This is a genomic window from Lysobacter sp. OAE881, from assembly GCF_040546665.1.
Lineage (GTDB): Bacteria > Pseudomonadota > Gammaproteobacteria > Xanthomonadales > Xanthomonadaceae > Lysobacter_J > Lysobacter_J soli.
The window spans coordinates 4,040,435-4,095,156 of the sequence record NZ_JBEPOG010000001.1 but is presented as its reverse complement, the minus strand read 5'-3'; the positions used below and the strand labels follow the sequence as shown (position 1 = coordinate 4,095,156).

Below are 54,722 nucleotides of genomic sequence, written 5' to 3'. Positions count from 1 at the left end.
CTCGTAGTTCGCCGCTTCGCGTGGCGAAAACAGGATCACGTTGAGGCGGAGCGCGAGGTAGATCGCGGTCGGGATCGACGCCCCGATCGTCGCCAGGCCCCACCCGCGTCCGCGTCCGAGGAACAGCCAACCCAGCGCCGCGAGCGCGGGAATGACGATCGCCGATTCCTTCGAAAGCAGCCCGATGGCGGTGAGGATCGCCGAAGCGGCGACGACCAGCCACGGGCGCCGGTCCGCGGTGGCGAACAGGCCGACGATCAGCGCGCAGCTCACCCAGATCAGGTCGGCGAGCGTGCCGGCCCACCCGTGCGTCTGCACCGCGAAGGCGCTCATCGCGAACACGATGGCGCCCACGGCCGCGGCCTTCGCGCCGACGCCCAGGCGCACCATCAGGCGCGCGAGCATCACGGCATTGAGGCCGCCCCAGACCACCATCACGCCATGGAACAGCGGAGGGCGGTCGAACATCAGCGACGACATCCCGACCCACAGGCTGAACGTGACCGGCCGGTACTGGAACGCATCCACCTGCGCCCACAGCGAGCGGATCGACACGCCCTGGTCGGCGAAGGCGGCCCATTGCAGCTCGTCGTGGCTGTAGTAACCGGGGTTGAGGATCAGCGGCAGCTGCATCGCCACGATGGCGGCGAGCAGCGCCCAGCCGGTCCAGGCCCCCGTACGGTCCATCATGCGCATCGTGTTCTTCCGCCGCGAAAGGCACGCATTCTGCGCACCGGCGCACACCCGCGCCATACCGTGGCGTCCGCCCGCCACCGGGGAAGCGGCTAGAATCACCGGCCCGCCCGTGGTTTTCGCCCTGATGTCCGAACAATCGTCGTCCAACGAGCTCAAGCAGGCCGCGCTCGACTACCACCGCCTCAGCCCGCCCGGGAAGATCAAGGTCAGCGCGACCAAGCCGATGGTGACCCAGCGCGACCTCGCCCTGGCGTACTCGCCCGGCGTGGCCTTCGCCTGCGAGGCGATCGTGGAAGACCCCAACCGCGCCAGCGAACTCACCGCGCGCGGCAACCTGGTGGCGGTGATCAGCAACGGCACGGCCGTGCTGGGCCTGGGCGACATCGGCCCGCTCGCCGGCAAGCCGGTGATGGAAGGCAAGGGCGTGCTGTTCCAGAAGTTCGCCGGCATCGACGTGTTCGACATCGAGATCGACGAGCGCGATCCGGACAAGCTGGTCGACATCATCGCCTCGCTCGAACCGACCTTCGGCGGCATCAACCTGGAAGACATCAAGGCACCGGAGTGCTTCATCGTCGAGCGCAAGCTGCGCGAGCGGATGAAGATCCCGGTGTTCCACGACGACCAGCACGGCACGGCGATCATCGTCGGCGCCGCGGTGCTCAACGCGCTGGAAGTGGTCGGCAAGAAGATCGAGGACGTGAAGCTCGCCACCACCGGCGCGGGCGCGGCGGGCATCGCGTGCCTGGACATGCTGGTGGCGCTGGGCCTGAAGAAGGAAAACATCATCGCGTTCGACCGCGATGGCGTGATCTACCGCGGCCGCGAACACCTCGATCCCGACAAGGCGCGCTACGCCAGCGACACCAGCGCGCGCTCGCTGGCGGAAATCGTCAGCGGCGCCGACGTGTTCCTGGGCCTGTCGGCCGGCGGCATCCTCAAGCCGGAAATGGTCGCCACGATGGCCGACCGCCCGGTGATCCTGGCGCTGGCCAATCCGTATCCGGAAATCCTCCCGGAAGACGCGAAGGCCGTGCGTCCGGACTGCATCATCGCGACGGGCCGCTCGGACTACCCGAACCAGGTCAACAACGCGCTGTGCTTCCCGTACATCTTCCGCGGTGCGCTGGACGTGGGCGCCACGGGCATCAACGAGGCGATGAAGCTCGCCTGCGTGCGCGCCATCGCGCAGCTGGCGCGCGAGGAATCGGCCGACCTCGGCGCGGCCTACGGCGGCGAAGCCCCGGAATTCGGCGCCGAATACCTGATCCCGCGCCCGTTCGATCCGCGCCTGCTGGTGAAGCTCGCCCCCGCCGTGGCCCGCGCCGCGATGGAATCGGGCGTCGCCACGCGTCCCATCGAGGACATGCGCGCGTACGAGGAAAAGCTCGGCACCTTCATCTACCGCACGGGCCTGGTGATGAAGCCCGTGTACGACCGCGCGCGCAGCGACCTCAAGCGCGTCGTCTATGCCGAAGGCGAAGAGGAAACCGTGCTGCGCGCCGTGCAGACGGTGATCGACGAGAAGCTCGCGTGGCCGATCCTCATCGGCCGCCCGGACGTCATCGACACGCGCATCAGGCGCCTGGGCCTGCGCATGCGCGTGGGCGTCGATTTCGAACTGACCAACATCAACGACGACCCGCGCTTCAACGACTACTGGCAGCAGTACCACGCGCTGACCGAACGCCGCGGCGTGTCGCCGGCGGCGGCGAAGAACCTGCTGCGTTCGCGTCCGACGCTGATCGCCGCGCTCATGGTCGAACGCGGCGAAGCCGACGCGATGATCTGCGGCCTGGTCGGTCGCTTCCACAAGAAGCTCGGTTACCTGCGCAGCGTGTTCGACTTCGACCCGGGCGTGACCGGTACGTCGGCGATGACCGGCGTCATCAACGACCAGGGCGTGTGGTTCTTCCTCGACACGCACGTGCAGTGCGATCCGACCGCCGAGCAGATCGCCGAGGCAACGCTGCAGGCGTCGTTCCGCCTGAAGCTGTTCGGCATCGAGCCGAAGGTCGCGCTGCTGTCGCACAGCAACTACGGCAGCCACGACAACCCGTCGGCGGCGAAGATGCGCCGCGTGTTCCAGCTCATCAAGCAGCGTTATCCCAAGCTCGAAGTCGACGGCGAGATGCAGGCCGACACCGCGTGGGACGAGGAGCTGCGCCACCGCATCTTCCCGAACACGCTGCTGAAGGGCCGCGCGAACCTGTTCGTGATGCCGAACCTCGACGCCGCGAACATCACCTACAACATGGTGCGCGTGATGACCGAAGGCGTGGCGATCGGCCCGATCCTGATGGGCCTGGACAAGCCCGCGCACATCCTCACGCCGGCCTCGACGCCGCGCCGCGTGGTGAACATGACGGCGATCGCGGCCGTGGACGCGCAGATCCGCGCGTCGCTTTCGTCGCAGTAATCGCGGCCGTTTGCCCTCACCCCAACCCCTCTCCCGTAAACGGGAGAGGGGCTCAGGTAGCAGGGGGGCTTGAACGATCCATTCGCTTCGTAGCCCTCTCCCGCGTGCGGGAGAGGGGTTGGGGTGAGGGCAGAGCGCCCGCTACGCCCCCAGCAACCCTCCACCCATCTTCCCCGGCAGCGAGTTGTCGTCGCCGTCGTCCTGATCGTCGTCCACGTCCGGATCGCGCTCGGCGTCCGCATCGGCATCGAGCTCGCCGACTTCCGGATTCATGCCGCCGTTCGGAACGCCTTCAACGCGCGTCAGGCCTTCCTCTTCCGAGGAGGCTTCCTCCAGCTCCGTCGGACGACGGCCGAGTTCGTCGCGCTCGGGCTGGCGGCCGACGCCGCTGCGCGTGTCGCCCTTGTGCTTGTCGGTGAGCTGCTTCATGGCGCGTTCCTCGATGGAAGACGCGCTCAGGCTAGGGCGCCAAGCGTGAGGCGACGGTAGATGGCGCGTGCACGAACCGTGCGTTTCGCGCTACGGCTTGGCGCGCTTCACGGGCTTCTTCTTCTGCTTCGCCTGCTGCGCACGGACGCGCTCCACCTCGGCCGGCAACGCGCGCTGCAGCATTGCGAGTACCTCCGCCGTCGCATCGTTGTCGATGGGTTTGCCCGCCGGCGTCCGTGCGGTCACGCGCGTGCGGATGACGTTGCCCGTTTCGGCGGCGGTCATCGCCTTGGTCAGCACGAGGAATTCCACGCCGCGATAACGCAGCGAGTAGAGGTCGAGCATCTGCGCGCGCCCGAGATACTCCACGCCGCGCGCATTCACGACGATCTGTCCGACGGCGTTCCACACGTCGAGCTTGTCGGCCGCGAGCGTGAACTCGCCGCGCGTGACAGTGACGGTCGGAACCGGCTGCTCGCGCGCTTCCTCCTTCGAAGGTGCCGCCACGGGCGCCGGCGTCGTACCGCACGCCGTGAGCGCAAGCGCGATGCAACACGCGGTCAGTGCATCGCGCCGCATCCGGACGCATGATCGCGCGCGCATGGTTGCCTCCGTGGCAGAAACGCTCCCGCGCAACCTAGCGCGGCGTGCGTCGCGGCCGCGCGATGCCGTTCAGCCGCCCGCCTTCCAGCCCAGTCCCAGCGTGAAGGCGCGCCCCGGCGCAGGTTCGAAATACCGCCCGTTGCCTTCGTTCACGATCACCGAGCCCACGTAATCGCGGTCGAACACGTTGTCCACGCGCGCGAATCCGTACCACCCGCTGTTTGCCGCCCGCCACTGCAGTCGCAGCGCGAACGTCGCGTACCCGTTCGACGCATCCGTATTGCGGTCGTCGGTTGGAACGCCTTCGCTCGCGCGCATCTCGACGGCGGCACTGGTGCGGCCGTCGCGCGTGTTCCAGGCCAGTTCCGCGTAGCCGTCGGCGCGCGGAATGCCCGGAATGCGATTGCCCGCTTCGACCACCTGCACGCGCTCCACGCCGCTGGTCAGCACCGTGTACGAGAAGCTTTCGGTGAAGCGCGCGCGCAGCCAGTTGGCGGTGAGCGCGTAGGACCATTGCGGATGGAAGCGGCCTTCGAAACCGGCTTCGATGCCTTCGCGCCGCGTGCGGCCCGCGTTCGCGAAACTCGCGCGGCCGCCGCGATTGTCGGCCGGCACGATCTCGTCCTCGCCATCGATGCGATACGCCGACACGCTCGCCTTGCCCGCCGAAAAGCGCCAGCGCGCGCCGATTTCCGCCGTGTCGAACTGCGCCGGCTGGAGTTCGATGTTGAAACCGGCGCTGCCGTCGGGGCGATACGCAAGTTCCGTGACCGTCGGCGTTTCGAAGCCGTGGCCGACGCTGGCGAATATTTCGCCATCGCCGAATGCGCGCGACACGCCCAGCGCGGCCGCGGTTTCGCCGTAGTCGAGTGAGCCGCTGTCGTCGCCGTTGCCGGGCGCGATGTAGTGATCGTCCGATTCGAAGCGCAGCTTCGCGCGACGCACCGCGCCGAGCACGGTCCAGTCCTGCGCGGGTCGCAGTTCACCGAGCACGAACGCCTCCGTGCTGCGGATGCGGTTGTCCTCGTCGCGACGCAGCCGGCCGCGCACGCCGAGTTCGTCGCCGACGAAGTTCTCGTAGCCGCGGCGTTGTTCGTCGAGCCAACCCGCTTCGGCGCCGAGCGTCAGTGCGCCGCGCGCGAATTCCCAGCGATGCCCCGCATCGACGCCGGACGAACGACGACCAAGGTCGATCACGCCCCCCGCGCTGCTCGGCGCGCGCTGCGCGACGGGCGGGATCGCGAGGAACTGCACGACGTCGCGCGTCACGCCGTAACCGCCGATCCAGTACTCGCGACCTTGCGCGTATTCGTCTTCCCATCGCGCGCCGAGCTGCGCGTTGTCGATCTTCTTGCGCGTGTCGAACTGTTCGGCGACCGGATCGGTGCCGTGCGGATCGCGTTCCCACTGCTCGCGCGTGAGGCCGAGGGGATCGTCGGTATACGGCTGGCTCAGCGCGCCGGCGACGATGCGCAGTCGCGCGTGATCGTTCGGCGTGTACTGCGCGACGCCGTCGAGTTGCGCGCGTTCGGCCGCGCTGTGCGGGCGATCGCCGTCGGTGGTGAACCAGCTGCCGAGCGCGCGCCATTGCCACGCGTCGTTCGAGCTTGCTCCTTCGAAACCGGCCGCCATGCGCGCGCTGGAATTCGAACCGAGCCAGCCTTCGACTTCGGCGGCGGGGCCATCGAACGCGGTTTCGCCGACGATCGCGCCGCCGGCCGCGTTGCCGTATTGCAGCGCCAGCGGGCCGCGCAGCACCTGGATGCGGTCGAGCGCGCTCAGCGGAAAGCTTGCCGCCTGCCCCTGGCCGTCGAGCGCCGACGACGGAATGCCATCGACGATCAGCTTGATCCCGCGAATGCCGAACGTGGAGCGCGCGCCGAAGCCGCGACTCTGCACCTGGAGGTCCTGCGCGTAGTTCTGCCGATCGAGCACGGTGATGCCGGGCGCGCGCACGAGCGATTCGGCCAGCGACACCTGCCGCTGGCCGGCGCGCAGCGTGTCGCCTTCGATGACGCTGATCGAACCGGGGAAATCAGCCAGCGAATGCCGCGCGCCGAGCACCTCGACGGTGTCGAGCGTGGTGGCTTCGGGCGAGACCGTTTGCGCCGGGGCAGGGGAGTGGAAGAGCAGCGTCGCCAGTGCGAGCGCGAGGGGGGCGGTGGCCGGGACGTGCGCGGCCGGAGCGGGCCGCTTACGCCGTGAAATCACGCACACAGCCGCCCCGCTAGGGTGTCGGCCGGAATCGTCCTGCTGGGGTGGGGTCATGAAGGTCGCAATCCGCGCAATGCTCGTTCTGGCCATTGTGGCCGTGCCCATCGTCATCTCGGCGCAAACGAGCTCACCGACGACCCCGGCGCCGGTGGTTCCGCCCGATCCGGCAACGCAGCCTGTGCCCGCCGCGCCGCCCGTGTCGCCGGAGCCGCCCATCGACGACCCGATGCCGATGGACCTGGACGGCGACGGCGTGGTCACCGCCGCCGAACACGCCGCCGGCGCTCGCGCGCTGTTCGAGCACATGGACGCGGACCACGACGGCCGCGTCACCCGGAAGGAGATGGCCGACTTCCAGCGCCAGGTGCTGGGAGCGGCGATTCCGCCTGTGAGGTGAGCTTCTGGTCCTGTCTCCCGCCTGCGGGAGAGGGGACCAGCACCGCGGCGGCTTCCAGATGCCGTCATCCCGGCGAAAGCCGAGACCCAGGCCCGCACGCGATCCGCCTCATCGCGTCATTCCCGCGAAGGCGGGAATCCATGACCGGCAACGGCCGAAACACCGCCAGTGCGAGCGCAGTCCCGCGCCCCGCCCCTCACCCCAACCCCTCTCCCGCTGGGAGAGGGGCTAAAGCATCCGCCCCCGTACGCAACCCCGCGCCGCCATTCGCCTTTCGTCGCAACGCTTCGGCCCATCCACGGGGTCCGGGCGCCCGGGTCCGGCTGTTAGAATCGATGCTCTAACCCGTCCCCACACGAGGCGCGGCCAATAGGGGCCGCGATACGCATGACGTCTCTCCACGCTGTCATCAACGACCTGATCCAGAACGACCCGGACCCCACCGAAACCCGCGAGTGGATCGAGTCCGTCCAGGCCGTCATCGCGCGCGACGGCGCCGAGCGCGCCCACCAGCTGCTCGAAGGCATGGTCGAGGTCACGCGCCGCGCCGGCGCGCACCTGCCGTTCCAGCCGACCACCGAATACATCAACACCATTCCCGCGCACCTGGAGGCCAAGAGCCCGGGCGACCACGCGATGGAATGGCGCATCCGCTCGATCATCCGCTGGAACGCGCTCGCCATGGTCGTGCGCGCCAACCGCAAGCCGGGCGAACTCGGCGGCCACATCGCGTCGTTCGCCTCCGCCGCCACGCTCTATGACGTGGGCTTCAACCACTTCTGGCGCGGCCCGGACGGCGACCACCCGGGCGACGTCATCGGCGTGCAGGGCCACAGCTCGCCGGGCATCTACGCCCGTTCGTTCCTCGAAGGCCGCATGAGCGAATCGCAGCTCGACAACTTCCGCATGGAAGTCGACGGCCGCGGCATCTCGTCGTACCCGCATCCCTGGCTGATGCCCGACTACTGGCAGGTACCGACCGTGTCGATGGGCCTGGGCCCGCTCGCGGCGATCTACCAGGCGCGCAACTGGAAATACCTGGAAGGCCGCGGCCTGCTGCCCAAGAGCGACCGCAAGGTGTGGGCGTTCCTCGGCGACGGCGAGACGGACGAACCCGAATCGCTCGGCGCCATCTCGGTGGCCGGTCGCGAAGGCCTGGACAACCTGGTCTTCGTCATCAACTGCAACCTGCAGCGCCTGGACGGCCCGGTGCGCGGCAACGGCAAGATCATCCAGGAACTGGAAGGCCAGTTCCGCGGCGCCGGCTGGAACGTCATCAAGACCATCTGGGGCAGCTACTGGGATCCGCTCCTGGCGCGCGACACCAGCGGCAAGCTGCGCCAGCTGATGATGGAAACCGTCGACGGCGAGTACCAGAACTGCAAGGCCTTCGGCGGCAAGTACACGCGCGAGAACTTCTTCGGCAAGTACCCCGAAACCGCGCAGCTGGTGGCGAACCTGTCCGACGACGACATCTGGCGCCTCAACCGCGGCGGCCACGACCCGCACAAGGTCTACGCCGCGTACCACGAAGCGGTGAACACCAAGGGCATGCCGACCGTGATCCTCGCCAAGACGGTGAAGGGCTACGGCATGGGCGCGGCCGGCGAGTCGCTCAACCCCACGCACCAGACCAAGAAGCTCGACGACGAAGCCGTCCGCATCTTCCGCGACCGCTTCAACATCCCGGTGACCGACGCGCAGCTGGCCGACGGCAAGGTGCCGTTCTTCCACCCGGGCGAGAAGTCGCCTGAAATCGAGTACATGCACGAACGCCGCAAGCAGCTCGGCGGCTACCTGCCGCAGCGCCGCCGCAAGAGCAGCCAGACGCTGGAAGTGCCCAAGCTCGAAGCCTTCGACCGCCTGCTCAAGAGCACCGGCGATCGCGAGATCAGCACCACGATGTCGTTCGTGCAGTCGCTCAACATCATCCTGCGCGACAAGCAGGTCGGCCCGCGCTGCGTGCCGATCGTCGCCGACGAAGCGCGCACCTTCGGCATGGAAGGCCTGTTCCGCCAGATCGGCATCTACGCGCCGCACGGCCAGAAGTACAAGCCGGTCGATCGCGACCAGCTCATGTACTACCGCGAAGACGCGGCCGGCCAGGTGCTGGAAGAAGGCATCACCGAAGCAGGTGCGTTCACCAGCTGGATGGCCGCGGCCACCAGCTACAGCACCAACGACCTGCCGATGCTGCCGTTCTACATCTACTACTCGATGTTCGGCTTCCAGCGCATCGGCGACAGCGCGTGGCAGGCGGCGGACATGCGCGCTCGCGGCTTCCTGCTGGGCGCCACTGCCGGCCGCACCACGCTCAACGGCGAAGGCCTGCAGCACGAAGACGGCCACAGCCACCTGCTGGCCAGCGCCATCCCGAACTGCCGCAGCTACGACCCGACCTTTGGTTTCGAAGTCGCGGTGATCCTGCAGCACGGCATGCAGCGCATGCTCACCGAGCAGCAGGACGAGTACTACTACCTCACCCTGATGAACGAGAACTACAGCCACCCGGACATGCCCGAGGGCGCGGCCGAAGGCATCATCAAGGGCATGTACCTGCTCAAGGACGCCGGCAAGGCGAAGAAGGGCGAGCTGCGCGTGCAGCTCATGGGCAGCGGCACCATCCTGCGCGAAGCCATTGCCGCGGCGGAACTGCTGGACAAGGACTTCGGCGTCACCGCCGACATCTGGTCCTGCCCGAGCTTCACCGAGCTTGCGCGTGACGGCGAAGACGCGATCCGCGCCAACCGCCTCAACCCGGAAGGCGAACAGCGCAAACCGTACGTCACCCAGTTGCTGGAAGGCCGCAGCGGCCCGGCAATCGCCGCCACCGACTACGTGCGCACCTTCGCCAACCAGATCCGCGAGTTCGTCCCGACGCGTTACACCGTGCTGGGCACCGACGGCTTCGGCCGCAGCGACACCCGCGAGAACCTGCGCCGCCACTTCGAAGTCGACCGCTTCCACATCGCACACGCGGCGATTGCGGCCCTGGCGGCGGAAGGCAAGATGACGGGCAAGGATGTGGCCCGGGCTATCAAGCAGTACAAGATTGATTCGGAGAAGCCGAATCCGATTGGGGTTTGATGTGGGCCCTGATCTGTCAACGTACTGAAGTAGGTAGGAGAGCTCGATGCTGATTCTTGGGACGGCCTTGGATCTTCGGACCAAGACGCCTGTTGTTTACGCGCAGATTCAGATCTCAAAATTGCTGACGATAGTGGGGGCCGATTTCGAAGACTTCGCGATCCAGCGTAGACGCGAGAAGCACAAGGCTTATGACCGGCTAAAGAGCGATCTCAAAGCAGGCGCGTTGCTTCCTTCGATCATTCTGGCCGTCAATCCGGAGCGTGTAGCAACGCTCCGAGCCTTGCTTGATCGAGGTGACTTAGCCAGCCTCGCTGATCAGCTCGCGCAGGAAGGTGGTGTAAACATCCTCGATGGCCTCCAGCGCACTTACATCATCCGGGATCTTGTAGACGAAGGTGTCGAGTTTGCCGACGATCACATGCAACATTTGGAGTTCTGGCTGGAGGGGAGCACCGACAACCTCGTTTACCGGATGATCGTGCTTAATGCTGGCCAGAAGGCCATGAGCATGCGGCATCAGGTGGAACTGTTGTTCTCTACGTTGAAACACCGGCTCGAAGAGAGGATTCCCGGGCTTGGGATTTACTTAGAGAAGGACAACACTCGCCGTAGGAAATCCAGACTATATGCGTTGGATCGTCTAGCCTCCAGCTATCAGGCATACGTCACCAAATCGCCAGAGATCAATAGGGAAAACATCGTCGCCCAGCAGCTGGTGGAGGCAGAGGTACTGGACTCCTCCGAGACTGAACTTACGGACCAGTTCAATGGTTTCGTCTCGCTGCTTGAGACGTACGCAAAAATCGACGACGAAGTATGCAGGATATACGATGAAAAGGACGCTCTGACGGGCGTTCCAACCGGGGCAAGTTGGCTTGGTAGCGATAATGTGATGCTCTCATTCTTCGCTGCTTACTCCCAATTCGCGCTTGGGTCAGAAGGGCATGCCGAGCGCGCCGCGCAAGCTCTCGATGCACTCATCCAACTGTTGGTATCGTCCGATGGCGCATCCGATCCGATGGGACTGCAAACGCTCGTCGAGATACAGAAAGGCTTGAACCCTCGGAAGCAAAATGTCGGTTTCGCTACCAGGCGCCTGCTCACTAGTGGTTTCAAGGAATATCTGCGCAACGGCGGGGATGAATCCCTGGAAAGCTGTTGGAAGTTTGCGGCCGACTGAGCATGGATGCTAAGCAGGTTCGCCAGCTGATTGAGAATGGAGCACTCGGCGTCTTCTCGTTGGATGTGCATGAGCGAGACGGGCGACTCGTAGCGAACGACAGGGTCGCGCTTCCAGTCCATTGCGATGCCTCGCTACCGCGGCTCACCGATCTTGAGGTCTATGCGGAAGACAAATCCCTTCTCGGGGTGCTTTGCTTTACGTCTGACGACAGGTCTGCGCTGTGCGCAAAAACGGACTACTCAATAGTGGCGTACCTGACCGAGCTGCAAGCTGATGAGTTCAGCTTGTTTCGCCCGCTACGCAACGACTACCTAGTGGTCGACAAGGATCTGCTAGACGCGTACATCGCCGATTACGCGGAGAGTTCTCCCATCTGGGGCGGCTTCGCGCATCTTCCCGACACCGACAGCGCGCGAAGTCTGCGCAACGTTCTGGCGATCGAGGCGAGGAAAGGCATTAAATTTCCGCACTCTGCGGCAGCGGAACTGGGCTACAGGGCCGTCCGAGCATCTCACCCTTTTGAAAGATTTCTTAAGCACTACCATCAATTGGAGATGGTCGTCGATTGGCATGTCGCGCGTCGGATCTCGCGGCTCCCCGAAGACCTGAGTGGCTTTGACAAAATCATGTCCTCCTATGCTGCGGGCGATCTCCCGCGGATGAAAGATCTTCTGGAGACATTCTGTACGAACAAGCAGGCGATCCTCGCCAAGATGAACGATGCCGCAAAGTTCTTGCCTACCGCGGAGCGAATGTTCCAAGACTTTAGTAAGTCAGGTAATCCGCTAAACCTGCACGGATGGGATAACTGGAAGGCCGGTAAGTTGGCGGAGAGGGACATCCTTAGCGTTGCCGCTTATTGGATCTTTCGCGTGCGCTGTAGCATCGCGCACCATCGAATTGGTGAGTATTTGATCAAGGAGTCAGACGAAGATTTCGTGGTTTTCTTCGCCGAGCCGCTTTTGCTCGAAATCATTAGTCAGGTCTTCTCGGGAGACGCGATGCGCCGCCTCGTTTGACGTATCGATGTGGCGGATATTGGAACAGTGCGACCGGTCGCATCGACTCACGAGAGCGTCTATGGAGGATCTCGCTAAGTTTCAAAGGCGGTTGTCCGGCCGTTCTGGGCGGACGGCGCGAGCGCTCAGTAGTTGAAGTATGAGTATTCCGAGTCGAGTCGTAACAGCTGGTCATCGAGGAAATTTTGCCAGGGGCGGCCGAGCGACTGCGTAGAGGTAACGAAGTTCTTGGCAAAGATGTCTGTCAATGCGCCGGCAACACCATTCTTTCGTCCAAATCCCCAATAGTTCCCTCCGGACAAGTTGCGGACACGCAGCACAGGCATCGAAGTAATCGCATATCTGGATGTCGCGTTCGAAGGTAGCGTGACGAAAGCGTATGCGAAACGCTTCAGGGTTTGGATAGAGTGCGGGCTCCGGCCAATGGAAACATTAGGTATTCCGAACCCTCGCGATGCATATACAAGATCCCAAAGCATTGGAATCTGCGCATTGTCGTTCCAGTTCGTCTTGCATTGAACTATGCAAGCCTCAACTTCTGCCATTCGCGTTCCAAGCACCGCGTCGAGCTCAACCTTCTGAGCGCCAGTGTACGTTCCGTCATACGCGTCAAAATATGAGTCTGCCGGAAAGGTAAGCGCGATGAGGTCGGATTCGGTATTGGTTTGTGACGCGCCATAACTGAGCGTCAGAGCGTCGCGGACGGGAGCCGGTAGATGGCTCTTCTTCTTGACAACCACCGCCCTCGTTCCAATCAGACATAGGTTCATGTACCAACAAATGAGGGCCTCCCAAGCCGCACCTCCTCCACTCAATCCGGATTGCGAACGCCCTTGGCCGCCTGTGGTCCGAAAGACGTTGCCGAGGTTTTCCCCCAGACCTGTGATAAGCGAGGTGGCGGTTGGTGGGGTTCCAGCAATGGTTCTGTAGGCTTGTTGCCAAACGGGCCAGCAGGCCTGCACTCCTTCCACTTCTAGTAGATGCGTAATTGTGCGACGACGCACGACTTCAGAAATGGACATGGAATCCCCCAGGTTAGACATCGCCAAGGGATGTTAATGCTGCCCTCCACCCATGTCAGTAACTTCCTACACGGCGAGAAGACGGGCTAAGTGGGTTCCGACTTGATGTGCCAAGCCAACCGGCACTGCGTTACCGATCTGCGTGTACTTCGGCACCTCCCTGTCAAAGACGCCTGCCCGCGGATTGCCGGCCCGGCGTAGCCCGCCGGTGGTCCTCTTTCCTTCGAATTGATACCAGTCCGGAAACATTTGCAGCCGGGCCCATTCGCGGACTGTCAGAACGCGAGGCTGCAAGAAATGCACGTAGTCATCGGCCAGCGACGTGGCCGTGATTGTCGGGCCACCCTTCCCCCAGCGAGCGGGCAGCAAGCGCTGCGCGAACTTCTTCGTTTTGAACTCGGTGGGTACGTCGCCGCCATTCGCATGCATGGCCTTAAACTTCGCCAGAATTCGATCGTTGTGCTTGCTGTATTCGTGATCCGTGACCGGATCCCCCTTGCGGAAAGGGGTGCCGCCTTCTAACGGGGTGCGCAGCTGTTTCTGAACCTTTTCGTCCTCGCAGCGGATGGGTAGTGAGTGGTCGCTCCGCCATTCTCGTAGCTGCTGTCTACCAGATCGCCAAGGAGCTCTATGAGGTCTGGTGGATCCAATGCGCCACCGGGAGGGAGGTACCCGCGTTTGACTGCATCCTCCGGGTTGCCTTCGCGCGTGAGGCTGCCGCCGACGTCATCGCGCACGCCTACCATTAGGACGCGTGGCCGATTCTGAGGGACGCCATAGTCCTTTGCGTAAACGAGTGAATAGGCGACCGAGTAGCCTGGAATCTTCCTGTACGTGTCGAGGATCTCCGTCCAGATCTCGCCCTTGCGGCCGTCGGCCGTCCACTTGCTATGCAGCAATCCTCTGACATTCTCGAAAAGGAACGCTCGGGGCCTCAGGCGATGGATGATCGCCGCCATGTCTTGGTAGAGGTGGTTGGAGGGGAGCTGTTCCTTGTCCACCGAGTAGGACCGCCGATGGCCAATACCCGAAAAGCCTTGGCAGGGAGGTCCGCCCACGAGCAAGTCGAGCTCGCCATGTGCAATGCCAAAGTCGTTCGCGAAGCGCTTTTCGAGGGCTGGCAGGAACTTCTTGTCGAGCACCATCCCCTTCACGTCGGAAGAGTGGAAGCCCGGTTCGGCAAGCCACTCGTGCTTATCAACTCGATTCTGGATGTACGTCGCGCGAGCGTGGTCGTTCAGCTCGTTGACGAACACAGGGGTGAAGCCGGCTTGCTCGAGCCCAAGCGATAGCCCCCCACACCCTGCGAATAGGTCCATCACCTTCAAGTTCTTCTTGTTTACCACCGAAGCCTCCCGGCCAACCGCCTGGGCAGGCGAGTTTCCACCGTCCAAATCTCACGCTCCGCGACAAATTTTTAGAAATAGTTTCCCTAGCGCCCGCTCCCTGAGGGTGGGCTTGGCAAGCTCGCACTCCCAGATGGTGAGGACGCGCCAGCCGGCTAAACGCAACGCCCTGGTGTTTCGGGCGTCCCGTTTCTTGTTTGATTCGAACTTCGCCCGCCAGAAGTCGGCGCGTGTCCCGGGGATCCTTCCCTTCTGGCAATGGTGAGCGTGCCAGAAGCATCCCTGTACGAAGACGACCGCCCCATACTTTGGCAGAACCAAGTCCGGGCGTCCAGGGAGATCCCGCCGATGCAACCGAAATCGGAGCCCTTTGGAATGTAGGAAACGGCGTACCCACATTTCGGGCTTCGTGTCCTGACCACGAATGAGCGACATTCGCTCGCTTCGCTGGGCCCGGGTAAGCGTATCGACCATGGGAAGCAGGATGGCTGAGCTGGCCAGATTTTGCCAGGTGGCATGGCCATTCATCTTTGCAGATCACAGACCCCCAGCTCGGCGGGCGGCCGGGAGGAAAACGTAAGGCCGAAAGGCGAGTCCCGATGACCCGACGGGAACGCCGCCTAGCGGGCTAACCCGGCCCCCGGGGCCCATAGCTAAGTCAGTGTGCGTTTAGTGGATGCTACTTCTTCGCGTTGAACACTCGCTCATCGGCGCGCAGTCTCCACCCCCAAGGAGCGTCGAATCTCCGAAAGCTAGCGGAACCCACCTCCGTCATTCCGGTGGGTTTTTTATGCCCGACGTCTGGGCATCCGACGCGAGCAGGACTGCGTCGGGAGGGCGGCTAATAAAACACCTCGAAAGAGGAAATACGCCCGGCCGGCTAGCTTCGGTTTCGAACCTCCCGACACCTTGCGCCGCATTCCGCGGCGCAAGCCGGCTGGTTTGCTGGAGACCCTCAGATGCAAAAGGAAGTTTGCTGTTCGCACGCCTCGTTCGTCGGCGTGCTCTTGCCCGACTTCGCGCACCACAAGCTGAAACTGGCGCGCGACCAGTTGGTGTTGCTGGCGCAGCTCGCCGGGTCCGGCGGGGATGGCGAGGACGCCGAGTTCCGCATCGCGCCCGGCGTGCTCGCCGAGTTGTTCGACCGTCAGGCCGCGTACCTGGACGAGGTGCTGTGCTGCGTGCTTGAGGCGCCTCCGTAAGGATGCTCGACGGTCGCGCGACGCCGCGGCGGCAGGGCGTTCGAGTTCCGGAACCTCGAACGCCAGTCTTCGAGCCTCGCGCTCCAGTCTTTTCCACTCGCGCGCCAGTGTTTTTGCCTGGCGCGCCACTCGAAACATCTCGCGCGCCAGTCTTTGCAGCTGGCACGCCAGCCAAAAAGACTCGCGCGCCAGTGATGAACACTGGTGCGCCAGTTCCCGAACCTCGCGCGCCAGCCAAAAAGACTGGCGCGCCAGGCTCGGAGCCCGACGCGCCAGGTTCAAACACTGACGAAGGGTCGCCGGGCCGGGGAATCAGGCCGCCGGCACGTCGTCCGCGGTGGCGGGCTCGGCCTTGCCGCGAGCGAAGCGCGCCGACAGCGCCCGGCGCGCGTTCTTCAGCGCCTCGTTCCGGCCGGATACCTTCAGCAGGCCGTAGCCCTCCAGCGACACCGACATCAGGTCGCTGCCCAGCGCCAGCAGTGTGTCTTCCGCCCGCTCGGTCAGCTGCAACAGCTGGAGCACGCGGGGACGCAGGGCATCCAGCGCCGCCAGGTCGGCCTGCGCTTCGGCCAGCCCCAGGTTCGGCGGCACGATCTGCGGGTTCGCCGCCAGCACCGCCAGCGTCTGCCGGCAGAAGGCCTCCGACTTGTCACCCATCTTGAACAGCTCGCGCCGCTGCTGCGTTTCCAGCGCGATCATCGGCGCGAACACCCGTCGCAGCGTCTCCAGCGCGGCGTCCACTTCCTGCAGGTCGCCAGCGGACAGGTTCATCGAAATCAGGTTCTGCATTGCTACTCCTTGCATGGCTCACGCGCCGGGCCGTTCCCGACGCGCCGCTTCGCGCACGTGCGAAGCACGTTCGAGTTAGCCAAGGAAGTCGTTCGCGGGTAACGTGAAAAAGTCGGCGGCTGACGCGCGCCGTGAGCGCAGCCGATGAAGTTCGGCCTTGCCCAGCTGACGTAGGGCTCAGGTCTACAGACCTTCCGTCACGCGAGAGAGATAGCTCGTGCGCTCTCTGGTCATGCGCGCGATGCAGTTGTTCCATGTGGTCTCGTGGGCCATTGTTCCGCGCTCTGCAATGAACGATTCCACGGCGCAATCCGAGTCCCGCAGTCGTAGCCAAGCGAGCTGCGCCTCCTTGACCTGGCCGACTAGCTCCTTGCCTAGGCGGTCGCTTCGATAGGCCTTCAGGATGGCTTGCAGAACGCGCCTGTACTCACTGTTCAATGCGCGATCCGCCGCCATCCTGGCCGCTTTCGAGCACTCATAAACCTCCTGGCTGGTGCTCACTTGGCCGCAAGCACCTTCTTGAGCACTAGTCGCGATCGGGAGCGCCATCAGCACGAGCAGAACCTCACGCCGCATCACGGGCCTGGCGCCTGCATCGTCGATGGCACGACGTACTTGCCACCGGCCACGCTTAGAACCTTTCTCCTCACGGCCTCCCGCACCACGGCGGTGCTGCAGCCGGTCGGGGTTTTCGTCATGCGCTCGTCCTTCGTTTTCTGGGTCACGTTCAGGCGCACGTCGCCTTCGTCACTTGGCGTCATGGAGATCGTCCGCGACACGGATGAGAACGTCCCAGTGCACTCCATGTCCCACTCACCCGATCGCTCCCACGTAACGAGTCCGGCCAAGTTGCGCTCTATTCGCGGGCCAGAAATGGTGTACAGGGAGAGCGTCTCGCGGCTGTACGGATTTGGACCGGAGGATCCTTTCCATCTAACACGCACGCCAAAGGCGCGCTGTTTCGGAGTCAGTGTGTAACGCGCGGTGTCGAGCGCAACGGCATTCACGTAAATGGCGTCTCCTTCCAGAACGTTTCGCTCGACCCGACGGGCCACGACGGTTTGCCTCGGTAGATCGATCGCCAGGATTTGAAGATCCCTGAGTTCGCCGGTCTCTGTCGACATTGGAACGACGGCAAGGAGGGTGTCCGGGTTATCGAGCCTTCTCTTGCAATCGGCCATGAGCCACTCGTTGGTCCTTCCCGGGTCTGAAGCTACGGAGTGGCGGATATCCGTTGGAACAACGAGGTCGCATGAATTTCCGAGAACCTCTGCGACGGACTGAACCGTAGAGTCGTCACCAAGTTCACTACATGGTCCATATCGGCTCACCTCAACATCATGCGGAAGACGTTCGCCTAGAAGCTGGTTCGCTGGAACTCCCGTCACATCGGCATACAGGCATAGACGCTGTCTGCCAGCGTCCCAGCGATACGATGAGTAACTGAGTTCAGCTGCGTCGCGGCTATGCTCGCCTCGATCGACGATCAATGCCCCCTCATTGATGTACGCGTGCAAACTCGGTGTCGGCGATTTGAGGTGAGCATGTATCGGCGCGGTCAGCGTGGACATCCGAATCACCAGATCGAGCGAAGATGATCCATCTTCCAACACGTTCAAGGGAGACACCGACAGCTCATCAGGCTTTCCGTCTCCATCAAGGTCATCGTCCGCGGCTGGCGATCCATGCGCGATCAGAGCGGCCATCAACAATGCGGCGGCCAGCAAATGGCTCATCTTCGTCTTGATCAGGTGCGCCGGCATGTGCTTTGTCACTTGCGGCAGCCGAGCGCGTTCGCTGGATCGCACTCAAGACCTCGGCCGAACTCCGCGACTCGATCGACCACCGTTCCGGTGCAAGGGATCTGCCCGCCCTTCCCATTCGGAGCAATGACCTCGACTCCGTACGTCGGCCCCGGAGCGGAGTCGCCGATATACCTGGCAAAGACAATGTACTTGTAGCCTGACGCCGTGAACCCGATCTCGCGGTACTCCGTCATGTAGCGAGCGTAATCGCTGTAAAGGAACTGACCCGCGCTACGACCGGGATACGCAAGTTCCACACGGTCGCGCGCGCCGAACGCGTACCTTCTTCCCGTAATGGCCCTGGACGTGGTTGGAGTTCCGCAAAGCGAGAGGACCTTTCCTCCTTTGACTTCGCAGCTGAAGTACGTGCGTTCCGACTTAGCGCAGTGAGAAGTTACTTCGGAAGCGACGGCAGTGGGTGCGAGGATCAATGCGACCAGTGGAAGCTTGTTCAAGACGTTCATAGTTTTCTTCATTTGCGGGCAGTTGCCTGTGTTGGCGAAGTGTTGCGACGTGTTGCGACGTGCTCATGGCTCGTGAGCCAGAGCCGGAAAGGAATCGCAGTCGAACTTCACGACGGGAGGCGTCTCGCCTGTCGTCGGATAAAAGACCAAGCCTTGGACTTCCGGCTTCTCATAACGGATGACCCGCCCGGATTGATCTTGCGATTCCGGGTACACCGCGATCTTTCGTGCGGTTATGCCCTGCTCGGAAAGGCACGCTTCCTGGATCAGTTCGGTCCCTTCGTAGGTTCGCCAAGAGGAGGCGCGAGGAACGACGTCCACATAACGCCCAGTGGTGTCGTAGAAGACGAAGCTCACGGCGAGCTCGCTACCTTCTCCGTCACCTTCGACGAAGCCTGGGTGCAGGAGGCCGAGGATGTAATGATCTGAAGTTCGTATAGCCAGTAGAGGACTAGCTTGCGTGACGCTGGCATCGTTGAAGTAGTCGCTATCGTAGGCGCGTAGCTTGCCCGCCGCCTCATTGAGGCATGCAGCGGAAATCTGGAGCTTGTGGACTCGTGAGATGAGTCTTTCTAGCGACGGCGATCCGCTGCTCGGTTCGCTTGCTTGAGGTGGAAAGGTCCTGAAGAGTCGGAAGACGCTTACTCCCGTGTTCGCGGATGGCGTAGCGCGATCAGAAAGATCTTGCTTGCAATCCGCGGCGACGCTGGGACTCTCCAATCGCTTGAATGCGCCATCGATCATTCGATAGCAGCCGCCGGCTGATCGGGTGCGCCGATTCACATGAATGATCCCGTCAAAGCAGACGTCGTATCCACTGATGCGGTAGCCGCCCCCTTTCCCCTTGGGCCCTTTCGAATGCGTCTCCGCAGAGTCGAACGGAAGCGGATAGGCAACGCCGTTGGTCGCGTCGATCGCGACGAAGCTTTGCCGGCCAGTCCCTTCGGGCATGGCTACCAGAACGTGATGGCTGCCGAAGTCCGCCGTTCTCTCGCGCAATGCTTTGCTCATGAGCGCGACGTGCCGTTCGTCGCAAAAGTCTGTTACTGCATCGTCTCGGCGACATGTTTTGATAGAGGTAAGGGGGAAAGAACTCCTGCCGTCCGTATCGCCAATGACGTACGGACGGCCGCATGCTTCTTCGGTGTAGCGGGGTGTTGGCAGATCGCCCGTGATATCCCCATTCGGGCCGTATGCAAAGAGCTCGGCCTCCTGGATGCAGGTTCTGATCTGTCCGTCCTTCATCGTCGATCGGACGTGCCGAACGTATCCCTCGTACGCCATCAGCTCGGAAACGATCTGAGCGGAGACTGGCTTCCCCGTGGAATCGAAGCGCACAAGCGTCGTTACGTAGCCGTAGAGGTTCGCCTTCGGGCGCTCGGCTGGATAGGTGTAAGCCACCCAGTGAACGTTGCTGCTACTTCCCCTGCGCACCGCCTTCGATTTCCCGCGCTGGCCATCGTCCTCGTCGGGCAGTGGGCTTGGGGCACGGCATTCAACGTCAACGGTGGCGAGCTTCTCAAAGGCCTCGGGCCAAGACGCTTTGAGACCGCCGAGCTCGCGGCTCACATCGAAGGTGAGCGGGCCGGTGCCGGCGCCCACCTCGCGAAGTGAATCAATGCAAGCGTCGCGTGAGGTTCGGACAGTCTCTCCCTGGGGTTTGGGCAGAGAAGGCTCGCTTGCGCCACATGCCTGGATGAGGGTGAGTGCGATGAGGAGGGCGTACTTATTCATTTACGTCCACCACGTTTGGAGAGTAGCGCTGGATATGAAGGTGATGGTTATGGTTTGTCGCAGATGACGAGTGAGGCAGCATCCGGGTTTGGCCATGCTTTCGGTACGGCCACGACAGCATTGCCTTCCATCCGAACTTGTATAAAGCCTCGACGAACGCTGTTTGCCTCACCTCGTCCATGTCGTCGGGGCTCAGATCGATGTGTAAGCTCGATCTCGACTGCGTCGTACCGTCTGCCCTCAGGTACTTGAAGTCACCATTCGTGCCGTCGTAGTGGCTGACACTCCCGCCGATGGATCGACCTTGGTCGTCGCTGAAGCCATTGCAGGAGATGTCCTCGTATCCGACTTCGAGCATTGCGCCAAGAAGACTCGCGAGCGCGAGATCCTTGATGTACGGCCGATAGGTGAGGCGCATGTCGTAATGAAACCCGTAACGAACGGCGCCATTTGCGTAGTTCCTGACATCACGCTGGTTCATCAATTTGGTTCTCCCGGGAACGATTACGTTGCCGGGGCCTCGGCTGGTGACCTCTAAGAACTCGTAGGTTCCTAGGTCGTGTTCGGCGCCGCCCGCATCCAAGTACACGTACTTGATCCTAGATGCGTCTGGGTAGCTCACGCCGCTCGGAATCACCCGCTCGATTCGCCCATCGCTCTGGTGGATGCGGTACGTAACGAGCCGTTCGACGGGCGGGAAATTCCCCGCCACCCCACCCGCATGAAAATGCCAAACGCGCGAACTCGCCGGGAATCCTTCGACGCTTGCAGCCACGTCCTCCCACCAGGGCAGCTTCTCGCCGCGCGGTTCCTCCGCGTTGACGTTCTCCACTGCCGCGGGTCCGAGCTTCGCGGCGATGCGGCGTGCGGTCTCGGTGCGGCGGCGCATGCTGGTGCGGGTCCATGCGGTTTCGTGACGCACGATTAGCCGGGTCAGGTGGTCGGCGTGGTGGCGGTTGCGGAGCAGGCGGTCGAGTTCCTCTTCGCTGAGACTGCCGTCGTGGTTTCGATCCACCAGCGAGCGCAGCGCCTTGTAGAACGGAGTGTCGGGCGGGCGTGGCCCGTCGCCTCGCAGGTAGTCGGCGAAGGCATCGGGATCGTCGTGGCGGAACCCATCGGGGCTCGCGATTTCGTCCTGCACTTCGAAGCCGGGCCATTCCCACGGCGATACCAGTCGCCCTTCTTCCTCGATCCAACCAGTGGCGTGGCCCTGCGTCATACCCAGCGTGACCTTGCGCCAGCGCTTGCCTTCGACGGTTCGCGATTCCAGCCCGGCCACCCGCACGATCTGCCGCTGGTTCACCGTGGCCGCCGCTGGGCCGCCCAAGTCGCGCTGCAACGTATCGCCGGGCATCAGGAGCAGCAGCGTGCGTTCGCTATCGGGCAGGTATTCCTTCGCCCAGCGACGGCTATTCGCGAGGTACGCCGGAACATCGTCGCCGCTGAAGACCTCCAGGTGCAGCAGGCGCTTCGTGACGGGCTGGCCCGCGACGGGATACGCGTGTGCAGGCACGTCTTCGCCCAGGTAGCCGATGAGATCGCCCTGTCGGATCGGCAGCGGCTTCGCGAGCGCGACCACGCGATCGGTCGCTTCCGGTTTGCGGCTGCCGCCGCGCTCGGGCCACCACGAAGGGCGCGTCCACTTCGCGTTGCGTTCGTAGTCGCGCTCCGACGCAACGTGCATGTAAAGGCTGTACAGCGTGAGCACGGGCGCGGTCTCGGGTTCGGGCCGCTGTCGTTGCGCCTTGTTCTCCGCGTGCGCGGCCGACTTGTCCGGGTCGATGCTGTCGCCGCGATACACCGTGGTGGAGACGCTGTCCTTGAGGCCGAAGGCGCTGCGCATGCCGGTGCCGGTGGCGGGATCGAGCGCGAGATGCGTGCGGCTGATCCAGCCCTCACGTGGGAGTTTCGAGTCGAGCGTGTCGGTGACGCGCACGAGCGTGCTCTGGCCCGGTGTGTACGCGCCGACTTGCACGATCAGCGGCGTGCCGTGCCGCAACCATGCGAGCGGTTGCCGTCCCTGCGGATCGGCGTACAGGCGCGTGCCCCAGTCGCGGATGTCGGCGCCGGGCGTATCCATCGGCGGAGGCGTCGCGGGCATGGGCGGCGACGGTGCCTGCAACCGGTGCCGCACGAGGACGAAGCCGGTGGAGTAGGGCCGCAGCGGCGCGCCATCGCCGACGGCGCCGGGCGTCGCGTCGTGGTATTCGCTGTCGATGCGGTACGCGACAACTTCACCATCGGCCAGGCAGCGAATGCCGTCGTCGATCGACAGCTTCGAGCTGCATGCGCGGTCCAGGTGGATGCCGCCGTGGAAGAAGCCGTACGAGCCGAGCAGGTAATGCCCGCCCTGCACCGGAATCAGCGCTTCGATGAAGGCGTACGGGTCGACGATTTCGCGGTCGTCCTTGTCCTTGAACGGATAGCCGAAGCGCGACGTGGCGATCGGCATGGGTGCGCGTGGCGCATTCATCTGCTTCGGATCCCTGAAGTCGGAGGTGCATTGCACGCTCCGGATCTACGTGCGTTGAGTCCATCAGAAAGGTCCGAAAGTCGGCGCCGCCGGCGATCACGTTCCACCCCATAGTTGCAGCGCTCCGCCAACATCCATGCCACCCAACGCCCGCCCGTCGCCCGGAGCCCAGCACGCGACGCAAGGGCGGCCGGTATGCGCACGACCTGCGTTGAAATCCATGCGCCTGCTGGCGCTTGCCGTCGGGCGCGTCCTCCATCCCCCACAGGACATCGCCATGAACTCCCCACACACGCTTTCCGCGCGTTCGCTCCGTGCGCGCGCGTGCACGCCGCTGGCGGCCGCACTCGCGCTGTGTTCCGTGCTGCCCGCCTACGCCGATTCGGTGACCGACTGGAACGCGCTCGCCAGCGGGCCGACCGTCGCGCCGCGGTTCGGCGGGCCGCAACAGCAGTCGCGCGCGCTGGCCATCGCGTCGCTCTCGGTGCACGACGCACTCAATTCGATCCAGTCGCGCTACAACACGTATCGGCCGGTGGCGAGCGCGCCGGGCAACGCGTCGCCGGATGCGGCCGTCGCGGCGGCCAACCGCACCGCGTTGCTGGCGATGCTCGATGCGCTGCCACCGCCACCGACGCCCGCCGAAGGCACCGCGCGCGCGAACGCCATCCTGGCGATCAACGCAGCGTACGACGCGGCCATCGGCCCCGGCGCGCCGGATGCATCGGAAGCGGCCGGCATCGCCGCGGGCGAATCGGCGGCGGACACGCTGCTCGCGCTGCGCTATGCCGACAACGGTTCGGGCGGGCTCACGCCGACCGACGGATCGGGCACGCCGAACCTGCCGGCGTATTCGCTGCCGCCATCGGTGGGCGTGCACCAGCCGACACCCGCGCCGGAGTTCCCGGCCGTCACCACGCCGGCCTTCATGGGCTGGGCGTTCGTCACGCCGTTCGCGGTGACCAGCGCGGCGCAGTTCCATTCGGCACCGGGAAAGATCTTCAAGGTCAACAGCGCGAAGTACGCGTCCGAATACAACCTGGTGAAATCCATCGGCGATGCGCGCGTTCGCGGCGCGCTGCCGAATTCGCCGCCCAGCGACATCGCGCGCTTCTGGGCCGGCGGTGGCCTGGACTGGAACGGCAACGTGCGCATCATCGCGATCAACCGCGGGCTCGACCGCTGGCAGAACGCGCGTCTGTTCGCGCTGGTGAACATGTCGCTGGCAGACGCCGCGATCACCAACATCGCCGACAAGTACCAGTACAACTTCTGGCGTCCGGTCACCGCGATCCGCTGGCCCGATGACGGCAACCCCTTCACGAAGAGCGACGCGACGTGGCGGCCGTTCCTGCAGACGCCGCCGTATCCGGACTACCCCTGCGCATCGACGACGCTCACCGGCGCGGCGGCGCAGACCATGCGGCGCTTCTTCAAGAGCGATGCGTTGACGTTCACGCGCACGGTGAATGCGCCGATCGCGCCGCTGCCGGCGCCACTGGTGGACCTGCCGGTGAAGGCGATCACGCGCAGCTATCCGTCGCTGTCCACTGCCGAGCAGGAGCAGGCGATGGCGCGCGTGTACTCGGGCATCCACTTTACCGAAGGCTGCCTGGCGGGGCTGAAGGCGGGCAACAAGGTGGCGGACTGGGTGTTTGGGCATCAGTTGCAGGCGAAGTAGTTGGGGCTGTCGCTTGCCCTTCCCGGCCCGAACGCACAGCGTTCGGGCGTTCGAAGGCGCGCGAACCAGTGGTTCGCAAGCAGCGCCTTCTCACCCCCAACCCCTCTCCCGCAGGCGGGAGAGGGGCATTAATGCGTCGCGGCGCGTGCGGGACTTCGAAACATCCCGACGGCGGGATTCTGATTCCCCGGAATCCCGCCTTTGGCCGGGGCGTGCGAGTACCCAGCTGATTGGGGGACGAAGGGCACAACGCGCCTTCGCGTTCTCTCTCCCATCAGGAACTCAAATGAGCAAGCTCGCAGGAAAAGTGGCCGTCGTGACCGGCGCATCGAAGGGTATCGGCGCCGGCATCGCCACGGCGCTCGCCGCCGAAGGCGCGGCGGTCGTCGTCAATTACGCGTCGAGCAAGAGCGGCGCCGATGCCGTGGTCGAACGCATCACGAAGGCGGGCGGCAAGGCGATCGCGGTGAAGGCCGACGTGTCGAAGGCCGACGATGCGCAGGCGCTGATCGACGCCGCCGTGAAGGAATTCGGCCGCCTCGACGTGCTGGTCAACAACTCCGGCGTATACGAATTCGCACCGCTGGAGGCGATCACGCCGGAACACTTCCACCGCCACTTCGACATCAACGTGCTCGGCCTGCTGCTGACCACGAAGGCAGCGTCGAAGCACCTGGGCGAAGGCGCCAGCGTCATCAACATCGGTTCCATCGTCTCGCGCCTGACGATGCCGGAAACCGCCGTCTACACCGCCACGAAGGGCGCAGTGGACGCCATCACCGGCGTGCTTTCGCGCGAGCTCGGCCCCCGCGGCATCCGCGTCAACTCCATCAACCCCGGCATGATCGAGACCGAAGGCTCGCGCGAGATCGGCGTCATCGGCTCGGACTTCCAGCACGCCATCGTCGCGCAGACGCCGCTGGGCCGCATCGGCCAGCCGGACGACATCGCCGACATCGCGGTGTTCCTCGCGACGGACGCCTCGCGCTACATGACCGGCGAATTGCTGAAGGTCGCCGGCGGCCTTCGCTGAGGCCTCACGACGCAGGGGTGCGCCGCGCCCCTGCGTTGCTTCTAGCTGTGAAGCGGTGTCACCGCAGCGGTTGGTCTCGGCGACGACGCGGCGGCACGAAGAACCACGCCGCGATCACCAGCGCAGCAAACGCGCTGTATGCGGCGACAAACGTCCACCACGGCGCGTCGAAGAAGATCAGGCGCGACAGCCAGTGTTCGATGAAGGATTCGCCGTAACTCGCCTGCCCTGCACGTCGGCGCAGCGCCTGCTCCCACACCGTGAGCGGGCACAGCGCGCCGAGCCACGCCTGCAGCGCGATGAACACCATCAGCAGCATGTGCGTCATTCGCCAGCCGAATCCGCGCACCCAGCGCCAGCGCGTGCGCCCCACGAAGATCGCGATTGCGCCGAAAATCACGAACGCGACGATGCCCACGTGCAGCACGAGGATGGCGTCGGCGAGGGCGGCGGCGAGCGTCGGAGTCATTCACGCGCACTGTAGCCAACCGGTGGCCCATGCCGCTCACGCCGCCTCGTGCACAATGCGGCGCATGCGCTATCCCCTGGTCATCTTCGACTTCGACGGCACGCTGGCCGACTCCTTCCCGTTCTTCGTGAAGGCGCAGCACGCGCTCGCGCAGCGTCACGGCTTCACCGCGATCGACGAGGAACGCGTCGAGGACCTGCGTCGCCTGGGCACGCGCGAGTTGCTGCAGGAGTTGAAGTTCCCGACGTGGAAGGTGCCCATCGTCGCGGCGGATTTCATCCGCATGATGCGCGGCGCGCCGCCGGTGCCGCTGTTTCCGGGCGTCGCCGACGTGCTGCGCCAGCTGCGCGAACGCGGCGCGCGGCTGGCGATCCTCACGTCGAACTCCGTCGAGAACGTGCGGCGCGTGCTCGATGCGGAACTGATGGAAGCGATCGAACTCATCGACGGCGGCGCGCACGTGCTCGGCAAGCACCGGCGCATCGCGCGGATGCTGAAGCAGGCGAAGGCCGACGCGTCGCAGGCGATCTACGTCGGCGACCAGGTCAGCGATGGCGAAGCGGCGCGGCGCGTGGGCGTGGCGTTCGGTGCCGTGGGGTGGGGCTATTCGCACGCGGACACGCTGCGGGCGATGGGCGCGGAGGAGTTCTTCGAGACGGTGCCGGAGCTGGGGAGGCTGGCGCTGTAGTGCGCGCATGTAGCCCAAACGGAAGCGCGCTCGGAAGGAACCGCTCGCGGCTGCCGTCACGCCGCTCTTTCGCTGTCATTCCCGCGAAGGCGGGAATCCATGCTTGCGCGCGCCACCGCCTCCGGAAGCCGGAATGATGGACGGTCGGATGGATTCCCGCCTTCGCGGGAATGACGAAAAAGGAACTCGAGACTTCTGTATCCCCTCTAGCGCTGGGCAAGAAGCCTGCTCGTTGGGGCGTTCACGGTGTTGTTTTCTGCTGTCATTCCCGCGAGGCGGGAATTCATGCTTGCGCGCGTCATCCCCTCCGGAAGCGGAATGATGGACGGTCAGATGGATTCCCGCCTTCGCGGGAATGACGGCTCTCATAGGCCCGGGTGCGCTTCTTGGCCCGCTAGAACGCTCTGCGCTCCAGCTCGTTCACCTTTCACAGGTCGCGCCACCTGCTGCAATGCAACATAATGGCCCCATGTCCCCCGAATCCCCCACCGCGCCGGTGCTGAGCCCGCGCCAGGTAGCCCTGATCCTGTTCGCCCTCGCGATGGGCGGTTTCGCCATTGGCACCAGCGAGTTCGTCGTGATGGGGCTGATCAGCGAGATCGCACGCAGTTTCGGCGTCAACGAGCCGCAGGTCGGCCATGTCATCAGCGCCTACGCGCTGGGCGTGGTGGTGGGCGCGCCGACGCTCGCGATCCTCGGCAACCGTCTCTCGCGCCGCAGCCTGCTGCTGTGCCTGATGGGCTTCTACGCGCTGGGCAACCTCGCCAGCGCGCTTGCGCCGGGCTATTTCACGCTGATGGGCGCGCGCTTCATCGCGGGCCTGCCGCACGGCGCGTACTTCGGCATCGCCGCGCTGGTCGCCGCGCGCATCACGCCGCCGGAACAGCGCGGTGCCGCGGTCGGCCGCGTGATGCTGGGCCTGGCGATCTCGCTGCTGGTCGGCAATCCGCTCGCGACGTGGATGGGGCAGACGTTCGGCTGGCGATGGGCGTTCGGCCTGGTGACGCTGCTCGCGATGGCGACGGTGTTCATGACGATGCGTGTGCTGCCGCGCGGCATGAATGCGCCGCGCCCGGATGCGCTGCGCGAGCTGCGCGACTTCAACCGCAAGCCGGTGTGGCTGGCGCTGGGCATCGGCGCGATCGGCTTTGCCGGCATGTTCTGCGTCTTCAGCTACCTGACGCCGACGCTGGTGCACGTCACCGGTGTCCGCGAGAGCTTCGTTCCGTTCGGCCTGGTCGCGTTCGGCATTGGCGGCATCCTCGGCACGCTCGGCGGCGGATGGATGTTCGACCGCTACCAGTTCCGCGCCGTACCGATGCTGCTGGTGTGGTCGATCGTCGTGCTGCTGGTCTTCCCGTTCGCGGCGAAGTCGCCGTGGACCGTGCTGCCGGCGGTGCTCGCGGTTGGCACGATGGGCGCGCTGGCGACGGTGTTGCAGGCGCACCTGATGGACGTCGCGCGCGAGGCGCAGACGCTGGCCGCCGCGTCGAACCATTCGGCATTCAACTTCGCCAACGCGCTCGGCCCCTGGCTGGGCGGCATGGCGATCACCGCCGGCTACGGCTGGACGTCCACCGGCGTGGTCGGCGCGGCCACCGCGGTGTGCGGCTTGCTGATCTATGCGTGGGCGCGGGCGGATCTGCGTCGTAGCGAGGCGGCGGCGCTGGAAGACGCGGCCTGAAGCTTCGCGTTACCCGTAGCACCACAGCCGTTCTCAGCTGTCATCCCCGCGAATGCGGGGATCCATGCTCGCGAGCCTCACCACTTCCGGAGGCCGGAGCGTCGTCGGACAGATGGATTCCCGCCTTCGCGGGAATGACAGCAAAAACCGAGTGGATTCCCGCCTTCGCGGGAATGACAGCAAGAAGCGAGTGGATTTCCGCGTTCGCGGGAATGACGGCAAAACGAGCGAGCGCGGTCAGCGTGCGCCGCGCGCGAGCGTCTCCTCCACCGCGGTGAACGCCGAATGCGCACCCGGCGGTGCGTCTTCCATGCCCGTCGCGAAGTACACGACGCCCGTGCCCGACGCGCGATCGATCCAGACGCCCGACAGCAGGCCGTACGCCGCGCCGGCGTGGCCGCTGCGTTCGACGCCATCGCCGAAGGGATCGTCGCGGCAACCCTCGCGTTTCGTCGCCAGCGTCTGCACGGCAAGACCGTAGCGGCAGAAGAAACCTTTTCGCGACTGGCCGCTGGAATCCTCTTCCACGGTGAGGCCGTTGTCCGCCGTGTACGTCCACTGCGGTTCGAACATCGTCCGCACCGACGCGGGCGACAACACGCGAACGCCGTCGAGTTCGCCTTCGCGCAGCAGCATGCGGCCTATGCGCGCCAGACCATTGGCGGAAATGCGCAGGCCGCCTTGCGGCGAGAACATCGCGCCGTTGCGGCCGGGCGTCCATTGCGACAGATCGCAGCCGCCGTCCGTCGCGCGGATCACGGCGCACCCGGGCTTGCGCCCGTGGAGGTCGTCGTACACCGGCGCACCCGCGGCGTCGTACTGCACCACCGCGCGCGCCGCGGTGTCGCGGCTGCAGCTTTCCCAGTTGAAGCAGGCGTCGATCTTCAGCGGCGCCAGAACGAGCCGCTGCATCAGAATGTCGAAGCGTTCACCGGTGGCCTTCTCCATCGCGGAAGCGACGAGCGGGAAGTTGACGTTCGCATAGCGGAAGAACGTACCCGGTGCGTGCGTGGCATCCCACGCCTTGGGATCGTCGGTGATGTCGCGGAGCGCGCCGTCGATGGGAACCTTCCAGTAACCGGCCGCATCGGTTAGACCGGCACGGTGCGAAAGCAGCAGTCGCAGCGTGATCGGCGTATCGGGGAACGCCGGGTGGCGCAGTCGCCAGCCGAGCAGCGGCGACAGGTCGGCATCGAGGTCGAGCTTGCCTTCCTCGACCAGGCGCATCGCGCCGATGGTGGTGACGAGTTTGGAAATCGACGCGATGCGCACCGGATCGTCGGCGGTGATCGCGCGCTTCGCCTCGACGTCGGCGAACCCGTGCAGCTGCGTGTCCGTCGTGCCGTTGCGATCGAACGCCACGCGCACGCTCGCGATCGGGGGCGACGCACTTGCCGACGTCGTGCACGCGGCCACGCACATCACCAGGACCAACGATCGGATCATTCGCATGGGCTCGCTCGCAGGAGGGCAGTCCCAAGCGTAGCGGCAGGGACCGCATGTTGCAGCGATGAAACGCTTGCCTGCCGCCGCGAAAGCCGCATGAGGCCCTTCACGGACAAGCTCGTTATCCGGGCGCACACTCGTGACGAACGATGCAGGGGCCTGCGATGAACGACGGAACGCGCTCCACGTCGCCAGAGGGAAACGGAGTCGACGATACCGTCATCAAGGACATGCTCTGGGCGTTCGCCGTGCGATCGCCCGAACACGCCGCGCTGCTGGTCGGCGCACACGGCCGCATCACGTGGACCAATTCAGGTGCCGAGGTCATCCTCGGTGCCGAGCCCGGCGGACTGGTCGGCCGCGATATCTCCTCGATCTTCATCCCGCGCGACATCGCCGCCGGCATCCCCGAGCACGAAATGCTGGAAGCGCGGTCGCGCGGCACGGCATCGGACGATCGCTGGATGGCCCGACTCGACGGCTCGCGTTTCTGGGCGTCGGGCACGATGGTGTATCTCGGGCCATTCATCGAGGAAAAGGCGTGCTGCGCCTTCCTCAAGCTGTTCCGCGACCTGACCGAAGTGAAGATGCAGCTGGAAAGCAGCCGCAAACGTTGCCGCGCGGCGACCGAGTCCAGCGACAAGAAGAGCGCGGCCATCGCGCTGCTCGCACATGAACTGCGCAATCCGCTCTCAGGCATCAGCCTCGCCGCGGGCATGCTGAAGCGGAAGATCGGCGACCAGGTGCCCGCGACTGGGGAACCGTTGGACCTGATCGAACGCAACGTGACGCTCGCCGCGCGCCTGATCGAGGACCTGATGCAGCACAGCAAGGTCGGCGCGGACGGCTTCAAGCTCGACAAGGCCACCTGCAACCTTCGCGAGATGCTCGACCACTCGGTGTCCATCGCCAAGCGCCAGATGGAGCAGGAAGGCCGGCACGTCGAGGTGCTGCTGCCGGAGCACGAGATCGTCGTGGAGGTCGACCCGATGCGCATGCAGCAGGTATTCGTGAACCTGATCGCCAACGCACTGCGTTACACGCCCGTGCCGGGACAGATCTGGGTGACCGGCACATTGGAAGGCCCGGAGGCGATCGTGCGTGTGACCGACGAAGGCATCGGCATCGCGCCAAACCGGCTGGAACGCCTGTTCGAGATGTTCACGCTGCCGCGGCTGGACAGCTCGAAGCTCGGGCTGGGGCTCGGCCTGGCGCTGGTGAAGAAGATCATCGAGCTGCACGGCGGCACCGTGCAGGCACGCAGCGAAGGGCCGGGGAAAGGCAGCCAGTTCGTGGTGCGCTTCCCGCTGCGCTGACCGTTACAGCGCGCCGGTGCGCACGTGGAAACCGAGCGCGCCGGCTACCATGCGCAGGGCCTCGTCGTCGCGTTGGCGCGTGATGAATCCGGCCTGCGCGTGCTCGCCGGTTTCGTACGTCCACAGCGTGTAGTGGTGCTCGCGCAGGCGGTCGAAGGCGACGTTGACCAGCGCCGGCACTTCGGCCTCCGCGAGGAAGTCGTCATCGTCCACGTCGTCGCCCCAGTCGATGCGCAGGCCGAAGCGAGCGGCGAGCTCATCGAGCACTTCGATCAGCCCGGCGGGATCGGATTCCTCGACATGGAAGCCGGCGCGCCAGTCGATGGCATCGCGCAGCGCCTGCACGGGATCCTCGCCGTCGGCGAGCGCTTCGCGGCAGCGGGCGAACTGTTCCATCGCCGCGTCCTCGTCGTCGGGATTGACCAGCAACAGGAACTGCCAGGCGACCGCTTCCTGCGCGGCGTCCTCGTCGAGGTCGGCGTCGTCGTGGAACGAACGGGCGAAGTTGTCGTCGGGGTCGTATTCGGAATGCATGGCGCGGTACTGCGGGCGGGGCGCACAGGATACGGCGCGATGCGGCGGTGGCGCGTGCAGGCAAAAAAGAAGGCTGCCGAAGAACACCGGCAGCCCTGAAAGGAGTGGACGCCCGGGGGGAAGTGGGCGTCCGACCGACTCGCAGCGGCCGAGGCCAGCGTCGCCGCGTGGCGATGCGCGCTCCATAGGAGGAATCCGAATCGCGCCTTCCGTCGGGAGGTTGGATGCGGGCGTGGCGATGACGCGGAGGCGGGCCCACGCTGCCCGCATCGCCCCGCGCGGAGTGCGCCCATGGCTTCGATCCAGCGCGAAATCGACGTGGACGTTCAGCTGCGCGATGCATGGGACGCGTTGCGCGACGTCGGCAACATCCACACCCGCCTGGTGCCCGGCTTCGTTACCGACTGCCGCATGGAAGGCCGCGTGCGCGTGGTGACGTTCGGCAACGGCACCGTGGTGCGCGAGCCGATCCTCGATATCGACCAGACGCGTCATCGCGTCGCGTGGGCCGCGGTCGGAGGGACCTTCGAGCACTACAACGCGTCGGTGCAGGCGTTCGACCTCGACGGCGCGCGAACGCGGATCCGCTGGATCGCCGACCTGCTGCCGGATGAGGCAGCTTCGACAGTGGACGGGATGATCGCGGAGGGGTTGTCGGTGATGAAGCGGACGTTGGAGGGGGCGGGCGGGGGGTGAGCATCGGTGCGCGCTTATCGTGCGATTGCCCTGCTCGTGACTGTCTCGAAGGATTTCAGCGCCTTCGCTCTTGCTCGTCATTCCCGCGTAGGCGGGAATCCATGGACGTTTTCCGACGTCCGCAGGACTTGCGACTCGTCATTCCCGCGAACGCGGGAATCCAGCGTCTTCGCCCTGGCTCGTCATTCCGCGAAGGCGGGAATACATGGACGTTGCTGCGGTGATCAGAGAGCAAAGCGCAGAACCAGCAGCGCTGTGCGCCTGAGGTTGGTCACCCTAGACGCTCCGTTACCCCTCACCCCAACCCCTCTCCCGAGGGGAGAGGGGCTCAAACCGGGGGGCGTGAGGTGAGAACGCGAGAACGCGAGAACGCGAGAACGCGAAGCCTTCAACCGCCTTACGGCAACGGCGTCCCCTGGTCCGCGACCGCCAGCCAGCGGTGGCCGTCGTGGCTGTAGGTCACGCCGGTGTAGGCGTGCTGGCGGAAGCCGATCCGGGGGATCTCGTACACCGTCTCGTACAGGATGAACGCGGCGTTGCAGCCGTCGACCACGCGGTAGACCTCGGTCCAGGTCCACTGCGCCTCGCGGTTGGCGAAGTGGCTGGCCAGCGCGGTCATGATCGCGTCGATGCCCACGCGCCTGGCGCCGCTGGCGAAGATGGTGATCGCGCGTTCGTCGTGGACGGCACGGAAGGTCTCGGCGTCGTAGTCGCGGAAGGATTCCATGTCCATGCGCTGGGCCAGTTCGAACTGGCGCGCGCAGCCGCGGGCGCGGTGTTCGCCGCCGCGATCGCCGGCGAACGCAGGGGCGGCAGCGGACAGGAACAGCAGGCAGGCAACGGCCGGAAGGCAGCGGAGCAGGAGCGGGCGGATCGTCATCGTCGTGTCCTCGACGTGGGGGCAGACGGACGGTAGGCCCGCAAGCGGCCCTGTTCGAGAGCCACTATCGAGGCATTCCATGGGGCCATTCCGTCGCGGGCCTGCCGCGGTGCGGCCACAAATTCCCCGCATAATCGAGTGCCCCACACGTCATCGGAGCCCCACCCATGACCCTTCTCGTGACCGGCAGCGCCGGCCATCTGGGCGAAGGACTGATGCGGCAGCTGCGCGCCACTGGCCGCGACGCGGTCGGCATCGACATCAAGCCTTCGGCATTCACCGACCACGTCGGCTCCATCACCGATCGCGACTTCGTGCGCCGACGCATGAAGGGCATTCGCGCGGTGATCCACGCCGCCACGCTGCACAAGCCGCACGTGGCGACGCATCCGCACCAGGACTTCATCGACACCAACATCAGCGGCACGCTCGTATTGCTTGAGGAAGCGCTGGCCGCGAACGTCGAGTCGTTCGTCTTCACCAGCACGACCAGCACCTTCGGCGCCGCGCTGACGCCGGCGATGGGCGAGCCGGCGGCGTGGATCAACGAGGACGTCGCGCCGATCCCGAAGAACATCTACGGCGTGACCAAACTGTCGGCCGAGCAGCTGTGCGAGCTGTTCCACCGCAAGCGCCGCCTGCCGGTGCTGGTGCTGCGCACCTCGCGCTTCTTCCCCGAGCCCGACGACAGCATCGACGTGCGCAACGGGTTTTCCACCGCCAACGCGCAGGCGAACGAGCTGCTCTACCGTCGCGTCGACATCGCCGACGCGGTGGACGCGCATCTTCTGGCGGTCGAGCGCGCGAAGGCGATTGGCTTCGGCCGCTACATCATTTCGTCGACGACGCCCTTCACGCGCGAGGACCTGCCCGAACTCCGTCGCGATCCGGCGACGGTGCTGGCGCGGCATTTCCCCGAAGCGCCGGCGCTGTACGCCTCGCGTGGCTGGCGGATGTTTCCGCAGATCGACCGCGTGTACGACAACGCGCGGGCGCGTGAGCAGCTGGGCTGGCAGCCGAAGTACGACTTCGCGCGTGTGCTCGACGCGCTGCGCAGTGGCGAGGATTTCCGGAGCCCGCTGGCCGAGGCGGTTGGCAGCAAGGGGTACCACGACGTCGTGTTCGAGGACGGGCCGTATCCGGTGGTGTCGTAGGTCGCCGACCGCGCCCCGGACCCCGTCATCCCGGCGAAGGCCGGGACCCAGGCCCGCAGGTCTGGATCCCGGTCATGCAGTACGTGCGCACACGGTGTTTTGAGTTGCCTTCGCTTCCGGGTTCCCGGCCTGGGTCCCGGCTTTCGCCGGGATGACGGCACTACTACTGCCCCTTCGGCCGCACCTGCACCGCCGCGGCTTCCGTGAACGCCACGCGCAGCATGTCGCCGACCTTGAGCTTCGGCAGGCGCGCCTGGTATTCGGGCTTGCGCACGTCCAGCGTCACGACGTTGCCGCGCGGGCCTTCGACGGTGATGGTGTTGTTCTTCGTGTCGATCGCGCGGATCGGCGCCAGCACGGTGACGACTTCGGCCGCGCCGACCTTCGGCTTCTCGCCGAGCTTGCCGACCTGCTCGTCCTTCGCGATGTACGCGCCGGGCTCGGCGCTGCCGGCCGGCTGGATGTCCACGGTCACCGCGCGCATGTAATCCAGCGACACGGTGTCGCCCTTGTGGATCTGCTCGAAGTTGCGGACGGTCTCGTCGGCGTGCACTTCCACCTTGTTGCCGTCCGGCCCTTCCACGGTGATCAGCCGGTTGGGGGTGTTGATGTCGACGACCTTGCCTTCGACCGTCACGACGACGGCCGCGGACTCGCTGCGGTTGGGATCGGGTGGCGAGGGCTTGGCGGCGTACGCGGTCGTGGTGGCCAGGGCCAGGACGATGGCGAGGGAAACGGGGCGGAGCGGGAGCGGGGAAGTCTTCACTGCGTCCTCCGTGCGGGTGGGTGCGCATCGCGCGGCGCGCGACGGCAACGCGCCGCCCAGTCCGGGCGGCGCGGTTCAGTGTGTGCACGGAAAAGTGAAGGCCGCGTATGTTGCGCGGCCTTCGGATCGCGGGACGTCAGTGGATCGTGGGTCCGTCCTGCTCGCGGTAACGCACCTTCGCCAGCGCGTTCTCGTCCGAGGGTTCCTCGCTCCTGGAGGCCGCCTTCGGCTGCTTGCGGTCCTCCAGGTCCTTCTTCTGGTCCTTGGCGCCTGATTTCTGTTGCGCCTGGCCCTTCTGCTTGTCCGGTCGCATCGCGTCCTCCTAGTGGTGGCGCTTGTCGCTACCGGAACGGTGGTCGTCGCGGCCTTCGTCGCGGGTCGACGGCTCCTTGTGCACCGCGTGCTTGCGCTGTGTCGGACCGTCGTGGCCGGCGCGCATGGCGTGGTCGCGATCGGTGTCGCGATTGCCACCGGACGGCGGCGTGGTGTGGTCACTCTTGACCCGATCCCGCGCGTGCTTGTTGGTGCCCATGGTGTCTCCGCTTCGTCGAGGGAACACCAACCTAGAGAGCGCGCTGTTAGCGGTCTGGAATCGCGATGTAACGCAGGCGTTACCGCAAGCGCGTTCAGCCTGAATGCGAAAAGGCCCCGGAATTCCGGGGCCTTTCGGTCGACGCAGCTGGAACGCCGGCCGCGTTCAGTGATGCAGCAGCACGTCGGCGATGATGCCGGTGGCCACGGCGATCAGCACGTAGCGGCCGTCGTCGCTACGCACCCAGCGATGGCCGCGGGGCGGCTCGCGCAGGTCGTAGTGGCGGTAATCGTCGACGTAGACGCGACGTTCGACATAGACCACGCCGCGGCGGTAATCGTGCTTGTTGTGGCCCTTCTTGTGGCCGCGACCCCGGTCGTGGTGGTCGTCGTGATCGTCGTAGTGGTCGTGACGATCACGGTCGTGATGCTTGTCATGGGCCGAGGCGGCGACCGGCGAAAGCAGCAGGAAGCCGATCGCGAGAGTCGAAAGCAGGCGCTTCATGAAATCCCCTGTGTGCATGCGAGTTGCGGTGATGGATCTGGTTTGTGTCGATCCTGACTGGGGCGCACCGCCTGGCAATCGGGTTCGCGCCGAATCGCGACGCAGTTCGCGCTTTCTCACCGGAATCCTTCACCTCGGCTTTAGGTAAGCGCTTACAGCGACCTTGCTGGACGAAAAAAGCCGGGGTGGCGCGCGAACCGGTCGCGCGCCACCCCGGCAATCTCCCTGACGAGGAGTGCGCCCAGTGTGGCCGCCGCCCGTCGCAGGAGGCGAGACGGCGCGCCGCGCCGCCTCCTACACTCGCCCGAACGTGAACGCCTGAGGGGAAGGGAATGAAGCGTCGTGCCGTCGTGGCCCTGGCGGGCCTGTCCGTCGCCTTGTCGCTGGCCACCGCCGCGACGCCCGCACAGGCGCCTGCCGCGCCGGCCTCGGCGCCCATCGTGCTGCGGGCCGCGCACCTGTTCGACGGGCGCAGCGGCCGGCTGGTGTCGCCGGGCCTGGTGGTGGTGCAGGGCGATCGCATCGCCGCCGTCGGCGATGCCGCCGTGCCGGCCGGCGCGAAGGTCATCGACCTGGGCGAGGCCACGCTGCTGCCGGGCTTCATCGACGCGCACACGCACATTGCCTCCAACCACGACGACAACTGGGCGCAGGGCTTCTACGAGAACATGCTGCGCTTCCCGACCGAGCAGTCGTTCCACGCGGCACGCAACGCCAAGCTGACGCTCGAAGCCGGCTTCACGACCGTGCGCGAGGTCGGCGCGCCGGATTTCGTCGACATCGCGTTGCGCAACGCGATCCGCGACGGCCTGGCCGAAGGCCCGCGCATGCTGGTCGCAGGCCACGCCATCGGATCGACCGGCGGGCATTGCGACGCGGCGCCTTTTCCGCCGGAGCGCGTCGTGCCGCTGGGCCCGCGCGACGGCGTGTGCAACGGCGCCGAGCAGTGCCGCCTCGCCACGCGCGAGCAGATGAAGTACGGCGCCGACCTCATCAAGATCTGCGCCTCCGGCGGCGTGCTGTCGGAAGCCGATCCGGTCGACGTCCCGCAGCTCACGCCCGACGAGTTGCGCGCGATCGTGACCGAAGCCCACACCTGGGGCCGCAAGGTCGCCGCGCACAGCCACGGCGATCTCGCCGCGAAGCTCGCGGTGGAAGCCGGCGTGGATTCGATCGAGCACGGAAGCTTCCTCACCACGCCCACGCTGCAGCTGATGAAGAGCAAGGGCACGTACCTGGTGCCCACGCGCATGACGCAGGTCTGGGTGCTCGACAAGGCGGACACGTATCCGCCGCAGATCGGCGCCAAGGCACGCGCAGCCGGCGCGGCGCACCAGAAGATGTTCAAGGAGGCGCTGCGCGTGGGCGTGCCGATCGCGCTGGGCACCGACGCCGCGGTGTATCCGCACGGGCTCAACGCGCAGGAATTCGGCGACATGGTCGACCTCGGCATGACGCCGTCGGCGGCGCTGCTCACCAGCAGCCAGGGCTCGGCGAAGCTGCTGGGCATCGAGAACGAAACCGGCACGCTGGAGGCGGGCAAGTTCGCCGACATCGTCGCCGTGCCCGGCAACGTGCTGGAGAACATCCGCGCCACGCAGAAACCGCTGCTGGTGATGAAGCAGGGTGCGGTGGTGCGCGGGCCTCAAGGCGATCGCTGAAGGCGCGCCCCGCGGCCACCCGCTTGAGTGGCCCCGTGGGATTGCCTACCCTCATGGGCGGGGAGCCGGCCGTGCGCTGGCAGGGAAGAGGGGAAAGGCATGGACCGTCGGATCGGTATCCGCGCGCCGTTGACGCGTGCGGTGGCAGCTGTGATGTGCGCGATGGCTGTAGCGTCGTGCGGGGGAGGTGGAGGCGGCGGCAATGTCCGAAACGAACCGCCGCCCGCAGGCGGCAGCGCGCCGCCACCCACTACCCCGACGCCGCCCACTCCGCCGCCGACCACGCCAGAGCCGCCGCCGGTCACCCCACCCGTCACGCCGCCGGTGACTCCGCCGCGTACGCCGCTCGATCGTGCACCGCCGGTGCTCGATCCGGCCATCGACGCGCACCTGCAGCTCGACGACACGTTCGGCGGCCATCCGTCCTATGGCGAGCGGTCGCGGGTCGGCATCATCGATTCGGGTGTCGACAGCCAGCGTTTGTCGCGCCTGGGCACCCCCTTCGGGGCGCACCGCGTTGCCGATCCGTCCACCATGGACACATCCGTGCCCGACAAACTCGGGCACGGAACGCAAGTTGCCCGCATCATCCTGGGCTACAACGTCGATGGGCATCCAGGCGGTGTCGCGCAGCGCGCGACCTTGGCATCGTTCCGCTATCTCCAGGACGACGCAGCGTCGGTACAGAACGTCAAGGCCGACGGCACCTTCACCGCGGGTGCGCAATGGCTGGCCGATGGCGGGGCGAACGTGGTCAACGTTTCGACCGATAGGCTGCGCTGGGACACTGAGGCGGGACGAAACGAGCTTTACGACGGCTTCTCGCGCCTGGCCTCGCGCGACGCCCTGATCGTGGTCGCCGCTGGCGACGCGACGGACTTTGAACCCTCACAGCTCGCGAAGTTGCCGCTCACGGGCGCGGATCCCCAAGGCGTGCGCGACAACTGGCTCGTCGTGGGCGCAGTCTCGAGCGAAATGCCCGACCGTCTTTCGTCCACGTCGAACGCGTGCGGCGTCGCGAAGGACATCTGCCTCATGGCGACGGGTGACGTGAAGACGGTCGATCCGAATGCCACGGGACTGGTCAACGCGCACGGCACCGATTTCGCGGCCGCACAGGTGAGCGGCGCGGCGGCCGTGGTGCGGGATCGATTCACTTACCTCAGTGCCGAACAGACGCGGCAGATCCTCCTCGGCACGGCCACGGACCTGGGCGCTGCCGGCGTGGACGACGTGTTCGGACACGGCCGGATCGACCTGGAAAAGGCGATCAACGGGCCGGGGCGTCTGGACTGGGGCCAGATGCAGTTCGATTTCAGCGGCATCGTCAGCAGTGGCTTCGGTGGCAACTGGGCCAACGACATGAGCGGCCAGGGTGGCCTCACCCTGTACTCGAACCGTTCGCTGCTGATGTTCCTCTCCGGCAACAACACGTACACCGGTCCCACCGTCGTGCACGGCACCTCCGGAATGACGGTGGGCATCCTCGGCGAGCAGGCGAGCGACGTCATCGTCCGCGACGCCGGCTGGGTGACCCTCGCCGACGGGGCGCTGCTCAAGGCCGACGTGCGCGCCGAAACGGGTACCGGCGGCGTGACGTTCGGGACGCCCAGTGGTGCGGGATGGCCAAGCGTCCGTGCAGGCGACGTGCGCGTACTTGGCGAACTGTCCAACGCCTCCAAAGTCCAGCTGCCGAGCAGCGGCATCGCCGTGCACGTCGGCGGCGATTACCTGCAATCGGACACCGGCATGCTGTCGATGTACCTGGGCGGCAAGCCGCTGGACATCGCCGGAACGGCCCGCCTGGACGGCCGTCTCCGCATAGCCGGCACCGTCAACGGCTATGTTTTCAATGCGCGCGCCGATGTCCTGAACGCGTCGCAGGTGGAGGGCACCTTCGACTCCGTCGACTGGACCGCGCCTTCGTACCTGCTTAGTGCCACGCCGCATTACGAGCCGCAGGGCGTGTGGCTCGAACTCACGCGAAACAGCGTCACGGCTACCGCATCGCGCCTCGGACTGTCGGCCGCGGCGGTGCAGGGTGCGCAGCGCGTGGAGGAAGCGTTCGGCCAGCTCGACGCGACGCCGGCATCGGCCGATCCGGCCTTCCTCTCGGCAGCCGCGGCCCTGCAGGCGAGCGATTCGGCCGCGGGACTGGAGCGTTCGCTGGCCTCGTTGTCGGGCGAGTTCCACGCAATGGACGCCGGGTTCATCCGCATGACGATGGACGACGCGCGGCATTCGCTTGAGGCGCGCATGGATGCCGTCGGTGCGGGCGATGTATCGCACCTCTGGTCGAGGTCCTTCGAGCAGCAACGCGCTGATGGCGGCGTGGACGTGCGGGCCAGCGGCTGGACCATGGGCGCCGATGTCACGCGCGCGAATGGCGCAACGATGGGGCTGTCGATGACGGCGTCGGACGGCAATCGCTGGCACGGCGCGCGCAGCGACCGCGAACACGCCCGTCTCTTCGAAGGCCAGTGGTATTCGAACTGGGGGCTTGGTGAAGGTCGCTACCTGCTCGGTAGCGTCGGCGTTGGCCAGGGGCGGCGTGCGCTCCGTCGCGAGATCGACCTCGGCGCGGATCGGTATCGGGTGGACTCGGATCTTCGCGAGCGGCATGCCACGCTCGGCCTTCAGGCAGGCGCGCGGGTGCGGTGGTCGGCCACGTCCGTTGTTCCCTACATGGGGCTGCAGGCGATCCGGCTGCAGCGCGACGCGTTCCGTGAAGAAGGCGCTGCGGGCTTCGGGCTGGCCGCGCCTGCGTCGGATGCCACCGCTGCGATGGGCATTCTCGGAGCGCGCATGAACCACCAGATGCCGTTCGCCAGCGCCGAGTGGATGCTGCAGGGGCGGATCGAATGGCAATCGTTGCTGTCGCAGTCGGGCGGCATGCGGGCGCGTTTCACCGGTCTGGACGCATGGGCGCCGCTGGACGGCACCGGCTGGGGCGAGGACATGGGCCTGTTCGAACTGGGGTTGGAGCGACAGGCTCGCGGGGCGCAGTTGCGCCTGAACTTCGGCATGCGCAGCACGGCGGGTTCGCAGTGGAGCACCGCCATGCTGGAGTGGCAGCGCGAGTTCTAATCTGGCCGCGGTATGCGCGGGTTGGAAGGATCCGCGCAAGTGATCAGTTTTCGAGAAGCGGCGCCGCGGGCGCCGCGCGAGGATGCCTTCCGTCGGCCCGCATCGTGCGGGCCATCCGCCAGGGAGCGCTCGAATGAACTGGAACAAGTGGATCCGCCAGGCCCATCGCTGGCTGTCGATTGCCTTCACGCTGTTCGTCATCGCCAACTTCGCCGTGATGGGGCGGGGCGACATCGCGCTGTGGGTCGGCTTCGCGACGCTGGTGCCGCTGGCCTTGCTGCTGGTCAGCGGGTTGTACATGTTCGCGCTGCCGTATCTGTCGCGTCGCCGGGCGCAACCGGCCTCCCGACAAGCCTGAAACGCTTGCGCCGGCGCAATTGCCTGACTAAAGTCAGGCAATGGACGAACGCCAGATCGAACAGGTCCGCAGCTTCAACCGCTCGGTGACGCGCCGGATCGGCGCGCTGTCGGACGACTTCCTCGGGCGCGGCCGGCCGTTGGCCGAGTCACGGCTGCTGTTCGAGATCGGTCGCGACGGCGCCGACGTGCGCGACCTGCGCGCGCGGCTATCGCTGGATTCGGGCTACCTGAGCCGCCTGCTGCGCGGCCTTGAATCGCAGGGGCTGGTGAAATCGCAGCCGGCGCCGGATGACGCGCGCGTCCGGCGCGTGCTGCTGACGGCAAAGGGACGGCGGGAATTCGAGGCGCTCGACCGGCTGTCGCAGGACTTCGCGACCTCGCTGCTGTCGCCGCTGGGCGAGGCGCAGCGTGAGCGCCTGACCCGGGCGATGGCCGACGTCGAACGCCTGATGCGCGCCGCCGCCGTGGTCATCGAACCGGCGGACCCCGCCAGCGCCGATGCGCGCGCGTGCATCGACGCGTACCTGCGCGAACTCGACGAACGCTTCGACACGGGTTTCGACGCGACGCGCGGCCCGAGCGCCGATCCGCAGGAACTCGTACCGCCGTCCGGCGTGCTGCTGCTCGCGCGCCTGGACGAGGACGCGCTCGGCTGCGGCGCGCTGAAGGTGCTCGGCGACGGCGTCGGCGAGATCAAGCGCATGTGGGTCGCGCCGACCGCACGCGGCCTCGGCATCGCCCAGCGCATGCTCGACGCACTGGAAGCGCGGGCGCACGCGATGTCGCTGCACACGCTGCGCCTGGACACCAACCGCACGCTGCTGGAAGCACGCGCGCTGTACGCGCGCAACGGCTACGTCGAGATCCCGCGCTACAACGACAATCCCTACGCGGATTACTGGTTCGAGAAGCGCCTCGCCTGACGCGCGTTACGCGCCCACGCGCTCGCGCACCGCGTTGAAGTCGCGCACCGGGCGCACTTCGATCGAACCGAAGCGCGACCACGGGAACGAATGCGCGATGTCCACCGCGGTTTCGATATCCGGCGCCTCGATCAGGTTGAAGCCGGCGAAGACTTCCTTCGCTTCGGCGAACGGACCGTCGAACACGTGCGTGCTGCCGTTGCGGGCGCGGATCGAACGCGCGGTGCTGGGGACTTCTAGCTGCTGCGAATCCAGCAGCACGCCGCGCTCGCGCAGGGCGTCGGCCTTTTCGATGCAGTCTTTCATCAGGCGGTCGTACTCGCCTTCCGGCAACGCGTCGAGCAGGGCCTGGTCGGTGTAGATCATCAGCAGGAATTTCATGGCACTCCGCGGATGCGTCCTGGGAACGCGCATTGTGGCCCATGCGTGCGACGGCGCGATGTACCGGAAGACACACGACGGCGCCGCGATGGCACGTTTCGCCGATTCGCCCGCTCACGGGACGGTTCTTCCCCCCGATACGGGCTTATCGGCGCGGGGTCGCGTGCCTAACCTGTCGTTCCTCCCCCGCAACGGAATGCCCGCCATGCTCACGCCACGCCAGGCCCAGTTCGCCTTTGTTCCGCTGGTCGTCACGCTGATGTCGGGCGTGATGAGCTTCGCCATGATCGCCTTGCACCGCGGCTTCGGTCCCGGGCTCGTCGAGGCCTGGCTGCGCGGATGGCCGGTCGCGTTCGCTGTCGCGCTGCCGGCCGCGTGGGTGATCCTGCCCGGCGTGCGCGCGCTGCTGGCGCGCGTGACGAAGGTGTGCAGCGAAGCCACCGGATCGTCGCGCCGCCTCGGCCGCATGGGATGAGCGACGTGTCGTCGGCGCCGCTCCGGTACGATGCCGCGGGTTCTCCGCAGGAAAAGGAACACGGCATGGCGTCCACCGCCGGCTTGCAGGCACACGATCCCGTCATCGACCCCGTGATCGATGTCAGGGGGCTCACCAAGACGTACTCCACCGGTTTCCAGGCGCTCAAGGGCATCGACCTGCAGATCCGCCGCGGCGAGATCTTCGCGCTGCTCGGGCCCAACGGCGCGGGCAAGACGACGCTGATCAGCATCATCTGCGGCATCGTCAACGCAAGCTCCGGCAGCGTCACCGCCGACGGCCACGACATCGTCCACGACTACCGCGCCGCGCGCATGAAGATCGGGCTGGTGCCGCAGGAGCTGTCGACCGACGCGTTCGAAAGCGTGTGGGCGACGGTGAAGTTCAGCCGCGGCCTCTTCGGCAAGCCGCGCGACGACGCGTACCTGGAAAAGGTGCTGCGCGACCTCTCGCTGTGGGACAAGAAGGACAGCAAGATCATGGCGCTGTCGGGTGGCATGAAGCGTCGCGTGCTGATCGCCAAGGCGCTGTCGCACGAGCCGTCGATCCTGTTCCTCGACGAACCGACCGCCGGCGTCGACGTCGAACTGCGCCACGACATGTGGGAAATGGTGCGTCGCCTTCGCGAGAACGGCACCACGATCATCCTGACCACGCACTACATCGAGGAGGCCGAGGACATGGCCGACCGCATCGGCGTGATCAACAAGGGCGAGCTGGTGCTGGTGGAGGACAAGGCCACGCTGATGCGCAAGCTCGGCAAGAAGCAGCTCACGCTGACGCTGCAGGCGCCGCTGGAGCGGATTCCCGACGACCTCGCCGAATACCCGCTGGAACTGGCCGAAGACGGCCATTCGCTGGTCTACACCTTTGACGTGCAGGCGCAGGAAACCGGCATTGCCGCGCTCCTGCGTCGCCTCACCCAGCACGGCATCGACTTCAAGGACCTGCATTCGTCCGAGAGTTCGCTGGAGGACATCTTCGTCAGCCTGGTCCGCCAGAACCGGGAGGCGCGCGCATGAACCTGCACGCGATCCGCGCCATCTACCGTTTCGAGATGGCGCGCACGTTCCGCACGCTGATGGAGTCGATCGTCTCGCCGGTGCTGTCGACGTCGCTGTACTTCATCGTCTTCGGCGCGGCGATCGGTGGGCGCATGGGCGATGTCGACGGCGTGAGCTACGGCGCCTTCATCATCCCCGGCCTGATCATGCTGTCGCTGCTGAGCGAAAGCATCTCCAACGCATCCTTCGGCATCTACATGCCCAAGTGGGCCGGCACGATCTACGAACTGCTGTCGGCGCCGGTGTCGGCGATGGAGATCGTGATCGGCTACGTCGGCGCCGCGGCGACCAAGTCGCTGATGCTCGGCACGCTGATCCTGCTCACCGCGCGCTTCTTCGTGCCGTACGAAATCCAGCATCCGTTCTGGATGCTGTGTTTCCTCGTGCTGACGGCGCTGACCTTCAGCCTGTTCGGCTTCATCATCGGCCTGTGGGCCGACAGCTTCCAGCGCCTGCAGCTGGTGCCGCTGATGATCATCACGCCGCTGACGTTCCTCGGAGGTGCGTTCTATTCGATCAGCATGCTCCCGCCGCTGTGGCAGAAGGTCGCGCTGTTCAATCCGGTGGTGTACCTCATCAGCGGTTTCCGCTGGAGCTTCTTCGGGATTTCCGACGTCAACGTCGGCATCAGCGCGGCGGCGATCCTCGGCTTCCTGCTGCTGTGCCTGGGCGTGGTGTACTGGATCTTCCGCACGGGCTGGAAGTTGAAGCAGTAAGCACCCCACGCGAAACAAAGAAGGGCCGCAGCTGCGGCCCTTTCTTGTTTCCGGCGACTTCGATGACTAGCTGCGCTCGCCTTCGCGCAGTTCCTGCGTGAGCCAGCGATCGATCAGGCGTTTCTCGAAGCGCAGCGGATCGCTGTTGAGCGAAGCGCTGTCGCTCATCAGGAATCCCGGATCGCTCAGCTTGCGCTCGCCCTGCGCGATCACGTTGCCGTCGGCATCGGTGAGGCGCACGTTGAGCGTCATGCGCGGCGGATAGACGTCGCGGATGATGCGCGTGTTCTGCAGGTTCGGGCCGTGCCACGGTTCGAACATGCCCGCGCGGCGGATGTCGAGGATGTCGACATCCAGGCGCTGGCCCTCGGGCAGGCGCTTCTCGGCGCGCTCGCGCAGGTAGCCCGCGAGTTCCTGCACCCAGTTGCCCTGCGAGGCTTCCCAGCGGTTGCCGCTGTAGCGAAGTTCGCTGAAGCGCGACGGGTCTTCCCATCGCACATTGACCGACTCGCTTTCGGGCAAGGCGCGCGGTGCATCCGGATCGGTGACGTTGCGGACGCCGGCTGTCGCGGTGGAGGCGAGGGCAGCGGCGAGAAGGAGAAGGGCGAGGCGCGATTTCATGGCGACCTCCGAAAGGATGGGGCAATCGGATTCTCCCACCGCCGACGGGCGCCGGCGACGCGGCTCTCGGCGACGTACAGCCGGCGTTCGCGGTTTCGAACCACGAATCCTTAACAGGTCAAGGCCTTCGGCTGAGAGTTTTTCGGACCCGTCTCATATCGGCCCCGGCGACCGATCCGGAAACTTCCTCCTGCGCCGCGATGGCGCTTCGCCCGGCACATATCGGAGCCGGAATTCCCCCGCCAGGAGTCCACCGCGTCCGGTCGCCGGGCGCCGCCGTCCGCCCACGGAGCCGTTCCATGTCCCCCGCCGTACGCAAAGCCCAAGTCCATCCCATCCGCTGCGCTTGGCGCAGCAGCCTGCAGGTGATCTGCGCAGCCGCGGTGCTGGTTGCCGCCACGAGCGCCGGCTCCGGCTATGCGCGCACGCATGTCGCCGTGCCGGCGCGCGCAGTCGCGATCGAAGCAGGGATGGGCGGTCCGTACCTGCCGGCCTCGCAGGCGCCGCACTACGACCTCGCCGCGGACCTCGCGCACCTGGACGCGGTGCCGCTGCACAAGGCGGACGATGCGATCGACCTGTCGGCCATCGCCTGGAATCCGGTCAAGCGCGGCTGGCGCGAGAAGCTGCTGAGCCTGCTGCCCGTGGCGCCGGTGCGGATCACGTCCGGCTTCGGCCGCCGCCACGACCCCTTCGGGCGCGGCGATGCCTTCCACAGCGGCATCGACTTCGCCGGCACGACCGGAACGCCGGTGCATGCCTGCGGCGACGGGGTGGTCGTGCAGGCGCATCACACGAAGGACTACGGCAACGTGGTCATGATCGACCACGGGCAGGGCATCGTGACGCTGTACGCGCACAACAGCCGGCTGGAAGTGCGGCCGGGCGACGTCGTCCTCGCCGGGCAGGAGATCTCGAAGATGGGCTCGACCGGCCGTTCGACCGGTCCGCACCTGCACTTCGAAGTGCGCCAGTACGGGCGCCGGATCGACCCGGGCCGTTATCTGGCGGGGCTTTGAGGCTTACTCGCCGGCTTCCGCGTCGCGGAACCAGGCCTCGACCTTGCCCTTGTGCTTCATCGTCATCGGGTTGCCGCGGCGATCCAGCGCCTTGCCGACCGGCAGCCGCACCCAGCCTTCGCTGATGCAGTACTCCTCGACATTGATGCGCTCGACCCCGTTGAAGCGGATGCCGATGCCGCGCTCGAGCACCGTCTCATCGAAGAACGGGCTGCGCGGGTCGTTGGAGAGGCGGTCGGGCGGGGTGTCGGTCATGGCGGGATTCGTGTTCTGGCGCGGGTGTCGGCACCGGGCAGGCGCCGGGGCCGCACAGGATACGTGCGGCCGCGCGATCCCGCAGCCTCAGGGGTGCTCGCCGCGGCCCTGCGCCTTGGCGCGGGCGATCACCGCCCGGACCCGGTCGCGGTCGGTGTGGCGCGAAATGGCCACCGCGCCCAGCTCGATCGCGCGCTCGCGCAACTCGGACGGTACGTCGTAATGCGCGCCGGAGGTCTTGTTCTGGAAGGCCCGGCGCGGGATGTCCAGGCGCTCGGCCATGGCATGGAGCTCGTCGAGGGTGTCGGCCATCAGGTGGGCCCAGCGGCGGCCGCGCCAGAGGTGGACCGCATCATCGACATAGACCGTCATCGCGGGGAGAGGTAATCGGTGGACATGCTGAATGGGGATCCTATCTGAACCGCCCCGGCCGGTCCGGATTTGCAAATCCGACCAAACACGTCCAACATGCCTCGCGCTGCGTTAGCCAAGGGTCACGGTGAATGTGACCCGATGTGGATTTTCTTCTCCATCGTTGCACCTCGCTTTCTCCTTGCGACCAGCTCCAATGCCGCGATAGCGGTCTCACCATCCGTATAGGAGAAAGTCATGTCGAACCGTGAAACCGGTACCGTCAAGTGGTTCAACGATGCCAAGGGCTTCGGCTTCATCAGCCGCGAGAACGGCGAGGACGTGTTCGTCCACTTCCGTTCGATCCAGGGCTCGGGCTTCAAGAGCCTGCAGGAAGGCCAGAAGGTGTCCTTCACCGTCGTCCAGGGCCAGAAGGGCCTTCAGGCAGACGCCGTGCAGGCCCTGTAAGCCTTTCGCACCAAGCGTTACCAAAAAGCCCGGCGCAAGCCGGGCTTTTTTTATGGCTGCGTCGCCCGGCCTTCGCCCGGCTTCTTGGTGGGCGGGCGCCGAGGTCAGTCGCGCCGCACCCGCACCATCCGGTCCATCAGGTGCTCGACCGCGTTGCCGGCGTGGGTGCAGCGGCCCAGGTGGACGGGCGAGGTCTGGATGATCGAGCTGCGCTTGGCGGTGAGCCAGTGGAAGCGCGCGCGCTGCGGCAACAGGCCGATGGGGCCGCTGCCCGGGCCGCCGGCGCAGATCGCCTCCATCGCTTCCAGATGGCGGCGCACCGTGTCCAGGTCGATGTCCGGATCGAGCGCGCGCAGCCGCGCCTCGTCGACTTCGATGCGCGCCTGCAGGAACTTCGCCGTCGGGCACGACAGCAGGATGCCGACGTTGACGAACTCCTCGCGTTCCACGCGCGGGACCACGCGGATCACCGCGTAGTCGTAGGTATCGCGGCGCGGCGTCTCAGGCGCGTGCATGGATCGCCTCCTCGACGAAGCGCTGGCGCTGCGCCAGCCGCTGCATGAAATGCTCGACGTAGGCCGCGCGATGTTCGGTGGGATCGGCCGGTGTATCCGCGCCGACGAGCCACGCGTCGGGCACGAGCGCGAGGATCGCGTCGAAGTCGCCCCGCGTCAGCTTTCCCGACAGCCGCGCGTCCGCGCCGGCGATGTCGTCGGCCTGCGGCAGCAGCACGTGCTCGCGGATCATCGGGAACGCGCTGCCGGCATGCGTCGGCGAGCCGTCCCAGCCGTGGTGGAAGTACAGCGCCGCGCCGTGGTCGATCAGCCACGGGTTGCGATGCCAGACGAGCAGGTTCGGATTGCGGAAGCTGCGGTCGACATTGCTGGTGAAGGCGTCGAACCAGACGATGTCGGAGGCCAGCGCGCCCGGCACGCGTTCGGCGACGGGATCGAAATTGATCGCACCGGGCAGGTAATCGAGGGCGAGGTTGAGGCCGTCGCTGGCCTTGATGAGTTCCTGGATTTCCGGGTCCGGTTCGGTGCGCGCGAGCTCGGCGTCGAGTTCGACGAACACCAGTTCCGGGATCGGAAGCCCGAGCTTGCGGGCGATTTCCCCGGCGACGAGCTCAGCCACCAACGCCTTCACGCCCTGGCCGGCGCCGCGGAATTTCAGGACGTAGAGGCCGTCGTCGTCGCCTTCGACGATCGCGGGCAGCGAACCGCCTTCACGCAATGGCGTGACGTAACGGGCAACGTGGACGGTGCGCAGGGTCATGGGTCGCGGCGGATGAGGGCCGCGACAGGGTACTTGGCACGGGAAACGAGCGAAAGGAATGTGCGCTCGTCAGGTTCGATCAGCGGCGATCGGCATCCTTCGCAGGCGGCGTGCCTGGCGCGCCCGGCGTGGCGTCGCGCTGCTTGCCACCGCTGAAGCCCTGCCAGTCGTTCTCGCTCTTCTTGGTGTTGCGATCGCCCGAGCTGTGCTCGTACTCGCGCTCGGACTTGCCGGTGGTATTCGGGTCGTTTTCGACGTGACGCTGGCCCATGTCGGACTCCATCGCAGAATGGAACGTGCATGGAGCGTGGGCGATTCGGGCTGAACCCCTTGTCGTGAGGATGTATGCGTCGCGCGAAGAATCGCGCCGGTGATGCCCTACCAGGTGTCCTCGAGCATGCGCGGGCGGCTCGCGAGCCAGCCTCCGTACAGCAGCGCGAGCAGGCACAGCGTCAGGAACGCGAACGGCCACTCCCAGCCGTGCGTGGCCTCGTGCAGCCAGCCGAACAGCAGCGGCCCCAGGCAGCTGAGGCTGTAGCCCACGCCCTGCACGAAACCCGACAGCCGCGAGGAACCGCCCGGCGTGCGCGTGCGCAGGTTGATCAGCGTGAGCGAGAGCGGGAACGTGCTCGGCCCCAGGCCGAGGAATGCGACCCACAGCAGCGGCGCGGCCATCGGCGCGAGCAGCAGGCCGGCGAACGCGGCGATGTAGCTCGCGCCGCACGCGACGACGATCGGGAACGGATTGCGAATGCGCACCGCCAGCGCGGGCAGGAACAGCGCGCTCAGCAGGCCCATCGTCGAGAACAGCGCGACCATCGTGCCGCCGAGCGCGTGCGAGCCGCCGGCTTCGGTGAGCAGCTTCGGCAACCACGTGAACATCGAATACGTCGTCAGCGACGTCATGCCGAACATCAACGTGAGGCCCCACGCGACGGGCGAACGCCAGACGCGACCGCGCGCGCTGCCATTCTTCGCGCCATCGAGTTCCGGTGCGGGATCGCCGCTCGCGACGGCTTCGTCGTGCGCCTGGCAGAGCGCCTTCGCCTGCCGCGATTGCCCGTAGCGTTCCATCCACAGCACGCCGATCCACGGCAGCGCGGCGGCGGCGGCGATCAGCGACCACGCGCCGAGCGACACGCGCCAGCCGGCGGCGGTCGCGATGGGCACGGCAAGCAGCGCCGGCAGGATCGTGCCCAGCTGCAGCACGGTGATGTAGAGCGTGCTGACGGTGCCGACGCGATCGGCGAAGTAGCGCTTCACCAGCGGCGGCAGCACGACGTTGCCCATGCCCATGCCGGACAGCGCGATCGCCGAGGTGACCAGCAGCATCGCCGTGTCGCCGACGAATGCGCGCACGAACAGGCCGATCGCCGCGAGCGCCATCGCCAGCAGCGCCGTGCGTTCGAGGCCAAGGCGATGCGCGATGGCCGGCGTCACCACGCCGAACACGGCGAATGCCGCCGTCGGCACCATGCCGAGCACGCCGGTCATGGTCGGACCGAAGCCGAAGGTGTCGCCGAGGGTGTCGAGCAGCGGCGTGAGCGAGGTCACCGCCGTGCGCAGGTTGAACGCCGACATCGCGATGCCCGCCAGCACGAGCGCGCGGTCGCGCCACAAGGGGCGGACGAGCGGGGCGGCGAGGGAGTCTGCGTTCATTGCGGGAAGTCCTGTGCACCCCGCGGATCGATGCGGGGCGATGCGTGCAGTTCGATGTCGCGGGTGCTGCGGAAGATGCGCGGCGCGCCGCTGAATACGTGAAGTTTGCGGGATGGAGGCATGTGCGGCCACCCGGCGGGCGGCAACACTGGGTTCCAGTGTGGACCGCCGGACGCCGGTTTTCACGGGCGAATCACCATGCTGACCGTTTCCGCACACGTGCCGTAAGGATTCACCCGCGATTCGCATCGGCCGACGAAGACTCCAGCCCACTGCAACGATCCACTGCAAACCAGGGAGTCATCGAATGAAGAAGACCATCGTGCTGACCGCGCTGCTGTCGCTGTCGACCGTCGCGTTCGCGCAGGACGCCAAGCCGGCAGCCCCGCTGACCGAAGCGCAGGTGCGCGCGCGTCTGACCGAGCAGGGCTACACCAAGGTCAACGACGTGAAGTTCGAGGACGGCGTGTGGAAGGCCGACGCGCACAGCGCGCAGGGCGACAGCGTCGACGTGCGCCTGGATGCGAAGACCGGCCAGGTCTACCCGGACAAGCAGGTCGCCAACCTCAGCGAGGCCGACGTGCGTGCGCGCCTGTCGGCCGAGGGCTACACCAACGTGCACGACGTCGATTTCGAGGACGGTATCTGGAACGCCGAAGGCGACGACCCGTCGGGCAAGGACGTCGAGCTGAAGATCGATCCGGCGACGGGCAAGGTGATCGGCAAGGAAAAGGATTGAGTTTCAGGCGGTGCTCTCCCCTGACCCGGTGATTAGGGGCACTCCGCCCATGCACTTGGCCCCTCTCCCGCCTGCGGGAGAGGGGTTGGGGTGAGGGCCGGGCAGCGGCATTGTGCTGACCGCGGGCTCCGCCCTCATCCCCCTGCCGGCACCTTCTCCCGCCAGCGGGAGAAGGGCAGCACCCCCGGCGCATAACGTTGGCTGGCACCCCGCCTCCCCGCTCCGTACCATCGGCCGGCACTCCGACCCCAGGTCCCATCCATGAAGCTACCGGCCGTATCGCTGCTCGCGCTGTCCCTCTCGCTCGCCCTAGATCCCGCCATCGCCGGGAAGCCGGCGGCGACCGACATCGACCCCGCGCGCCTCTCGCAGGACGTGAAGGTCCTCTCCTCCGATGAATTCGAGGGCCGCGGCCCCGCCACGGCCGGCGAAACCAAGACCATCGATTACGTCGTCGCGCAGATGAAGGCCGCCGGCCTGCAGCCGGGCGGCGACCTGAAGGACGGCAAGCGCGAATGGACCCAGGCCGTGCCGCTGGCACGCGCCGAGATCAAGGGCACGCCGACGATTTCCGTCGCCGTGAAGGGCAAGACGCAGGCGCTCACGCAAGGCGAGCAGATCGCGGTGCGCGCCGCGCAGGACGGCTCGACCGCCGTCGACATCAGCAAGGCGCCGCTGGTCTTCGCCGGCTACGGCGTAAGCGCGCCCGAGCGCGGCTGGGACGACTTCAAGGGCGTCGACCTCAAGGGCAAGATCGCCGTGGTCCTGATCAACGATCCGGACTTCGACGGCGGCGAAGGCGACTTCGGCGGCAAGGCGATGACCTACTACGGCCGCTGGACCTACAAGTACGAAGAGGCCGCGCGCCAGGGCGCGCTCGGCCTGCTGATCGTGCACGAGACCGATCCGGCCTCGTACGGCTGGGCGACGGTCAAGAACTCCAACACCAACACGATGTTCGATGTCGTGCGCGACAAGCCGGCCTCGGTGCATCCCAGGCTCGAAGGCTGGATCCAGCGCGATTTCGCGCAGCAGCTGTTCAAGCAGTCGGGCCTGGATTTCGACGCGCTCAAGGCCCAGGCGAAGACCAAGGCGTTCAAGCCGGTCGAACTGAAGGGCGCGACGCTGAGCGCGAAGTACGACGTGGATCGCCAGATCATCACCTCGCACAACATCGTCGGCCGCATCGACGGCACCAAGCGCCCGGACGAGACCGTCATCTATTCGGCGCACTGGGACCACCTGGGCGTCGGCCAGCCGGACGCGAAGGGCGACAAGATCTACAACGGCGCCGTCGACAACGCGACCGGCACCGCCGCGCTGATCGAGATCGGCCGCGCGTTCGCCAAGGCACCGACGAAGCCGGAACGTTCGGTCGTCTTCCTCGCCGTCACGGCGGAGGAGAAGGGCCTGCTCGGTTCGGAGTACTACGCCTCCAAGCCGCTGTACCCGCTGGGCAAGACGGTGGCGGTGATCAACATGGACGCCCTCGACCCGCACGGTCCGGCGCGTAACTTCACCACCTCCGGCAGCGCGAAGCAGGAACTGCTCGACGAACTCATCGACACGGCGAAGAAGGTCGCGAACCTGGATTACGTGACCGATCCGAAGCCGGAAGCCGGCCACTTCTTCCGTTCCGATCACTTCCCCTTCGCCAAGCGCGGCGTGCCGGCGGTGTCGTTCGGCTCGGGCAACGACCTGGTCGACGGCGGCCTGGAAGCGGGCAAGAAGATGGAAGACGCGTACGTCGCCGACCGCTACCACCAGCCGGCCGACGAATGGGAAGCCGAATGGACCTTCCTCGGCATGGCGCGCGACCTGGGCCTGCTCTACACCGTCGGCCGCAACCTGGCCGATTCGGATCGCTGGCCGAACTGGGACGCGTCGAGCGAGTTCCGCGCGGCGCGTGACCAGACGGCGGGTGATCGGAAGTAGCCCTTACGTTGCCGTATGGTCTTTCCCCCTCTCCCGCCTGCGGGAGAGGGTCGGGGTGAGGGCAGGCAGCCGATATCGCTTCGTTTCCCCTCACCCCAACCCCTCTCCCGCAAGCGGGAGAGGGGCTACCGAAGCGTGAGCGGCTCCAACCACGAGCGAAGAGCGATCAGCTCGCGCGCGCCCCGATCGCGCGCTCACTCACCCGCAGCGCCTCGATCACCACATCGCTCTCCACCACCTGCGCGAACTCCGCCCGCAATGTCGCCAGATGCGCGCGCTGTATCGCGTCGGCGGGAATCACCGATCCGTCGGCATCCTTCAGGTCGAAACACGCGCACGCATCGCCGATGACGATCGTGCGATAGCCCAGGTTCGCCGCGACGCGTGCGGTCGTCGACACGCACATGTCCGTGCTGATGCCGAACAGCACGACGGTGTCGATGTTCAGTCGACGCAGGCGCAGGTCCAGATCGGTACCGATGAAGGCCGCATTGACCGACTTGGTCACCAGCGGCTCGCCTTCCAGCGGCACGAAACCCGGGCGATGCGCGTTGCCCGGATGCCCGCGCGCCAGCACCGAGCCTTCCATCACCGAATCGTGCCGCACGTGGATCAGCGGCAAGCCGGCACGCCGCCACGCATCCAGCACGCGCAGCGCATTGGCTTCCATCGCCGGGTTGTTGCGCGGCGGCCACGGCGGCAGGTCGAAACCGCACTGCACGTCGATGGGAATCAGCGCGCTGCGCGTGTCGAGTTCGAGGGCGGAACGCGGGGCATTCATGGATCGGGGATCTCGCGGGGCGGTGGGTGCCCACGATGCGCGCTCGCCAGCGCCGGTCTCAACCCGGCAGAATGCCGGCGACACCGGCACTCCCGTTGCGATGAAACACCTTGACGCCACCGATCGCCAGCTCATCGCGCTGCTGCAGGACAACGCGCGTCTGTCGACGGTCGCGCTCGCGAAGGCCGTCGGCCTGGGACGCACCACGGTGCAGGAGCGCCTGCAACGGCTGGAAAACGCGGGCGTGATCGCCCAGTACACCGTGCGGCTGGGCAGTGGGGGCGATCCGCTGCAGGCGTGGCTGATGCTGCGTTATGCCGACGGTTTCAGCTGCGACGACGTGATGCCGCAGCTGACCGCGATGCCGCAGGTGCGGCTGTGCCACAGCGTCGCCGGCGAGCTCGACCTGCTCGTGCTGGTGCAGGCGCAGTCGCCGGGCGAGCTTGCCGATCTGCGCGAGCGCGTCGCCGGCTTGAAGGGCGTGGACGATGTCACCACGGTGCCGGTGCTGCGGACGACGCTGGATCGGCGGTGACTGGCAGGCCTTGCCGCGCTCGGTGCACGTGGCTCAGCCATCCATGGCCTTACGCGACGGGCCTCGGATAGCCCGGCCCGGCCATCCATGGCCGGTCGTTCGGCCGCGCGCGAGCCAGTGGCTCGCGA

At 66.1% G+C, this 54,722-nt stretch carries 56 protein-coding genes (1 of these 56 cut by a window edge); 25 read left to right on the top strand and 31 right to left on the bottom strand.

Annotation, left to right across the window (positions count from 1 at the left end; translation table 11 throughout):
- Positions 1–687, bottom strand: the 5' portion of a protein-coding gene (locus ABIE51_RS18825) for a hypothetical protein (protein ID WP_192632686.1). It extends 633 nt beyond the left edge of the window; 687 of the gene's 1,320 nt are visible here — the first part of the coding sequence; the start codon lies at positions 685–687; the stop codon falls past the left edge of the window.
- A gap of 133 nt (positions 688–820) precedes the next feature.
- Here ABIE51_RS18825 and ABIE51_RS18820 point away from each other — a divergent pair, with 133 nt between their 5' ends.
- Positions 821–3,115: an NADP-dependent malic enzyme gene (locus tag ABIE51_RS18820; RefSeq protein WP_192632687.1), complete on the top strand. Its 2,295-nt coding sequence runs from the start codon at positions 821–823 to the stop codon at positions 3,113–3,115.
- 141 nt (positions 3,116–3,256) lie between these two features.
- On the opposite strand, the gene ABIE51_RS18815 is transcribed toward ABIE51_RS18820, so the two are convergent.
- From ABIE51_RS18815 to ABIE51_RS18805, 3 genes are all read right to left on the bottom strand, one after another.
- On the bottom strand, positions 3,257–3,544 hold the full coding sequence (locus ABIE51_RS18815; protein WP_192632688.1) for a hypothetical protein: 288 nt from the start codon (positions 3,542–3,544) through the stop codon (positions 3,257–3,259).
- A gap of 90 nt (positions 3,545–3,634) precedes the next feature.
- Positions 3,635–4,147, bottom strand: a complete 513-nt coding sequence (locus ABIE51_RS18810; RefSeq protein WP_192632689.1) for a hypothetical protein — start codon at positions 4,145–4,147, stop codon at positions 3,635–3,637.
- 69 nt (positions 4,148–4,216) lie between these two features.
- Entirely contained in the window at positions 4,217–6,358 is a 2,142-nt protein-coding gene (locus tag ABIE51_RS18805; protein WP_192632690.1) for a TonB-dependent receptor family protein, read from the bottom strand.
- A 55-nt stretch (positions 6,359–6,413) separates the two neighbouring features.
- Here ABIE51_RS18805 and ABIE51_RS18800 point away from each other — a divergent pair, with 55 nt between their 5' ends.
- The 4 genes from ABIE51_RS18800 to ABIE51_RS18785 all read left to right on the top strand — a co-directional run bounded on the left by ABIE51_RS18800 (position 6,414) and on the right by ABIE51_RS18785 (position 12,050).
- Positions 6,414–6,758: a hypothetical protein gene (locus tag ABIE51_RS18800; RefSeq protein ID WP_192632691.1), complete on the top strand. Its 345-nt coding sequence runs from the start codon at positions 6,414–6,416 to the stop codon at positions 6,756–6,758.
- A 387-nt stretch (positions 6,759–7,145) separates the two neighbouring features.
- Positions 7,146–9,845, top strand: a complete 2,700-nt coding sequence (aceE, locus tag ABIE51_RS18795; protein WP_192632692.1) for a pyruvate dehydrogenase (acetyl-transferring), homodimeric type — start codon at positions 7,146–7,148, stop codon at positions 9,843–9,845.
- A gap of 46 nt (positions 9,846–9,891) precedes the next feature.
- The gene (locus tag ABIE51_RS18790) at positions 9,892–11,028 is read left to right on the top strand and encodes a hypothetical protein (RefSeq protein ID WP_354504718.1); all 1,137 of its coding nucleotides are present in this window, start codon (positions 9,892–9,894) and stop codon (positions 11,026–11,028) included.
- 2 nt (positions 11,029–11,030) lie between these two features.
- Complete coding sequence (locus ABIE51_RS18785) at positions 11,031–12,050, top strand: hypothetical protein (protein WP_192632693.1); 1,020 nt, start codon at positions 11,031–11,033, stop codon at positions 12,048–12,050.
- A 125-nt stretch (positions 12,051–12,175) separates the two neighbouring features.
- On the opposite strand, the gene ABIE51_RS18780 is transcribed toward ABIE51_RS18785, so the two are convergent.
- The 4 genes from ABIE51_RS18780 to ABIE51_RS18765 form a co-directional block, all read right to left on the bottom strand.
- The gene (locus ABIE51_RS18780) at positions 12,176–13,072 is read right to left on the bottom strand and encodes a hypothetical protein (protein WP_192632694.1); all 897 of its coding nucleotides are present in this window, start codon (positions 13,070–13,072) and stop codon (positions 12,176–12,178) included.
- A gap of 66 nt (positions 13,073–13,138) precedes the next feature.
- On the bottom strand, positions 13,139–13,501 hold the full coding sequence (locus ABIE51_RS18775) for a DNA cytosine methyltransferase (RefSeq protein WP_354504715.1): 363 nt from the start codon (positions 13,499–13,501) through the stop codon (positions 13,139–13,141).
- An 89-nt stretch (positions 13,502–13,590) separates the two neighbouring features.
- Complete coding sequence (locus ABIE51_RS18770) at positions 13,591–14,418, bottom strand: DNA cytosine methyltransferase (protein WP_354504713.1); 828 nt, start codon at positions 14,416–14,418, stop codon at positions 13,591–13,593.
- A 51-nt stretch (positions 14,419–14,469) separates the two neighbouring features.
- Positions 14,470–14,892, bottom strand: a complete 423-nt coding sequence (locus tag ABIE51_RS18765) for a very short patch repair endonuclease (RefSeq protein WP_192632894.1) — start codon at positions 14,890–14,892, stop codon at positions 14,470–14,472.
- 485 nt (positions 14,893–15,377) lie between these two features.
- On the opposite strand from ABIE51_RS18765, the gene ABIE51_RS18760 reads away from it, so the two are divergent.
- Positions 15,378–15,620 (top strand): XAC0095 family protein, encoded by a 243-nt coding sequence (locus ABIE51_RS18760; protein WP_192632695.1) that lies wholly within the window; start codon positions 15,378–15,380, stop codon positions 15,618–15,620.
- 312 nt (positions 15,621–15,932) lie between these two features.
- Here the strand turns inward: ABIE51_RS18760 and ABIE51_RS18755 are convergent, their stop codons facing one another.
- The 6 genes from ABIE51_RS18755 to ABIE51_RS18730 form a co-directional block, all read right to left on the bottom strand.
- Entirely contained in the window at positions 15,933–16,409 is a 477-nt protein-coding gene (locus ABIE51_RS18755; protein ID WP_192632696.1) for a hypothetical protein, read from the bottom strand.
- A 183-nt stretch (positions 16,410–16,592) separates the two neighbouring features.
- A complete protein-coding gene (locus tag ABIE51_RS18750) occupies positions 16,593–16,910 on the bottom strand; it encodes a lysozyme inhibitor LprI family protein (RefSeq protein ID WP_192632697.1) in 318 nt (105 codons plus the stop codon).
- Positions 16,911–16,984: 74 nt separating this feature from the next.
- Positions 16,985–18,172 (bottom strand): PA3715 family protein, encoded by a 1,188-nt coding sequence (locus ABIE51_RS18745; RefSeq protein WP_192632698.1) that lies wholly within the window; start codon positions 18,170–18,172, stop codon positions 16,985–16,987.
- A gap of 8 nt (positions 18,173–18,180) precedes the next feature.
- A complete protein-coding gene (locus ABIE51_RS18740; RefSeq protein ID WP_192632699.1) occupies positions 18,181–18,678 on the bottom strand; it encodes a hypothetical protein in 498 nt (165 codons plus the stop codon).
- A 63-nt stretch (positions 18,679–18,741) separates the two neighbouring features.
- Positions 18,742–20,412 carry a hypothetical protein gene (locus tag ABIE51_RS18735; RefSeq protein WP_192632700.1) on the bottom strand — a complete coding sequence of 557 codons (1,671 nt, stop codon included), beginning with the start codon at positions 20,410–20,412 and terminating at the stop codon, positions 18,742–18,744.
- On the bottom strand, positions 20,405–22,864 hold the full coding sequence (locus tag ABIE51_RS18730; RefSeq protein WP_354504710.1) for an EF-hand domain-containing protein: 2,460 nt from the start codon (positions 22,862–22,864) through the stop codon (positions 20,405–20,407). Before ABIE51_RS18730 ends, ABIE51_RS18735 begins: the two co-directional genes overlap by 8 nt.
- Before the next feature lie 298 nt (positions 22,865–23,162).
- Between ABIE51_RS18730 and ABIE51_RS18725 the strand changes: the two genes are divergently transcribed.
- Both ABIE51_RS18725 and ABIE51_RS18720 read left to right on the top strand, forming a co-directional pair.
- Positions 23,163–24,566 carry a vanadium-dependent haloperoxidase gene (locus tag ABIE51_RS18725; protein ID WP_192632702.1) on the top strand — a complete coding sequence of 468 codons (1,404 nt, stop codon included), beginning with the start codon at positions 23,163–23,165 and terminating at the stop codon, positions 24,564–24,566.
- Between the two features lie 286 nt (positions 24,567–24,852).
- Positions 24,853–25,599: an SDR family NAD(P)-dependent oxidoreductase gene (locus ABIE51_RS18720; protein ID WP_192632703.1), complete on the top strand. Its 747-nt coding sequence runs from the start codon at positions 24,853–24,855 to the stop codon at positions 25,597–25,599.
- Positions 25,600–25,657: 58 nt separating this feature from the next.
- Here the strand turns inward: ABIE51_RS18720 and ABIE51_RS18715 are convergent, their stop codons facing one another.
- Complete coding sequence (locus ABIE51_RS18715) at positions 25,658–26,068, bottom strand: DUF2784 domain-containing protein (RefSeq protein WP_192632704.1); 411 nt, start codon at positions 26,066–26,068, stop codon at positions 25,658–25,660.
- 64 nt (positions 26,069–26,132) lie between these two features.
- On the opposite strand from ABIE51_RS18715, the gene ABIE51_RS18710 reads away from it, so the two are divergent.
- Both ABIE51_RS18710 and ABIE51_RS18705 read left to right on the top strand, forming a co-directional pair.
- Complete coding sequence (locus tag ABIE51_RS18710) at positions 26,133–26,756, top strand: HAD-IA family hydrolase (protein WP_115842084.1); 624 nt, start codon at positions 26,133–26,135, stop codon at positions 26,754–26,756.
- Between the two features lie 469 nt (positions 26,757–27,225).
- Positions 27,226–28,440 (top strand): MFS transporter, encoded by a 1,215-nt coding sequence (locus tag ABIE51_RS18705; protein WP_192632705.1) that lies wholly within the window; start codon positions 27,226–27,228, stop codon positions 28,438–28,440.
- Between the two features lie 237 nt (positions 28,441–28,677).
- Here ABIE51_RS18705 and ABIE51_RS18700 read toward each other — a convergent pair whose 3' ends face one another.
- Positions 28,678–29,886 (bottom strand): serine hydrolase domain-containing protein, encoded by a 1,209-nt coding sequence (locus ABIE51_RS18700; protein WP_354504706.1) that lies wholly within the window; start codon positions 29,884–29,886, stop codon positions 28,678–28,680.
- Positions 29,887–30,050: 164 nt separating this feature from the next.
- Between ABIE51_RS18700 and ABIE51_RS18695 the strand changes: the two genes are divergently transcribed.
- Positions 30,051–31,202, top strand: a complete 1,152-nt coding sequence (locus tag ABIE51_RS18695) for a PAS domain-containing sensor histidine kinase (RefSeq protein WP_192632706.1) — start codon at positions 30,051–30,053, stop codon at positions 31,200–31,202.
- A gap of 3 nt (positions 31,203–31,205) precedes the next feature.
- On the opposite strand, the gene ABIE51_RS18690 is transcribed toward ABIE51_RS18695, so the two are convergent.
- Positions 31,206–31,736, bottom strand: coding sequence for a DUF6630 family protein (locus tag ABIE51_RS18690; protein ID WP_157031290.1), 531 nt, complete (start codon positions 31,734–31,736; stop codon positions 31,206–31,208).
- A gap of 291 nt (positions 31,737–32,027) precedes the next feature.
- Here ABIE51_RS18690 and ABIE51_RS18685 point away from each other — a divergent pair, with 291 nt between their 5' ends.
- The gene (locus ABIE51_RS18685) at positions 32,028–32,432 is read left to right on the top strand and encodes an SRPBCC family protein (protein WP_192632707.1); all 405 of its coding nucleotides are present in this window, start codon (positions 32,028–32,030) and stop codon (positions 32,430–32,432) included.
- A gap of 397 nt (positions 32,433–32,829) precedes the next feature.
- Here the strand turns inward: ABIE51_RS18685 and ABIE51_RS18680 are convergent, their stop codons facing one another.
- Positions 32,830–33,312 carry a Cif family virulence factor gene (locus ABIE51_RS18680; protein WP_192632708.1) on the bottom strand — a complete coding sequence of 161 codons (483 nt, stop codon included), beginning with the start codon at positions 33,310–33,312 and terminating at the stop codon, positions 32,830–32,832.
- Positions 33,313–33,479: 167 nt separating this feature from the next.
- Between ABIE51_RS18680 and ABIE51_RS18675 the strand changes: the two genes are divergently transcribed.
- Positions 33,480–34,466 carry an NAD-dependent epimerase/dehydratase family protein gene (locus ABIE51_RS18675; RefSeq protein WP_192632709.1) on the top strand — a complete coding sequence of 329 codons (987 nt, stop codon included), beginning with the start codon at positions 33,480–33,482 and terminating at the stop codon, positions 34,464–34,466.
- 163 nt (positions 34,467–34,629) lie between these two features.
- Here ABIE51_RS18675 and ABIE51_RS18670 read toward each other — a convergent pair whose 3' ends face one another.
- The 4 genes from ABIE51_RS18670 to ABIE51_RS18655 all read right to left on the bottom strand — a co-directional run bounded on the left by ABIE51_RS18670 (position 34,630) and on the right by ABIE51_RS18655 (position 36,268).
- Positions 34,630–35,232: a hypothetical protein gene (locus tag ABIE51_RS18670; protein ID WP_115841967.1), complete on the bottom strand. Its 603-nt coding sequence runs from the start codon at positions 35,230–35,232 to the stop codon at positions 34,630–34,632.
- A 136-nt stretch (positions 35,233–35,368) separates the two neighbouring features.
- Positions 35,369–35,545 (bottom strand): hypothetical protein, encoded by a 177-nt coding sequence (locus tag ABIE51_RS18665; RefSeq protein WP_157031286.1) that lies wholly within the window; start codon positions 35,543–35,545, stop codon positions 35,369–35,371.
- Between the two features lie 9 nt (positions 35,546–35,554).
- Positions 35,555–35,764, bottom strand: coding sequence for a hypothetical protein (locus tag ABIE51_RS18660; protein WP_115841966.1), 210 nt, complete (start codon positions 35,762–35,764; stop codon positions 35,555–35,557).
- A 165-nt stretch (positions 35,765–35,929) separates the two neighbouring features.
- Positions 35,930–36,268, bottom strand: coding sequence for an RcnB family protein (locus ABIE51_RS18655; protein ID WP_115841965.1), 339 nt, complete (start codon positions 36,266–36,268; stop codon positions 35,930–35,932).
- 332 nt (positions 36,269–36,600) lie between these two features.
- Here ABIE51_RS18655 and ABIE51_RS18650 point away from each other — a divergent pair, with 332 nt between their 5' ends.
- The 4 genes from ABIE51_RS18650 (at position 36,601) to ABIE51_RS18635 (ending at position 42,299) form a co-directional block, all read left to right on the top strand.
- Positions 36,601–37,929 carry a metal-dependent hydrolase family protein gene (locus tag ABIE51_RS18650; protein ID WP_192632710.1) on the top strand — a complete coding sequence of 443 codons (1,329 nt, stop codon included), beginning with the start codon at positions 36,601–36,603 and terminating at the stop codon, positions 37,927–37,929.
- A 324-nt stretch (positions 37,930–38,253) separates the two neighbouring features.
- On the top strand, positions 38,254–41,016 hold the full coding sequence (locus ABIE51_RS18645) for a S8 family serine peptidase (RefSeq protein WP_192632711.1): 2,763 nt from the start codon (positions 38,254–38,256) through the stop codon (positions 41,014–41,016).
- A 133-nt stretch (positions 41,017–41,149) separates the two neighbouring features.
- Complete coding sequence (locus tag ABIE51_RS18640) at positions 41,150–41,374, top strand: hypothetical protein (RefSeq protein WP_192632712.1); 225 nt, start codon at positions 41,150–41,152, stop codon at positions 41,372–41,374.
- A gap of 40 nt (positions 41,375–41,414) precedes the next feature.
- On the top strand, positions 41,415–42,299 hold the full coding sequence (locus ABIE51_RS18635; RefSeq protein WP_192632713.1) for a bifunctional helix-turn-helix transcriptional regulator/GNAT family N-acetyltransferase: 885 nt from the start codon (positions 41,415–41,417) through the stop codon (positions 42,297–42,299).
- 6 nt (positions 42,300–42,305) lie between these two features.
- On the opposite strand, the gene ABIE51_RS18630 is transcribed toward ABIE51_RS18635, so the two are convergent.
- Entirely contained in the window at positions 42,306–42,680 is a 375-nt protein-coding gene (locus ABIE51_RS18630; RefSeq protein ID WP_192632714.1) for a YciI family protein, read from the bottom strand.
- Positions 42,681–42,885: 205 nt separating this feature from the next.
- On the opposite strand from ABIE51_RS18630, the gene ABIE51_RS18625 reads away from it, so the two are divergent.
- From ABIE51_RS18625 to ABIE51_RS18615, 3 genes are all read left to right on the top strand, one after another.
- Positions 42,886–43,155 carry a DUF2798 domain-containing protein gene (locus tag ABIE51_RS18625; protein WP_181902759.1) on the top strand — a complete coding sequence of 90 codons (270 nt, stop codon included), beginning with the start codon at positions 42,886–42,888 and terminating at the stop codon, positions 43,153–43,155.
- Positions 43,156–43,259: 104 nt separating this feature from the next.
- Positions 43,260–44,198, top strand: coding sequence for an ABC transporter ATP-binding protein (locus ABIE51_RS18620; RefSeq protein WP_115842082.1), 939 nt, complete (start codon positions 43,260–43,262; stop codon positions 44,196–44,198).
- The gene (locus ABIE51_RS18615; protein WP_115841959.1) at positions 44,195–44,956 is read left to right on the top strand and encodes an ABC transporter permease; all 762 of its coding nucleotides are present in this window, start codon (positions 44,195–44,197) and stop codon (positions 44,954–44,956) included. Before ABIE51_RS18620 ends, ABIE51_RS18615 begins: the two co-directional genes overlap by 4 nt.
- 66 nt (positions 44,957–45,022) lie before the next feature.
- On the opposite strand, the gene ABIE51_RS18610 is transcribed toward ABIE51_RS18615, so the two are convergent.
- On the bottom strand, positions 45,023–45,577 hold the full coding sequence (locus ABIE51_RS18610; RefSeq protein WP_192632715.1) for a DUF3016 domain-containing protein: 555 nt from the start codon (positions 45,575–45,577) through the stop codon (positions 45,023–45,025).
- Positions 45,578–45,876: 299 nt separating this feature from the next.
- Between ABIE51_RS18610 and ABIE51_RS18605 the strand changes: the two genes are divergently transcribed.
- Complete coding sequence (locus tag ABIE51_RS18605) at positions 45,877–46,596, top strand: M23 family metallopeptidase (protein ID WP_354504699.1); 720 nt, start codon at positions 45,877–45,879, stop codon at positions 46,594–46,596.
- Between the two features lie 3 nt (positions 46,597–46,599).
- On the opposite strand, the gene ABIE51_RS18600 is transcribed toward ABIE51_RS18605, so the two are convergent.
- The gene (locus ABIE51_RS18600) at positions 46,600–46,851 is read right to left on the bottom strand and encodes a DUF3297 family protein (RefSeq protein WP_115841956.1); all 252 of its coding nucleotides are present in this window, start codon (positions 46,849–46,851) and stop codon (positions 46,600–46,602) included.
- Between the two features lie 87 nt (positions 46,852–46,938).
- Positions 46,939–47,223, bottom strand: coding sequence for a DUF4031 domain-containing protein (locus tag ABIE51_RS18595; RefSeq protein ID WP_115841955.1), 285 nt, complete (start codon positions 47,221–47,223; stop codon positions 46,939–46,941).
- 237 nt (positions 47,224–47,460) lie between these two features.
- On the opposite strand from ABIE51_RS18595, the gene ABIE51_RS18590 reads away from it, so the two are divergent.
- Positions 47,461–47,670, top strand: a complete 210-nt coding sequence (locus tag ABIE51_RS18590; RefSeq protein WP_115841954.1) for a cold-shock protein — start codon at positions 47,461–47,463, stop codon at positions 47,668–47,670.
- A gap of 104 nt (positions 47,671–47,774) precedes the next feature.
- On the opposite strand, the gene ABIE51_RS18585 is transcribed toward ABIE51_RS18590, so the two are convergent.
- The 4 genes from ABIE51_RS18585 to ABIE51_RS18570 all read right to left on the bottom strand — a co-directional run bounded on the left by ABIE51_RS18585 (position 47,775) and on the right by ABIE51_RS18570 (position 50,604).
- Positions 47,775–48,185, bottom strand: coding sequence for a DUF3037 domain-containing protein (locus tag ABIE51_RS18585; RefSeq protein WP_115841952.1), 411 nt, complete (start codon positions 48,183–48,185; stop codon positions 47,775–47,777).
- A complete protein-coding gene (locus tag ABIE51_RS18580; RefSeq protein ID WP_192632896.1) occupies positions 48,172–48,939 on the bottom strand; it encodes a HipA family kinase in 768 nt (255 codons plus the stop codon). Before ABIE51_RS18580 ends, ABIE51_RS18585 begins: the two co-directional genes overlap by 14 nt.
- An 85-nt stretch (positions 48,940–49,024) precedes the next feature.
- Entirely contained in the window at positions 49,025–49,216 is a 192-nt protein-coding gene (locus ABIE51_RS18575; protein WP_192632717.1) for a hypothetical protein, read from the bottom strand.
- Positions 49,217–49,323: 107 nt separating this feature from the next.
- Positions 49,324–50,604, bottom strand: coding sequence for a CynX/NimT family MFS transporter (locus ABIE51_RS18570; RefSeq protein WP_192632718.1), 1,281 nt, complete (start codon positions 50,602–50,604; stop codon positions 49,324–49,326).
- A gap of 307 nt (positions 50,605–50,911) precedes the next feature.
- On the opposite strand from ABIE51_RS18570, the gene ABIE51_RS18565 reads away from it, so the two are divergent.
- Together ABIE51_RS18565 and ABIE51_RS18560 are read left to right on the top strand one after the other, a co-directional pair.
- Positions 50,912–51,343 carry a PepSY domain-containing protein gene (locus ABIE51_RS18565; protein WP_192632719.1) on the top strand — a complete coding sequence of 144 codons (432 nt, stop codon included), beginning with the start codon at positions 50,912–50,914 and terminating at the stop codon, positions 51,341–51,343.
- Between the two features lie 261 nt (positions 51,344–51,604).
- Entirely contained in the window at positions 51,605–53,278 is a 1,674-nt protein-coding gene (locus ABIE51_RS18560; protein ID WP_192632720.1) for a M28 family metallopeptidase, read from the top strand.
- 166 nt (positions 53,279–53,444) lie between these two features.
- Here the strand turns inward: ABIE51_RS18560 and ABIE51_RS18555 are convergent, their stop codons facing one another.
- Positions 53,445–54,059: a cysteine hydrolase family protein gene (locus tag ABIE51_RS18555; protein ID WP_192632721.1), complete on the bottom strand. Its 615-nt coding sequence runs from the start codon at positions 54,057–54,059 to the stop codon at positions 53,445–53,447.
- Between the two features lie 100 nt (positions 54,060–54,159).
- Between ABIE51_RS18555 and ABIE51_RS18550 the strand changes: the two genes are divergently transcribed.
- Positions 54,160–54,594: an Lrp/AsnC family transcriptional regulator gene (locus tag ABIE51_RS18550; protein WP_192632722.1), complete on the top strand. Its 435-nt coding sequence runs from the start codon at positions 54,160–54,162 to the stop codon at positions 54,592–54,594.
- Positions 54,595–54,722 lie beyond the last annotated feature (128 nt).

What these genes read in the sequence shown, in the direction of transcription:
- ABIE51_RS18675 (WP_192632709.1), top strand. Translation starts at nt 33,480, where the DNA reads ATGACCCTTCTCGTGACCGGCAGCGCCGGCCATCTGGGCGAAGGACTG.
- ABIE51_RS18775 (WP_354504715.1), bottom strand. Translation starts at nt 13,501, where the DNA reads ATGCATGCGAATGGCGGCGACGTACCCACCGAGTTCAAAACGAAGAAG.
- ABIE51_RS18725 (WP_192632702.1), top strand. Translation starts at nt 23,163, where the DNA reads ATGAACTCCCCACACACGCTTTCCGCGCGTTCGCTCCGTGCGCGCGCG.
- ABIE51_RS18615 (WP_115841959.1), top strand. Translation starts at nt 44,195, where the DNA reads ATGAACCTGCACGCGATCCGCGCCATCTACCGTTTCGAGATGGCGCGC.
- ABIE51_RS18790 (WP_354504718.1), top strand. Translation starts at nt 9,892, where the DNA reads ATGCTGATTCTTGGGACGGCCTTGGATCTTCGGACCAAGACGCCTGTT.
- ABIE51_RS18785 (WP_192632693.1), top strand. Translation starts at nt 11,031, where the DNA reads ATGGATGCTAAGCAGGTTCGCCAGCTGATTGAGAATGGAGCACTCGGC.
- ABIE51_RS18665 (WP_157031286.1), bottom strand. Translation starts at nt 35,545, where the DNA reads ATGCGACCGGACAAGCAGAAGGGCCAGGCGCAACAGAAATCAGGCGCC.
- ABIE51_RS18765 (WP_192632894.1), bottom strand. Translation starts at nt 14,892, where the DNA reads ATGGTCGATACGCTTACCCGGGCCCAGCGAAGCGAGCGAATGTCGCTC.
- ABIE51_RS18570 (WP_192632718.1), bottom strand. Translation starts at nt 50,604, where the DNA reads ATGAACGCAGACTCCCTCGCCGCCCCGCTCGTCCGCCCCTTGTGGCGC.
- ABIE51_RS18735 (WP_192632700.1), bottom strand. Translation starts at nt 20,412, where the DNA reads ATGAATAAGTACGCCCTCCTCATCGCACTCACCCTCATCCAGGCATGT.
- ABIE51_RS18740 (WP_192632699.1), bottom strand. Translation starts at nt 18,678, where the DNA reads ATGAACGTCTTGAACAAGCTTCCACTGGTCGCATTGATCCTCGCACCC.
- ABIE51_RS18685 (WP_192632707.1), top strand. Translation starts at nt 32,028, where the DNA reads ATGGCTTCGATCCAGCGCGAAATCGACGTGGACGTTCAGCTGCGCGAT.
- ABIE51_RS18700 (WP_354504706.1), bottom strand. Translation starts at nt 29,886, where the DNA reads ATGATCCGATCGTTGGTCCTGGTGATGTGCGTGGCCGCGTGCACGACG.
- ABIE51_RS18730 (WP_354504710.1), bottom strand. Translation starts at nt 22,864, where the DNA reads ATGCCGATCGCCACGTCGCGCTTCGGCTATCCGTTCAAGGACAAGGAC.
- ABIE51_RS18575 (WP_192632717.1), bottom strand. Translation starts at nt 49,216, where the DNA reads ATGGGCCAGCGTCACGTCGAAAACGACCCGAATACCACCGGCAAGTCC.
- ABIE51_RS18585 (WP_115841952.1), bottom strand. Translation starts at nt 48,185, where the DNA reads ATGCACGCGCCTGAGACGCCGCGCCGCGATACCTACGACTACGCGGTG.
- ABIE51_RS18680 (WP_192632708.1), bottom strand. Translation starts at nt 33,312, where the DNA reads ATGACGATCCGCCCGCTCCTGCTCCGCTGCCTTCCGGCCGTTGCCTGC.
- ABIE51_RS18560 (WP_192632720.1), top strand. Translation starts at nt 51,605, where the DNA reads ATGAAGCTACCGGCCGTATCGCTGCTCGCGCTGTCCCTCTCGCTCGCC.
- ABIE51_RS18695 (WP_192632706.1), top strand. Translation starts at nt 30,051, where the DNA reads ATGAACGACGGAACGCGCTCCACGTCGCCAGAGGGAAACGGAGTCGAC.
- ABIE51_RS18760 (WP_192632695.1), top strand. Translation starts at nt 15,378, where the DNA reads ATGCAAAAGGAAGTTTGCTGTTCGCACGCCTCGTTCGTCGGCGTGCTC.
- ABIE51_RS18810 (WP_192632689.1), bottom strand. Translation starts at nt 4,147, where the DNA reads ATGCGCGCGCGATCATGCGTCCGGATGCGGCGCGATGCACTGACCGCG.
- ABIE51_RS18550 (WP_192632722.1), top strand. Translation starts at nt 54,160, where the DNA reads ATGAAACACCTTGACGCCACCGATCGCCAGCTCATCGCGCTGCTGCAG.
- ABIE51_RS18635 (WP_192632713.1), top strand. Translation starts at nt 41,415, where the DNA reads ATGGACGAACGCCAGATCGAACAGGTCCGCAGCTTCAACCGCTCGGTG.
- ABIE51_RS18595 (WP_115841955.1), bottom strand. Translation starts at nt 47,223, where the DNA reads ATGACGGTCTATGTCGATGATGCGGTCCACCTCTGGCGCGGCCGCCGC.
- ABIE51_RS18555 (WP_192632721.1), bottom strand. Translation starts at nt 54,059, where the DNA reads ATGAATGCCCCGCGTTCCGCCCTCGAACTCGACACGCGCAGCGCGCTG.
- ABIE51_RS18720 (WP_192632703.1), top strand. Translation starts at nt 24,853, where the DNA reads ATGAGCAAGCTCGCAGGAAAAGTGGCCGTCGTGACCGGCGCATCGAAG.
- ABIE51_RS18815 (WP_192632688.1), bottom strand. Translation starts at nt 3,544, where the DNA reads ATGAAGCAGCTCACCGACAAGCACAAGGGCGACACGCGCAGCGGCGTC.
- ABIE51_RS18690 (WP_157031290.1), bottom strand. Translation starts at nt 31,736, where the DNA reads ATGCATTCCGAATACGACCCCGACGACAACTTCGCCCGTTCGTTCCAC.
- ABIE51_RS18820 (WP_192632687.1), top strand. Translation starts at nt 821, where the DNA reads ATGTCCGAACAATCGTCGTCCAACGAGCTCAAGCAGGCCGCGCTCGAC.
- ABIE51_RS18705 (WP_192632705.1), top strand. Translation starts at nt 27,226, where the DNA reads ATGTCCCCCGAATCCCCCACCGCGCCGGTGCTGAGCCCGCGCCAGGTA.
- ABIE51_RS18745 (WP_192632698.1), bottom strand. Translation starts at nt 18,172, where the DNA reads ATGCCGGCGCACCTGATCAAGACGAAGATGAGCCATTTGCTGGCCGCC.
- ABIE51_RS18600 (WP_115841956.1), bottom strand. Translation starts at nt 46,851, where the DNA reads ATGACCGACACCCCGCCCGACCGCCTCTCCAACGACCCGCGCAGCCCG.
- ABIE51_RS18755 (WP_192632696.1), bottom strand. Translation starts at nt 16,409, where the DNA reads ATGCAGAACCTGATTTCGATGAACCTGTCCGCTGGCGACCTGCAGGAA.
- ABIE51_RS18630 (WP_192632714.1), bottom strand. Translation starts at nt 42,680, where the DNA reads ATGAAATTCCTGCTGATGATCTACACCGACCAGGCCCTGCTCGACGCG.
- ABIE51_RS18605 (WP_354504699.1), top strand. Translation starts at nt 45,877, where the DNA reads ATGTCCCCCGCCGTACGCAAAGCCCAAGTCCATCCCATCCGCTGCGCT.
- ABIE51_RS18655 (WP_115841965.1), bottom strand. Translation starts at nt 36,268, where the DNA reads ATGAAGCGCCTGCTTTCGACTCTCGCGATCGGCTTCCTGCTGCTTTCG.
- ABIE51_RS18565 (WP_192632719.1), top strand. Translation starts at nt 50,912, where the DNA reads ATGAAGAAGACCATCGTGCTGACCGCGCTGCTGTCGCTGTCGACCGTC.
- aceE (WP_192632692.1), top strand. Translation starts at nt 7,146, where the DNA reads ATGACGTCTCTCCACGCTGTCATCAACGACCTGATCCAGAACGACCCG.
- ABIE51_RS18590 (WP_115841954.1), top strand. Translation starts at nt 47,461, where the DNA reads ATGTCGAACCGTGAAACCGGTACCGTCAAGTGGTTCAACGATGCCAAG.
- ABIE51_RS18640 (WP_192632712.1), top strand. Translation starts at nt 41,150, where the DNA reads ATGAACTGGAACAAGTGGATCCGCCAGGCCCATCGCTGGCTGTCGATT.
- ABIE51_RS18610 (WP_192632715.1), bottom strand. Translation starts at nt 45,577, where the DNA reads ATGAAATCGCGCCTCGCCCTTCTCCTTCTCGCCGCTGCCCTCGCCTCC.
- ABIE51_RS18650 (WP_192632710.1), top strand. Translation starts at nt 36,601, where the DNA reads ATGAAGCGTCGTGCCGTCGTGGCCCTGGCGGGCCTGTCCGTCGCCTTG.
- ABIE51_RS18800 (WP_192632691.1), top strand. Translation starts at nt 6,414, where the DNA reads ATGAAGGTCGCAATCCGCGCAATGCTCGTTCTGGCCATTGTGGCCGTG.
- ABIE51_RS18715 (WP_192632704.1), bottom strand. Translation starts at nt 26,068, where the DNA reads ATGACTCCGACGCTCGCCGCCGCCCTCGCCGACGCCATCCTCGTGCTG.
- ABIE51_RS18710 (WP_115842084.1), top strand. Translation starts at nt 26,133, where the DNA reads ATGCGCTATCCCCTGGTCATCTTCGACTTCGACGGCACGCTGGCCGAC.
- ABIE51_RS18780 (WP_192632694.1), bottom strand. Translation starts at nt 13,072, where the DNA reads ATGTCCATTTCTGAAGTCGTGCGTCGTCGCACAATTACGCATCTACTA.
- ABIE51_RS18625 (WP_181902759.1), top strand. Translation starts at nt 42,886, where the DNA reads ATGCTCACGCCACGCCAGGCCCAGTTCGCCTTTGTTCCGCTGGTCGTC.
- ABIE51_RS18660 (WP_115841966.1), bottom strand. Translation starts at nt 35,764, where the DNA reads ATGGGCACCAACAAGCACGCGCGGGATCGGGTCAAGAGTGACCACACC.